Below are 54,760 nucleotides of genomic sequence, written 5' to 3' on the forward strand. Positions count from 1 at the left end.
GTGATGCGCTGGCTCCGGCACGTGTTTTCCCCGTCGGTGCGGCGCGCCTTCCCACCCGCACATCTGCAGGCGATCACCGATGCGATCACTGCCGGCGAGCGGCGCCACGGTGGCCAGGTGATGTTCGCGGTGGAAGCGGCTCTGCCGCTGGCCGCGTTGTGGCAGGGCATCACCGCACAGCAGCGCGCACAGCAGGCCTTCGCCCAGCTGCACACCTGGGATACCGAACACAACAACGGCGTGCTGATCTACCTGCTGCTGGCCGACCATGCCATCGAGCTGGTCGCCGACCGCGGGCTGCGTGGGCGCATCGGTGAGGCGCAGTGGCAGGCGATCTGCGCGCACATGCAGCAGCGGCTGCGCGAGGGCGCGCTGCAGGAGGGCGTGCTGCTGGCGATCGAAGAGGTTTCCGACCTGCTGGCCGGGCACTATCCGCCCGTTCCGGGGTCACAGGATGACGGCCTGCCGGACACGCCGCAGATGCTGGGCTGAAGCCCGGCAATCGCGTGATCGGGGCCACCGCGAGGCCGCTCCCGGGCGGCGCTAGAATATCGGCATCCCTGCAAGGCATCGCCCATGATCTATTTCCACGACATCGACCCCATCGCCATCTCGCTTGGGCCGATCAAGGTGCATTGGTACGGCATCATGTACCTGCTCGGCTTCACCGCCGCCTGGTGGCTGGGGCGCAAGCGGATCGCGGCCGGGCGCCTGCCCGGGGTCGATGCCACCGGCTTCTCCGATCTGCTGTTCTACGCGATGCTCGGCGTGGTCGTCGGTGGCCGCGTGGGCTACATGCTGTTCTACGCCACCTCGGAATTCCTGCACAACCCGCTGCTGCTGTTCAAGGTCTGGGACGGCGGCATGAGCTTCCACGGTGGCCTGCTCGGCGTGCTGTTCGCCGCGTGGTGGTGGTCGCGCAAGCATCGCCTGCACCTGTTCGATACCCTCGATTTCATGTCCCCGCTGGTGCCGCTGGGCCTGGGGTTCGGCCGCATCGGCAACTTCATCGGCGCCGAGCTGTGGGGCAAGTACACCGATGGCACCTGGGGCGTGGTGTTCCCGAGCGGCCTGCCGGCGCCGTTGAACGGGCTGGACCTGGCCACGCTGAAGGCCGAGTTCGCCACCGGCGCGCTCAACCCGTACGCCCGCCATCCCTCGCAGCTGTATGAAGCGCTGCTGGAAGGCCTGGTGATGTTCGTGGTGCTGTGGGCCGTGTCGGCCAAGCCGCGCCACCGCTACGTCATCGCCGGCCTGTTCGCGCTGATGTACGGCATCTTCCGCTTCGCGGTCGAGTTCGTGCGCATGCCCGACAACGGCGTCTACCTCGCCTTCGACTGGTTCACCCGTGGCCAGCTGCTCAGCCTGCCGCTGGTGGCCTTCGGCCTGGTGTTGCTGGCGCTGTCGCGCCGTGCGCCGGTGCTGCAGCCGGTCCTGCCGGTCGCTACCGCGGGCGCCAAGGCATGAAGGCCTACCTGGCGCTGCTTGAGCATGTGCTGGAGCACGGCACGGAAAAGTCCGATCGCACCGGCACCGGCACGCGCAGCGTGTTCGGCTGGCAGATGCGCTTCAATCTCAATGACGGCTTCCCGTTGGTCACCACCAAGAAGCTGCACCTGCGCTCGATCATCCATGAGCTGCTGTGGTTCCTGAAGGGGGATACCAACATCGGGTATCTCAAGGAGCACCAGGTGCGGATATGGGACGAATGGGCCGATGCCAACGGCGACCTCGGCCCGATCTACGGCAAGCAGTGGCGCAGCTGGGCCACCGCCGATGGCGGGGCGATCGACCAGATGCAGTGGCTGGTGGACGAGATCAAGCGCAACCCGGATTCGCGCCGGCTGGTGGTCAGTGCCTGGAACGTGGGCGAGCTGTCGCAGATGGCGTTGATGCCGTGCCACAATCTGTTTCAGTTCTATGTGGTGGACGGCAAGCTCAGCTGCCAGCTGTACCAGCGCAGCGGCGACATCTTCCTCGGCGTGCCGTTCAACATCGCCAGCTACGCGCTGCTGACCCACATGGTGGCGCAGGCGACCGGGCTGGGCGTCGGCGATTTCGTGCACACCCTGGGCGATGCGCACCTGTACTCGAACCATTTCGAGCAGGCCCGCGAACAGCTCGCACGTGAGCCGCGCGCGCTGCCGAAACTCTGGTTGAACCCCGACGTGACCGATCTGTTCGGTTTCCAGTTCGATGACATCCGCATCGATGGTTACGACCCGCACCCGGCGATCAAGGCCCCGGTGGCGGTGTGAGCAACACGCGCATGACGCTCTCCCTGATCGCCGCGCTGGACACCGACCACGGCATCGGCCGTGACAACGACCTGCCATGGAAGCTGCCGGACGATCTCAAGCGCTTCAAAGCGCTGACCGTCGGCAAGCCGATCCTGATGGGGCGCAAGACCGCGCAGTCGCTCGGCCGTGCCTTGCCGGGCCGGTTGAATCTGGTGCTGACCCGCAGTGGGCAGGTGCCGTTCGACGGCATGCAGGCGGTGGCCTCGATCGAGCAGGCGCTGCAGGCAGCGGGCGCTGCGGGGGCCGAAGAGCTGTGCGTCATCGGTGGCGGCGAGATCTATCGCCTGGCCATGGCCCAGGCCACCGATCTGCACCTGACGTGGGTACAGACCACTGTACCGGCCGATACCCATTTCCCGCCGGTCGATCCGGCGCTGTGGGTGGAGGTGGCGCGCGAACACCACGCGGCCGACGAGCGGCACGCGTTCGCGTTCGATTTCGTGGATTACCGCCGCGCCTGAGCGCGCGCTGCTGGCAGGCCGGTCGTACTGACCGGCCTGCGGCTCATTCGGCGTCGCTGGTGACGTCGTTGTTCTGCGGCTGTTGCTGTTGCTGCGGCTGCTGCTCGGCGTTCTGCGCGGGCTTCGCACCGCCGCCCTGTCGGCCCTGGCCGCCCCGGCCACGGTCGCGCCCCTGGCCTTGGCCCTGGCGCGGTGGACGCCCATTCGGCTGCGCACCCTCGGCAGCCGGCCGGCGAGCCGGCGGACGCGGCGCGGACACCGGCTTGGGCACATCGCGGCCCGGCACCTGCACCACGCGCAGTTCTTCGGTATCCAGCTGCAGTGCGGTGAGCTTGCCACCCCAGACCGCGCCGGTATCGATCGCATGCACGCCCTGGGTGATGGTCAGACCGAGGGCGGACCAATGCCCGCAGACGATCTTCAGGTCGCGCTCGGCGCGGCCCGGCACTTCGAACCAGGGGTACAGGCCCTGTTCCTGCGTACCCGGCGTGCCCTTGTCTTCGATCCCGATCCGGCCCCGCGGGGTGCAGTAACGCATCCGGGTGAACAGATTGATGATCGCGCGGGAGCGGTCGTAGCCGGCCAGCCCGGGGGACCAGCTGGGCTTGTCGCCATACATGTTGCGGAACAGCTTGCGGTAGCCGCTGCCGTGCAGCTGCTGCTCGACCTCGCGGGCATGCTTTTCGGCCAGCTGGGTGGTCCACTTCGGGGCCAGCCCGGCGTGGATCATCATCCAGCCCAGCTCGCGGTCCACATGGGCCAGCTTCTGCAGACGCAGCCAGTCCAGCAGCTCGTCGCGGTCCTCGGCCTGCACGATGCGCAGCAGATCCGGGTTGACCTTGCGCTGCTCTTCCTCGGTGCGTGCACCGACCGCGAGCAGGGACAGGTCGTGGTTGCCCAGCACGATCACGCTGCTCTCGCGCAGCGAATGGACCAGGCGCAGGGTTTCCAGCGACTGCCCCCCGCGGTTGACCAGATCGCCGCAGAACCACAGCGTGTCGACCGCGGGGTCGAAGTTGATTTTTTCCAGCAACCGCTGGGTGACGTCGTAGCAGCCCTGCAGGTCGCCGATGGCCCAGACACTCATGCGTGCGCCTCCATCAGTGCAGTGTGCGCGGAACGGTCAGGACGAACGGCGCGATGGGGGCGGCGAACTCGGTGCCGTCGTCGGCCACCATGTCGTAGTGCCCCTGCATCGTGCCGTGCTCGGTCTCCAGCATGACACCGGAGGTGTAACGGAAGTCTTCACCGGGGCGCAGCCGCGGCTGTTCGCCGATCACCCCATCGCCATCGACATGCTCGATGCGGCCATTGGCATCGGTGATCCGCCAGTGGCGGGCCACCAGCCGTGCCGCGACGCGACCCCGGTTGAGGATGCGGATCGTATAGGCGAACGCGTAGCGGCCGTCCTCCGGGGTGGACTGGTCATCGAGGAAGCGGGGGGCGACCTCGACGGAGATCGCGTAGTTTGCAGCGTCGTTCATGCAGGCAGTTTAGTGAATGTTGTGCACGATGAGATGAGTGCTGCCCAAGCTGGCAGCGCCCCCGTCATGGATGTCAGGCGGTTCCACGTGCGCGCGGCCGGTGCTGGCCACGAGGTGGCGCGCTCAACCTTGCGGCGCGTCAGCCTCGTACGGGACGTTGGCCAGCGCGATGAACTGCGCCACGTCCAGCTGCTCGGCGCGGGCATCGCTGCGCACGCCGGCCGCTTCGAACTGCTCGGGCGTGCACACGTTCTGCAGCGCGTTGCGCAGGGTCTTGCGGCGCTGACCAAAGGCGGCCTTGACCACATGGGCGAAGCGCTTGCGGTCCAGGATGCCGACCGTGGCCGGATCCCGCGGGACCAGCCGCACCACCGCCGAATCGACCTTGGGCGGCGGGCGGAACGCACCCGGCGGCACCACGAACAGCGAGGTCACCTTGCAGAACGCCTGCAGCATCACGCTCAGCCGGCCATACACCTTGCTGCCCGGATCGGCGGCCATGCGGTCGACCACTTCCTTCTGCAGCATGAAGTGCATGTCGGTGATCACCGCGGCGTGGTCCAGCGCATGGAACAGGATCGGCGAGGAGATGTTGTAGGGCAGGTTGCCGACCAGGCGGATCGGGCTGCCGGCAGCCAGCTCGGTGAAATCCACCTGCAGCACGTCGCGGTGGATGATGGTCATCTCGCCCAGCGGTTCGGCGGCGGCGGCCAGCGGGCCGACCAGATCCCGATCGAACTCGATCACGGTCAGCTTCGGGTGGCGGCGCAGCAGCGGCAGGGTGATCGCGCCCTGGCCCGGGCCGATCTCGACCAGTCGGTCGCCGTCTTTCGGGCTGACCGCCAGCACGATCTTGTCGATGTAGCTGCGGTCGGCGAGGAAGTGCTGGCCGAGCTGCTTCTTGGCGGGGCCGGAAAAACCGGGCGCGCCGGAGGAGGAATACGAAGAAGTCATGGCACCAGTGTACGTTGGCGCGCCAGCCGGGCACACAGCGCGGTGGCAGCGAGGAGGCTGGACGGGTCGGCCAGGCCGCGGCCGGCCAGATCCAGGGCGGTGCCATGGTCGACCGCGACGCGCGGGTAGGGCAGGCCCAGGGTGATGTTGACGGCCTGCTCGAAGCCGCTGTACTTGAGCACCGGCAGGCCCTGGTCGTGGTACATGGCCAGCACCGTGTCGAACCCGGCCAGCTTGGCCGGCAGGAAGGCGGTGTCGGCCGGCAGCGGCCCGGCCAGGTCCATGCCCTGGGCGCGCAGGCGCGCCAGCAGCGGGATGATCAGGTCCAGTTCTTCGCGCCCCAGATGACCGTCTTCGCCGGCGTGCGGGTTGAGCCCGAGCACGGCGATGCGCGGCGAGGCCAGCCCGAAATCGCGCTGCAGGGCGTCGTGGATGATCTTCAGGGTGAGTGCCAGGCCATCGGCCGTGATCGCATCGGCCACCGCGCGCAACGGCAGGTGGGTGGTGGCCAGGGCGACCCGGACGATGTCATTGGCGAGCATCATCACCACCGGGGTGCGGGCCTGGTCGGCCAGCAGTTCGGTGGTGCCGCTGTAGGCGATGCCGCCCTCGTTGATGACCGCCTTGTGCACCGGGCCGGTGACCACGCCAGCAAGTTCACCGGACAGGCAGGCCTGCCCGGCCTGGCGCAGTGCGCCGATCACGGCCCCGGCGTTGGCCGGATCCGGCGTGCCGAAGCGCGAGGGCACGGCATTGGGGACCGCGCGCAACGGCAGATCGCCCGGCTGACGGGCGATGGTGTCTTCAGGCAGGAGCTGCAGGGGCAGCGACAGCGCAGCGGCGGCAGCCTGCAGCGTGTCCGGGTCGGCGAAGGCCAGCAGCCGGCAATCGGTGCGCGGCTGCTGGATCAGACGGAGGCAGAGCTCCGGGCCGATCCCCGCCGGCTCGCCCGGTACCAGCGCGAGCTGCGGGAGCATGGATCAGGACTGCGGCGGCGTGGTCGCCGCGGCACCCGGGGCATAGCCGCGCATATCCACGTAGGCTTCGCCACGCAGTTCCTGCAGGAAGCGGTTGTACTCTTCCTCCAGCTTGCGGCGGCCGATCGTTTCACGGATCTGGGCGCGCTGGTTGTCGGTGGTGGCATCGGTCTGGCGCGTGGCGACGCGCTGGACGATGTGCCAGCCGGCATCGGTACGGAACGGCGGGCTCACGCCGCCGTCGGTGATGCCCTCAACCTGCTTGCCGAAATCCGGGCCGAAGGCATCGGCCGGGAACCAGCCCAGATCGCCGCCCTGGCCCTTGCTGTTGTTGTCTTCCGAGGATTCCTTGGCCACTGCATCGAACTCGGCGCCGCCGGCGATGCGGGCACGCAGGGTGTCGATCTTGGCCTTGGCCGCGGCATTGTCCTGCTGGTCGGTGATGCGGACCAGGATATGACGGGCGTGGTATTCGGTGATGGTGTGACCGCCGTCAGCGGCCGCGCTGGCATCACGCACCTCGACCAGCTTCAGCAGCTGGAAGCCACTGGGGCCACGCAGCGGGCCGACCACGTCGCCGGACTTCATCTCTTTCATCATCTGCGCGAAGGCATTCGGGATTTCATCCAGCGAACGCCAGCCCAGGTCGCCGCCTTCCAGCGCGTTGGGGCTGTCCGAATAACGGACGGCGGCGGCGTTGAAGTCGATCTCGCCCTTGTCCAGCAGCGCCTTGACGCCATCGGCCTTCTTCTGGCCGGTGGTGATCTGCTCGGCGGTGGCGCCTTCCGGCAGGCCGATCAGGATGTGGGCCAGGTGGTACTGGGTGCCCACGGTGGCCTGCTGCTTGAGCGCGCCATCCACTTCGCCTTCGCTGACGGTGATGCGGCTCTGCGCGAAGCTCTGGCGCAGGCGCTGGACGGTGATCTCGTCACGCACCGAATCGCGGAAATCGTTGAAATCCAGGCCATCGCTGGCCAGACGCTGGCGCAGGGCATCCAGGGTGGAGCCGTTCTGCTGGGCGATGGCGTTGATGGCCTGGTTCAGTTCCTGATCGCTGACCTTGATGCCACTGCTCTCGGCACGCGCCACCTGCAGCTTCACCAGCACCAGGCGCTCGAGCACCTGGCGGCTGAGCACATCATCGGGCGGCAGCTGGTTTTCACGACCGGCGTACTGGGCCTTGATGTTCTGGACGGCGCGGTCCAGTTCGCTCTGCAGCACGACGTCCTCATCGACGATCGCCGCGATGCGGTCCAGCGGCTGACCCTGCTGGGCCAGCACCTGCAACGGGGCCGTCGCGGAGGAGACCGCCAGCAGGGAGGCGAGGAGTACGGGAAGGGTCTTGGTCATGGGATCTGATTCGGATCGTAGTCGTCGCGGGCTGCACCGGTGTTGCTGGGCGGCACCAGATAGAGGTCGTCTCGGTAGTACCCGAGAATAGCACGGCGCAAGGTGCGGTCCGTGTTCTGGCCGATGGAGCTCAGGCCCTTGAGCACGAACTCGATCTGGAAGGAGTTGTTGAGTTCACCTTCGCGATTGCGCACGTAGCGGCGGGCGATGGCGCGAACGGCCAGACAGCAGCTGTCCCACTGCACGCCACCGATGATTTCCAGCGGGGCGCGGTCCTGGATGGAGTAGTAATAGCGTCCGACCAGGCTCCAGCGCTCGTTCAGCGGGTAAAGGAAGGACAGGTCGGCCTGCTCCAGCAGCGTCCGGTCGCGGCGGGTCGCCGTGGTCGAGGCCTGCGGATTCAAGCGGCTGCGGTAGGTCAGGTTGACGATGCCGTCGTTGGACATGAGGTAGCGCGCGCGCACGCTGGCCAGATCCTCACGCTTGTACTTGGGATCCCACTGATAGGTGGCACCCAGGGTCCAGCGGTCGTTGATCATGTAGTTCGTATCGGCGATCCAGGCCGACTTGCCCTGCTCGACCGGCGTTTCACTGCTGTTGAGCGTGACCCGCGAATCATCGAAGTACAGGATCTGGCCGAGGCTCCCCGAGAAGCGCTCTTTGCCGGTGTCCTGGTCGATGAAGCGGGTGCTCACCGCCATGGTCAGCTGGTTGGCGTCGTTCTGGCGATCGGCGCCGGAATAGCGCGAATCGCGGAACAGCTGGCCCCAGCTGAAGGTGAAGTCACGCGTATCGAACACCGGCAGGTCGCTCTGGTCGCGGTAAGGCGTACGCAGGTAGAACAGGCGCGGTTCCAGTGTGTGCAGGAAGCGGGTGTCGCCGATGGTGGTCTCGCGGTCGAAGAACAGGCCGGCGTCGATGGTGCCGATCGGCAGGCTGCGGCTCGGCGAGGTGTTGCCGCGCAGCTGGTCCGGGGTCGCGGTGGCCGGATCGATACCGGCCGCGATCAGGTTCTGCCGGCGGATGTCATCGGCCAGCCCGCGCTCCAGGTCATACCCGGTGTAGCGGTAGGCCAGGGTCGGGGTGACATACCAGGCCGCGCCGCTGAACGGCATCGAGACATACGGCTTGACGTCCAGGCGTGAGCCGCCATCCACAGCGCGTGACACGCCGGTGCGCTCGTATTCCTGTTCCACGCCGAACTTCTCGTGCACGTCCAGATGGGTGAAGTTCACCGCTTCGGCATACACGCCGGTTTCCAGCCACGGCAGCAGCGGCTTGTCCCAATTGACGAACAGGCGCGGCTGGCGGGCATACGGCAGGGACGTTTCGGTCAGCGTGTAATCGGTGAGCTGCCAATAGTCGGCCATCAGGCCGCCGGTCCAGTTCTCACCGGTACCGTAGATGCCGATCTGGCTCTGCAGGTTGGAGGTGGTCACGCCGAGCAGCCGGTTGGAGAAATCCTCCAGATAGCGCTCATCGCTGACCCAGGCCAGGCTGGCACGGGCCTGCCAGTTGGCGTTGATGTTGTGGTACCCGCTGAACTCCACGCGGCCGCGATCCTTGTCGCGCAGCTTGTCGTTGGGCAGGTAGGCGGTCATCAGCTCGCCGCGGCCGCCGTCGTAGAGATAGCGGAATTCGTTGTCCAGCATGAAACCGCGCTTGCTCATGTAGCGCGGCATCAGCGTGTCGTCGAAGTTCGGCGCCAGATTCAGATAGATCGGCTGGGTGTAGTCGAAGCCGTTGCGGCCGGACAGGCCGATCTGCGGGTAGAGCAGGCCGGTCTGGCGGCGGTCGTCGATCGGGAACTTGAAGTACGGCGCCCACAGCACCGGCACCTTGCCGATGCGCAGCACCGCGTTGCGCGCCGTGCCGAAGCCGGCGTCGTTATCGACCTCGATCTGCGGTGCCGAGAGCTTCCACACCGGCTGCGAGGGATCGCAGGTGGTGTAGGTGGAGCGATGCATCTGGCCCACCGCGCCCTGCAGGTCGATTGACTCGGCACCGCCATTGCCCCGGCGGGACACCAGCTGGTACTGGATGTCGCTGATCTTGTGGGTATCGCTTTCCTGGTTGCCCTCGGCACGACGGGCCTTCATCCGGATCGAGGAGTCCTGGTAGCGGACGTTGCCCTCGGCGACGTAATTGCCGCTCTCGGTATCGAAGCTCAGGTTGTCGGTCCCCAGGAACTGGTCGCCACGCTTGAGCGCGACATTGCCCTGGTAGTTGGGCACCACGGAGGTACCGGAAAGTTGGTCACCCTCGATATCGGTCGGCTGCTGGCCACGCGTGGCGGCCGCGGCTTTGTCGGCCTTGGGCGCATCGTCGAACACGGGCAGCACGTCGGTTACCGGGCACAGGCCCCAGTTGACCGGCTTGTCGTCGGCCAGGGCCGGCAAGCAGATGGCGATACTGAGGGGGAGAGGCAGCAGGCGGAGGGCTCGGCGCACGCGGTATCGGATTCGGGAGAAAACGGATCGTAGCTTGCCCCATCCCTTGCATAGGGGCAATGAAGGTCGCGCCGATGCAGGGGGCCGGGTTCATTCGCAACCCGGGCCGGGCCGCCTCAGCGCAGCTCGCCGACGTGCGCCACGCTGCACTCGGCCAAGGCCTGCAGGTCGTATCCGCCCTCGAGCATGGAGACGATCCGGCCGGCGCCGTGGCGGCGGGCGAGCCCGCGCAGCTCGGCGGTGATCCAGGCGAAATCCTCGGTTTCCAGCATCAGGTCGGCCTGCGGGTCGCGCATGTGCGCATCGAAGCCGGCCGAGATCAGCAGCAGCTGCGGGCGGAAATCATCGATGGCCGGCAGCATCTCGTCGGCCCAGGTGTTGCGGAAGCGGAAGCCGCCGCTGCCCGGGGGCAGCAGGATGTTCATCAGGTTGCCGGCCCCACGGTCGCGGCGAAGGCCGGAATTGGGGAACAACCCGGCCTGGTGGGTGCTGTAGTAGGCCACCCCGGGATCGGCGATGAAGATGTCCTGGGTGCCGTTGCCGTGGTGCACGTCGAAATCGACGATGGCGATCCGCTCCAGTCCATAGCGGTCGCGGGCATAGGCCGCGGCGATGGCGATGTTGTTGAACAGGCAGAAGCCCATCGCCGTGTTGGCGCTGGCATGGTGGCCCGGCGGGCGCACGGCGCAGAACGCGACCGGGTCTTCGCCGAGCATCACCGCATCGACCGCCGCCACGCCGGCACCGGCCGCGTGAAGGGCCGCACTGGCCGAGCCGGGCGAGGTCATGGTGTCCATGTCGATCAGCCGCAGCGGCTCGGTCTGCGGCGTGAGGACCAGGTCGATCAGTTCGCTGTCATGGACCCGGGCCAGCTCACCGAGCTTGGCCGGGGGCGCCTGCCGCCAGTCCAGCTGGTCCGGATAGGCCGCCTTGAGCGCATCGAGCACGCCCTGCAGGCGCGCCGGGCATTCGGGGTGGCCCCGGCCGGGATCGTGTTGCAGACAGGCGGGGTGGGTGAAAACCAGCATGCGGGCAGGATATCCGGGTGGGGCGGCAGGGCCGCTCAGGCGTGGCGGCGCTCGTGGCGCCAGAGCACCTCGCCGTGGCCGTCGGCGCGGGCCAGCACGCGCGCGAGCACGAACAGCAGGTCCGACAGGCGGTTGAGGTAGTGCAGCGCTTCCGGGCGGACTGTCTCCCGGCGCGCCAGCGTGACCGTCTCACGCTCGGCCCGGCGCACGATGGTGCGGGCCAGGTGGCAGCGGGCGGCCGCTTCGCCACCGGCCGGCAGGATGAATTCCTTCAACACCGGTAGATCGGCGTTGTAGTGGTCCAGCTGCTGCTCCAGCGCCTGGATGTCGGCGGCGTGGATGGCGGCATGGCCGGGAATGCACAGCTCGCCGCCCAGATCGAACAGCTGGTGCTGGATCACCGTCAGCAGGGCGCGGACGTCGTCGGGCAGCGGTGCCGCGAGCAGCACCCCGAGCGCAGAGTTGGCCTCATCGACCGTACCGTAGGCGGCGACGCGGGCGTCGTCCTTGGCCACGCGGCTGCCATCGCCCAGCCCGGTACTGCCATCGTCACCGGTGCGCGTATAGATACGGGAAAGGCGGTTGCCCATCGGGGAGCCCTGCCGCGCTCAGTGCAGCACGTCGCGGCGCGCCTGCAGCAGCTTGCCGACCTGTTCGGTCGCCAGCTGCAGGGCGGCGGCCAGGCCGACGTAGACCGCGGCGGTGCGCAGGTAGGGCAGGAACCAGTCGCTGTAGTTTTTCGCCCAGCCACCGAGGGTGGGGGCGGCCACGTTGTCACTGGTCCAGTAGAAGCCGCCCTGGGCGAACAGATGGCAGACCGCCACCGCCGCGACCAGCAACAGCGCGCCCTTGCCCAGCGCGGCCCAGGTGGCACCGTGATAGCCGCCGCGCAGCAGCATGCCGCCGCCCCACATGGCGAAGTACGCCGGCAGCAGCATCCAGTAGCCGGGGGAGACGCAGTAGTGCTGCCAGAAATCCAGGCCACTGCGGCGGATCACGATCCAGTCGACCACTACCGCCAACGCCATCAGCAGCGGGAACGCCCAGCGGGTCCACTGGCGCAGGTAGAAGCCGCCGATGAAGAACACCGCCCAGGACGCATCCGGAATCGCCGCGAAATGATTGACCCGGGTCGCCGCCATCAGCAGCACGAGCACGGACAGGACGAAGGCGCGTTGGGCAGTGGAGGTCATGGCGGTGACGGGTAAGGGCAGGCATTCATTCTAGCGCCTGCTGCGGCAGCCCGCCGCACGCCGCCGGAACGGGCGAACCCTTATCATGGCGGGCATGAGTGAACGACATGATGTAGTGATCGTAGGTGGCGGGCTGGTCGGTGCCAGCCTGGCCATTGCCCTGGACCGTGCCGGCCGCGATGTCGGCCTGGTCGAGGCCTCGCCGCTGGGTACGCTGCCGGCGGTGTTCGACCAGCGCAACCTCAGCTTTGCTGCGGCCACCGTCAATGCGCTGACCGCGCTGGGCGTGATGCAGGCGCTGGCCGCTGCGCCGGGCGCGATCACCCGTATCCATGTCAGCCGTGCCGGCGATTTCGGCCGGGTGCAGATGGAGGCCGCGCAGTACCAGCGCCCGTGGTTCGGCCAGGTGGTCGTGGCCCGCGATTTCGGCCAGGCGCTGGAGGCGCGGCTGCAGACGCTGACCCATCTGACCCGCTATCGTCCGGCCCGGTTCGTGCGCCTGGGCGCCACGGTGGACGGCTACCGCCAGGTGTTCATCGCCGATGACAGCGGTGAGCGCTGCCTGTCGGCCCGCCTGGTGGTGGGTGCCGATGGCACCCGCAGTGGCGTGCGCGACGCGCTGGGCATCGGCGTGGACGAGCATGATTTCCGACAGACCCTGTTTGTGTCGCGGGTGCGTGCCGCCCGTGCGCCGGACGGCACCGCGTACGAGCGCTTCACCGACACCGGCCCGACCGCGTTGCTGCCACGTGGTGATCGTCACTTCGGCGCGGTGCACGGCGTTGCCCGCGATCAGGCCGAGGCGGTGATGGCGCTGGACGATGCCGGCTGGGTGAGCCGCCTGCAGAGCGCGATCGGCTGGCGTGCCGGCCGCCTGCTGGAGAGCGGGCCGCGCAGCGCGTATCCGTTGATCCAGGTGTTGTCGCAGGCGTTGGTCGGCGAGCGCGCCGTCCTGCTTGGCAATGCCGCGCAGACCATCCATCCGCTGGGCGCACAGGGCTTCAACCTGGGCCTGCGCGATGCGCTGACCCTGGCCGAGCTGGTCGCCGGGGCTGACGATGCCGGCAGCGATGCGTTGCTGCGCGAACATGTGGCACGACGTCTGGAAGACCGCGAGCAGACCATCGCCTTCTCCGGCGGTCTGGCACGCCTGACCAGCAACCCGGCGCCACTGATGCGGCCCTTGCGGTCGCTCGGCTTGCTGGCTGCGCAGGCGACGCCGATGCAGTCGATGCTGGTCGGCGGCGCGATGGGCTTCCGTGGCCAGGTGCCGGCGCTGTGCCGCGGAGCCGGCCTGTGAGCCGGCGCCCGCAGGATGTCGTGGTGGTCGGCGGCGGCGTGGTCGGCGCGGCCTGTGCCTTGGCGTTGGCCGATGCCGGGTTGACGGTGACGCTGGTCGAAGGTCGCGAGCCAGCCGCCTGGCAGCCGCAGCAACCGGATCTGCGCGTGTATGCGTTCGCGCCGGACAACGCCCAGCTGCTGGCCGCGCTCGGCGTGTGGCCGGCGGTGACTGCCGCACGCGCCTGTGCCTACCGCCGCATGCGGGTCTGGGATGCGGCCGGCGGCGATGAACTGCGTTTCGATGCCGATACGCTCGGCCGCGAACAACTGGGCTGGATCATCGAGAACGATCTGCTGGTGGACCGCTTGTGGGCGGCACTGCCCGCGGCCGGCGTGCAGCTGTGCTGCCCGGCGCGGGTGGAAGCGCTGGAGCAGGACGCCAACGGGGTACGCCTGCGCCTGGACGACGGCCGTCGGCTCGACGCGTCGCTGGCGATCGCCGCCGACGGGGCCGAATCCACCCTGCGCCGCCTGGCCGGGCTGGAGGTGACCCGCCAGGATTACGGCCAGCGTGGCGTGGTTGCCTACGTGGATACCGAAAAGAACAATGAAGCCACGGCGTGGCAGCGCTTCCTGGTGACCGGCCCGCTGGCGGTCCTGCCGATCAGCGCGCAGCGCAGTTCGATCGTGTGGACGCTGCCCGAGGCCGAGGCCGAGCGCGTGCTGGCACTCGACGAGGCCGCCTTCGGCCGTGAGCTCACCCATGCCTTTGCCGGGCGGCTGGGGGCGATGACCCTGGCCTCCAGGCGCGCGGCCTTCCCGCTGCGCCGCCAATTGGCGACCGGCTACGTCGCCGGCCGCGTGCTCGCGCTCGGTGATGCGGCGCACGTGGTGCATCCGTTGGCCGGGCAGGGCGTCAATCTGGGCCTGCGCGATGTCGCCGCGTTGCGGACGATGGTGCTGGCCGCACAGCAGCGCCGCCAGGATTGGATGTCACCGCACCGCCTGCAGCGCTGGGCACGCGAACGCCGCAGTGAAAACACCGTCGCTGCGTACAGTTTCGATGCGATCAACACGGTGTTCTCCAATGATGAGATGCACCTCACCCTGGCGCGCGGTCGCGCGCTGGGCTGCGCCGGAAAGCTGCCGCCGCTGGTATCGATGTTCTGGAAACGCGCGGCGGGGCTGTGACCGGCGCGCTCAGTCGATCAGCCAGCCGGCCAGATCGGCGCGGTCCAGCGTGCCGCGCCGCTTCACGTCCAGCGCGTTGAATTCATCGGCCAGCGCCGGGTTGGCCTGCGCCTCGGCGCGGCTGATGAAGCCATCGCCGTCGACATCCAGCGCCGCGAACGCGATGCGGTACTGACCGACCACGCTCACCGGCTGCACCGAACGCACCGTCACCGCGGCTTCGCCGGCCGGTGCGGCCAGCGTCACCTGATGGGTCACCTCTCCCTGCGAGAGCGGCTGCGCGCGCACGCTGGCCGGCACCTCGCGCAGCGGTTCGCTGACCGCCGGCGGCGGGGTGCGGACCTGGGCCAAGGCGAGCGTGGGCAGCAGGGACAGCAGCACGGTGAGGCTGGATATGCGTCGCATGGGAACTCCGTATATCTGAGGTGGGGGCGCCGGGTGCCCGGCGGTACCGGTGGTGCGCGTGGGTCAGCGCAGCGGCGAAGCCAGCACCGTGATTTCTTCGCGGTCGTGATACAGCTGCTTGGCGCGCAGGTGCAGCGGTTTGCCGGCCTGCTCCTGGAACAGCTCCAGGCACAGGCGGGTTTCATCCCAGCGCTTTTTCATCGGCAGCTTGAGGTTGAAGATCGCATGCTTGCACCAGCCCTCGCGGAACCAGGTGGCCATGCGCTCGGCCACGCGGCGCGGCTGTTCGACCATGTCGCAGACCATCCAGTCCAGCGGGGTCTCCGGCTGCCAGTGGAAGCCATCGGCGCGCAGATGTTCAACCAGGCCGGTCTCCAGCACATGCTCGCGCAACGGGCCGTTGTCCACGCTGATCACCTTCACGTGCTGGCGGGTCAACACCCACGTCCAGCCACCCGGTGCAGCGCCCAGATCGGCCGCGCGCATGCCCGGCTTGACCAGCAGCTCGCGCTCTTCCGGCGTCATCAGGGTGAGCAGGGCTTCATCCAGCTTCAGCGCCGAGCGCGAAGGCGCATCGGGCAGCAGCTTCAGGCGCGGGATGCCCAGCGGCCACGGCGCGCTGTCGCGGGTATCGGCCACGCACACAAACGCATGGCGACCATCGACGAACACGATGTGCAGGCGCGGCAGGCCGGTGTTCGGCTTGTCGGTCAGCAGGCCGGCCTTGCGCAGCGCCGGGCGCAGTGCATTGCCGAATGCGCGGGCCAGGCCGGCCAGCGGCTTGCCTTCATCCGAGTCCGGATGCTCGACCCACATGTCGCCGAAGCGTTGCTGCCCCTGAAGCGCGGCAATGATCGGGGTGATGCGGTCGGCGGCATCGAGCTGCGGCAGCTCGGCCAGCACCTGCAGCTTCTGCCGGGCGAAGATCAGCGAGCGCCAGGACAAGGCCTTGGACAGCGCCGCACCTTCCTCGGTGACGAACACCACGTAGCCGTCATTGCGCTGGGTGCGCGCATAGCCGGCGACGTTGGCATACGCCGCGCGCTCGGACAGCTCGGCGGCCAGTTCCGGTTCAAAGCCCTGGCGGCACAGACACAGCAGGCCGCTCATCGCATCGCGCCCGAAGCGCGGATATCAGTAATGGGCACCGTTGATCTCTCCGTACTGGCGCAGGACCGCGCGTGCAGCGTCGCGCTCGATGTCGCGCACGACCTCGATGCCACGCGTGTTGAGTTCGCCGACCCAGTCCGCCGGCAGCGGACCCTCGTCGAACGGGGTCAGTTCTTCCACGTCCTGCGCGCTGGCACCGATCAGCAGCCGATCGATACCGGCCCAGATGGTGGCGCCGTAACACTGGCAGCACGGCTGGGAGGAGGTCGCCAGTGTGATCGGCGACAGCACATCGTTCAGGCGTGGCGTCTGCAGGCGTTGCTGGGCCAGCATGTAGGCCATGTTCTCGGCGTGCGCCAGCGAGGTCGTATGCGGGACCACGCGGTTCACGCCGGCGGCGATCACACGATGGTCCGGCCCAAACACCACGGCGCCGAACGGGCCACCGGTCTGCGCCTCGACATTCAGGCGCGACAATTCGATCGCCAGCGCGACCTTGTCGGCATCCTCGGGATAGACACGGCCCAGATCGATCTGGTCGTGGATCCAGGCGGGCAGGGTGAGATGGACTTGCGCGTACAGCATCGGGACATGAACCTCTTCAAAGATGGCGCAGCGGCAGTGTATCGGGCCGCGCGTAGGGATGCCGTGCCCGCGCTGAACACGGCCACGCGCACGCCGGCGCAGGGCTGCGCCGGTCGCAGGGGAGCTGGAGCGCAGGCCCTGCCATGGCAGGGCTGCGCAGGTGACATCGGGCGGCCGGTGCCTGGCACCGGCCGGGTGCAGCTTACGCCGACCAGGTATCGCGCAGGGTCACGCTGCGGTTGAACACCGGCGTGGCCGCGGTGTGATCGCGGCGATCGGCGACGAAGTAGCCGGTCCGCTCGAACTGGAACGACTGCTCCGGGGCCGCAGTGGCTGCGGCCGGCTCGACATAGCCGGTGACGGTGCGGCGCGAGTCCGGATTGAGGTAATCGCGGTAGGTCTTGCCCTCGGATTCGTCGTCCGGGTTGGCCACCGAGAACAGACGGTCGTACAGGCGGATCTCGGCCGGCACCGCGTGCACGGCGCTGACCCAATGGATGGTGCCCTTGACCTTGCGGTTGGCGCCTTCCATGCCCGGGCGCGATTCCGGATCCAGCCAGCCGCGCAGTTCGGTGATGGTGCCGTCGGCATCCTTGATCACTTCATCGCAGCGGATGATGCCGGCCCCGCGCAGGCGCACTTCGCCGCCCGGCACCAGGCGCTTCCAGCCCTTTGGCGGGACTTCAGCGAAATCCTCGCGCTCGATCCACAGCTCACGTGCGAACGGTACTTCGCGGGTCCCGAACGCCTCGTCCTTGGGGTGGTTGGAGAAGGTCAGGGTCTCTTCGTGACCCTCGGGCAGGTTGGTCAGCACCAGCTTGACCGGATCGACCACCGCCATGCGGCGTGCGGCAGCACTGTCGAGGTCTTCGCGCAGCGCGCCTTCGAGCACGCTGAAATCGATCAGCGAGTTCTGCTTGCTGATGCCCACGCGCTCGGCGAACAGGCGCATCGCCGCCGGGGTATAGCCACGACGACGCAGGCCCTGCAGGGTCGGCATGCGCGGATCTTCCCAGCCATCCACCAGCTGCTCGGTGACCAGCGCCATCAGCTTGCGCTTGCTCATCACCGTGTAGTTGATGTTCAACCGCGAGAATTCGATCTGGCGCGGCTTGGCGGCTTCACGCGGCAGGCCGCGATCGACCAGCGGCTGGGTCAGTGCATCGTGGTGGGCGAAATCGACGTTGTCCACGCACCAGTCGTACAGCGGGCGGTGGTCTTCGAACTCCAGCGTGCACAGCGAATGGGTGATGCCTTCGATGGAATCGCCCAGCGCGTGCGCGAAGTCGTACATCGGGTAGATCGGCCACGCAGTGCCGGTGTTCTGGTGTTCGACATGCTTGATCCGGTACAGCGCCGGGTCGCGCAGGTTGATGTTGCCGCTGGCCATGTCGATCTTGGCGCGCACGGTGCGCGCACCATCCGGGAACTCGCCCGCGCGCATGCGGCGGAACAGATCCAGGTTCTCTTCGACGCTACGGTCGCGGAACGGCGACGGACGGCCCGGCTCGGTGAGCGTGCCGCGGTAGGCGCGCACTTCCTCGGCCGACAGGTCGCACACATACGCCTTGCCATCGGTGATCAGCTTCTGCGCGGCCAGGTAGTAGGCATCGAAGTAATCCGAGGCATGGCGCAGCTCGTTCCATTCAAAACCCAGCCAGCGCACGTCATCCTGGATCGCGGCCACGTACTCCGGATCTTCCTTGGCCGGGTTGGTGTCGTCGAAGCGCAGGTTGCACACGCCGTTGAACTCACCGGCAATGCCGAAGTTCAGGCAGATCGACTTGGCGTGGCCGATGTGCAGGTAGCCGTTGGGCTCGGGCGGGAAGCGCGTCTTGATCGCGGCATGCTTGCCGGCGGCCAGGTCCTCGCGGACGATCTGACGGATGAAATCCCGTTTTTCCTGGGCTTCCGGAAGGGCGTCGGTGGGGGCGGCGGTAGGCTCGGACATGATGCGCGGTCGCAGTTAAAAGGCAGAAAGACCAACAGTTTAGCCTGTCGCAAGGCGACAGGCTAAACGGGTAGGTGCCGACCGTTGGTCGGCACGCCTTTCGCAGGCCGGCACCACCCGGCTCCTTCGCTGGGTCGGCACGCCTTCAGCCCCCGGGCGTATGCTGGGCCCATGCCCTCCGGAGCCCACCCATGCACGTGATCTACCAGGCCGACAACCTGTTCGACGCCCATCTGGTCAAACACGCCCTGGAGGACGCCGGCATCCCCGCCTTCGTCTTCGGCGAATCGCTGCTGGGTGGCATGGGCGAGCTCCCGCTGTTCGGCGTCCTGCGCGTGTGTGTCCCCGATCTGGCCCGTCCCGAAGCGGAAGACATCGTCGCCCGGCTGGACTTGGGCGCGGCCCCGGACGACCCCATATTCGACGGAGACGAAAGCGCCGGCCTGTTGCCGGCCTAGGAGAACGCCATGTTGGGTATTGGAAACGGTCTGTTGGGCATCGGCGCCTTCAAGCAGCGCCTGCCGCGCCCGGAAGAAGCGTTGCCCGGCCGCGAGCAGCCCCTGCCGTTGCTGCACAACCAGCATTACGTCAACAGCCACCCGCTGAAAGACAGCTTCACCGGCCTGGAGCGCATCCGCTTCGCCATGGGCTGTTTCTGGGGCGCGGAGCGCAAATTCTGGACCATCCCCGGCGTCTACTCGACCTCGGTCGGCTACGCCGGCGGCGTCACCGCGAACCCCACCTACGAAGAAGTCTGCTCCGGCCTCACCGGGCACACCGAAATCGTCGAGGTCGTCTACGACCCGGCCATCGTCACCCTCGAACGCCTCCTCCAGGTCTTCTGGGAAAGCCACGACCCCACCCAGGGCATGCGCCAGGGCAACGACACCGGCACCCAGTACCGCTCCGCCATCCACGCCACCACCCAGGCTCAGCACGACGCTGCCCTCACCAGCCGCGACGCCTACCAGCAGCGCCTCAACGACAGCGGTTACGGCCCCATCACCACCGATATCGTTTTCCCCGCGCCCGCGTACTACTACGCCGAGGACTACCACCAGCAGTACCTGGCCAAGAACCCCAACGGCTACTGCGGCATCGGCGGCACCGGCGTCAGCTGCCCCATCGGCGTGGACGCCTGATACCCCAGAGCCGACCAACGGTCGGCTCTACCAGGTCCAGCAGACAGCCCTAGGCTCGCCGCGCTACTGCTCTCCCCAACGCACCAGCCATGTGTCGACGGCGCGTCCAGCAAACCCACCCACACCGCGCCAACCCCAACGAAAGTAAGCCGTTGCCGTTGCCGTTGCCGTACGCGCCAAAAACAAAAGACCCCGCATGAGCGGGGCCTTTTGTCGTACAGCCAGCCAACCGCCAGCGCTTACAGCCGCGCGCGGATCGTCTGCCGCAACGCGTCCAGATCCTTGGCGAACGCATCGATACCGCTCGCCAGCTTCTCCGTCGCCATCGGATCGGCCGCCAGATCCGCCGCAAACCGCGCACCATCGATCGGCGTCACCTGCACAGACTCGGCCGCACCGGCCACCAGCCTGCGCGGCAACTCACCGTGATCGGCGTCCAGCTTTTCCAGCAGATCCGGTGAAATCGTCAGGCGATCGCAGCCTGCCAGCGCCTCGATCTGCGCCGTCGAACGGAACGACGCGCCCATCACCACCGTCGGCGAACCGCGGCGCTTGAACTCGGCATACACGCCGCGCACGAACACCACGCCCGGGTCTTCATCGATGCTCGCCGGCGCCTGCCCGTTGGCCACGTACCAATCCAGGATGCGGCCCACGAACGGCGAAATCAGGAACGCCCCGGCTTCACTGCACGCCAAGGCCTGGGTCGGATTGAAGATCAGCGTCAGGTTGCAGTCGATCCCTTCGGCCTGCAGCTGGCGCGCCGCTTCCACGCCTTCCCAGGTTGCCGCGATCTTGATCAGCACCTTGCTGCGCGGCACGCCGGCCGCCTCGTACATCGCGATGAACTGGCGCGCCTTGGCCACCGTGGCCGCAGTGTCATGCGCCTGGTCGGCATCGACCTCGGTCGAGACCCGGCCCGGCACCAGCGTGCTGAGCAGGGTGCCCACGCCCACGGTCAGCCGATCGGCCACCGCGTGCACGATGGTCTCGCGCTCACCCGTCTGCTCGCGGCCCCAGGCCAGCGCGCTCTCGATGAGATCGGCATACACCGGCAGGTCCAGCGCTTTCTTCACCAGGGTGGGGTTGGTCGTGCAGTCGACCGGCTTCAAGCGCTTGATCGCCTCGTAGTCGCCGGTATCGGCAACCACCACGGACAGATCACGCAGCTGGGAGAGTTTGGACAGCGAAACGGTGCTCATTGCAACTCCTGGGACGAAACGGTGGAACCTGCGCGGATCGCAGCAGGCAGGGTCAGGCGTGGGGCTGGTGATGGACGGCGGTCACCCGCAGGCGCAGCTTGCGCCCGCCCGGTGCCACCCAATCCATGGTCTGGCCGATCGACAGGCCAAGCAGGGCGGTGCCCACCGGTGCCAGGATCGATACCTTGCCCTGTTCAACATCGGCTTCACGCGGATAGACCAGCGTCAGAGTGTGCTTTTCGTTCTGCAGCTCATCTTCGCACTCTACGCGCGAATGCATCATGACGGTGCCCTCGGGAACCTGGTCCGGCGCCACAACGGTCGCGCGGTTGAGTTCCTCGGCCAGGGCGATCCCGGCGGGGGTCTGGCTGACGGCGGGAGACTCGAGCATGGCATCCAGGCGGTCCATGTCGTGGCTTGAAACGATGATCGAAGGGGGCAGTCCGCTGGAAGTGGACATGGTGTAGCTCCTTGCGTTTGTGGAAGACCCATGCAAAAAGGCGGCGCCTGCTGGCACCGCCTCGTTCTATTGTGCTGACAATCGTAGACGGATGCGACCCGTCCGGCATATCGGCCCCGCCGGCCGGTTCAGCCAGGCTCAGCCGGCGCGTGGAAGCGGCGTGGCCGCGACCGCCGGGACATCGGTCGACTCCAGTGCGAACAGGCCCTGCGGCAGCCGTTTGAACTGCTGGGCCAGTTGCTCCAGGAAGCCGGTCATCGCCGAACTGCGGCGCCAGGCCATCGCGATGCGGCGGCTGGGACGGTCATCGCCACTGAAATCCAGCAGGCGGATGTTGTCCGAGCGCGGCACCGGCGGCTTGACCGAGAGTGTCGGCAGCAGCGTGATACCCACATCGGCGGCCACCATCTGCCGCAGCGTCTCCAGGCTGGTCGCGCGGAACTCCGATTTTTCGTTGGCACCGAACAACCGGCAGACCGCCAGCGCCTGGTCGCGCAGGCAGTGCCCGTCTTCCAGCAGCAACAGCTTCTGCGAGGACAGTTCCTGTACATCCAGATGCTGGCGGCGTGCCAGCGGGTGCTGCTGGGAGACCGCCAGCAGGAAGGGCTCTTCGAACAGGAACTCGGCGTGCAGCTGGTCATCATCCAGCGGCAGTGCCAACAGGGCGGCATCCAGCTTGCCTTCGCGCAGGCGGGTCAGCAGCTCGTCGCTCTTTTCCTCGACCAGCAGCAGTTCCAGTTGCGGGAAGCGCTCGCGGATGTTGGGGATCACGTGCGGCAGCAGGTACGGCCCCAGCGTGGGGAAGATCCCCAGCCGCACCGTGCCGGCTTCCGGATCGCGACTGCGCCGCGCGGCTTCTTTCATCTGCTCCACCTCGGCCACGATGGTGCGGGCACGCGCGGCGGCTTCCACCCCGGCCGGGGTGAGCATGACCTTGCGCGGTGCACGCTCCACCAGCGGCAACCCCAGCTCGTCCTCGAGCTTGCGGATCTGGGTGGACAGGGTGGGTTGGCTGACGAAGCAGGCGGCGGCCGCCTTGCCGAAATGGCGGTGGTCGGCCAGCGCCACCAGATACTTCAAATCACGTAGGTTCATTTCCTTGGACCTCTAACGGTAATGGACCGGGTGATGGCGTGGCTTACCCAGCAGACAGACAAGGTTCCCGGCGAACCGGGAACCGGACGTTTCAGGCAGCTTCGGCGACAGCGCCGCTGCTCTTGGGAACGGAGGTGCGGATCAGGTGATCAAAGGCGCTCAGTGCCGCAGTGGAACCGGCGCCCATCGCGATGACGATCTGCTTGTACGGAACGGTCGTGCAATCGCCTGCGGCGAAGACACCCGGCACGCTGGTCTGGCCGCGGTCGTCGATCAGGATCTCGCCACGCGGTGACAGGGCCACCGTGTCCTTCAACCACTCGGTATTCGGCAGAAGACCGATCTGCACGAAGATGCCTTCCAGTTCCACCCGGTGCGAATCGCCACCGACGCGGTCCTGGTAGACCAGGCCCGTCACTTTCTGGCCATCGCCCAGCACTTCCTGGGTCAGGGCGCTGGTGATGATGGTGACGTTGCCCAGACTGCGCAGCTTCTTCTGCAGTACTTCATCGGCCCGCAGTTTGTCATCAAATTCCAGAAGGGTCACATGCGTCACAAGACCCGCCAGATCGATCGCCGCTTCCACGCCGGAGTTGCCCCCGCCGATCACCGCCACGCGCTTGCCCTTGAACAACGGACCGTCGCAATGCGGGCAGTACGCCACGCCCTTGTTGCGGTACTGATCTTCGCCGGGCACGTTCATCTGGCGCCAGCGCGCACCGGTGGACAAGATGACCGAGCGCGACTTCAGCGACGCGCCATTCTCCAGGGTGATCTCGACCAGGCCGTCATCGCCGGCGGGCACCAGCGCGGTGGCGCGCTGCAGGTTCATGATGTCCACGTCGTACTCGCGCACATGCTGTTCCAGCGCCGTGGCCAGCTTCGGACCTTCGGTTTCCTTGACGGAGATGAAATTCTCGATCGCCATCGTATCCAGCACCTGGCCACCGAAACGTTCAGCGGCCACACCGGTGCGGATGCCCTTGCGTGCGGCATAGATCGCCGCGGCTGCACCGGCCGGACCACCGCCCACCACCAGCACATCGAACGGGGCCTTGGCGCTCAGCTTTTCGGCATCGCGTTTGCCAGCGCCGGTGTCCAGCTTGGCCACGATCTGCTCCAGCGTCATGCGGCCTTGATCGAACACCTCGCCGTTGAGGTACACGGTCGGCACGGACATGATCTGGCGCGCTTCGACCTCGGCCGGGAACAGGCCGCCATCGATCGCCACGTGCTGGATGCGCGGGTTCAACACCGCTGCCAGGTTCAGTGCCTGGACCACGTCCGGGCAGTTCTGGCAGGACAGCGAGAAATAGGTTTCGAAGCGGTACTCGCCCTCCAGATTGCGCACCTGCTCGATCAGCTCGGCGGTGGCCTTGGACGGGTGACCACCGACCTGCAGCAGCGCCAGCACCAGCGAGGTGAACTCATGGCCCATCGGCAGGCCCGCGAACACCAGATGGATGTCCTGACCCGGCGTGGTCAGTGCGAAGGAGGGCGTGCGCTCGTTGCTGTCGCGACGCACGTCCAGGCGGATCTGCGTGGAGAGCGTGGTCAGCGTGTTCAGCAGCTCGAGCATTTCCTGCGACTTGGCGCCGTCATCCACGTGCGCCGTGATCTGGATCGGACGGGTGACACGTTCCAGATAGGTCTTCAGCTGGGACTGGAGGTTGGCATCCAACATCGAAAAACTCCTTGAATCAGGCAAGGTGGCAGCGTCGACGCACCCCGCGGGTGCATCTGCGCGACATGGGGGTGAACCGAAACCGGCGCGTGGGGCACCGGCTTGGGTTCACCCCCATCCCCGGCGGGCGGGGATGGGGATGAGGAGCGGCTTAGATCTTGCCGACCAGGTCCAGCGACGGGGTCAGGGTCTTTTCGCCTTCCTTCCACTTCGCCGGGCACACCTGGTTCGGGTTGGCGGCGGTGAACTGGGCAGCCTTCAGCTTGCGCAGGGTCTCGGAGACGTCACGGGCGATCTCGTTGGAGTGGATCTCCAGGGTCTTGATCACGCCTTCCGGGTTGATGATGAAGGTGCCGCGCAGGGCCAGGCCTTCTTCCGGAATGTGCACGCCGAAGGCGTTGGTCAGCTGGTGGGTCGGATCGCCGACCAGCGGGAACTGGGCCTTGCCGACGGCCGGCGAGGTTTCGTGCCACACCTTGTGCGAGAAGTGCGTGTCGGTGGTGACGATGTAGACCTCGGCGCCGGCCTTCTGGAACTCGGCGTAATGATCGGCGGCGTCTTCAATCTCGGTCGGGCAGTTGAAGGTGAACGCGGCCGGCATGAAGATCAGCACGGACCAGTGACCCTTCAGGGTGCTGTCGGAGACCTTGATGAACTCGCCGTTCTGGTAGGCGTTGGCTTCGAACGGCTGGATCTGGGTGTTGATGAGCGACATCGTTGTTCCTCTTGGTGAAGGGGGTGGGTGAAGCGACCAACACAGGTTAGCGGCTCCGTTCCCATAAGAACAATCCATTGATTGCATCTATGCGATAGTCATAGGCTATCAAAGTGGTCTGATCCTGCGATGAATGATGAGGGCCAGATCCGTCAGAACCGTTGCAGCGCAATGACCAGGGCGCCGGAACGTGTGATCAGTGCAATAGCTTCTGCATATTCGTTGTGGGGGAAAGCTGAACGATCGCAGGCGACGCGGTGCCGATCCGGCCCGATGTCAGGCGGAAATCGATAGTGCACATGCATGTATATGTGAGTTGCCATGCTTGGATTCAATCAAGCTGCCGGTCGCGGACGGCCGGCGCGCGCACCCGGGGCGCAAGGGCCGGTGCACTACACTTCGCGCCCCGATGTTGCTCCCTCCCGCCATGACCGCCACCCCGCCACCTGTCCGCCAGCTGCTCGCCGACGCCGCCACCCGATTGCCCGGCGTGGAAGGCCGCCATGAGGCCGAACTGTTGCTGCTGCAGGTGCTGGAACGCGAGCGCAGCTGGCTGTTCGCGCATGCCACCGATCCGGTCGAGCCGGCGCAGGTGGCGGCGTTCGAGGCGCTGCTGGCCAAACGCCTGGCCGGTGAGCCGGTGGCGTACCTGCTGGGCCGCCGCGGCTTCTGGACCCTGGATCTTGAGGTCAGCCCGGCCACCCTGATCCCGCGCCCGGAGACCGAGCTGCTGGTCGAGCTGGCGCTGGCACGGTTGCCCGACGCTACCGCCTTGCGGGTCGCCGACCTTGGCACCGGCAGTGGCGCGATCGCGCTGGCGCTGGCCAGCGAACGCCCGCAGGCGCAGGTAGTGGCGACCGACCTCAGCGAGGCGGCCCTTGCGGTGGCGGCACGCAACGCGCAGCGCCACGCACTGGGCAACGTCCGTTTCCGGCAGGGCGCGTGGTACGCGCCGCTGGCGGGTGAGCGCTTCGATCTGATCGCCACCAATCCCCCGTACATCGCCAGCGACGACCCGCACCTGGCCCAGGGCGACCTGCGCTTCGAACCGGCCACCGCGCTGGCCGCCGGTCTTGATGGGCTGGACGACATCCGGCTGATCATCGCCGGTGCAGCAGCACACCTGCTTCCCGGCGGCTGGCTGCTGATCGAACACGGCTGGGACCAGGGCGAGGCGATCCGCGCGCTGCTGCGGGACGCCGGTTTCCAGTCGGTCGCCACCGAGCACGATCTGGAACAGCGCGACCGGGTGAGCCTGGGCTGTCTGCCCGCCTGAGTGCGTGCCGGCCCTGCGGCGACCCCGAGGCTAGAATGGCCTGTCCACCGGGCCGCCGCGCAGCGAGATGCGGCGACTGTCATTCCACATGGAGTTCCTGTCATGCGTACGCTGTATCCCGCCATCACCCCTTACGACGTCGGCACCCTGAAGGTCGATGACCGCCATACGCTGTACTTCGAGCAGTGCGGCAATCCCGACGGCAAGCCGGTGGTGATGCTGCACGGTGGCCCGGGCGGCGGCTGCAGCGACAAAATGCGCCAGTTCCACGACCCGGCCAAGTACCGGATCATCCTGTTCGACCAGCGCGGTGCCGGCCGTTCCACGCCGCATGCGGACCTGGTCGACAACACCACCTGGGACCTGGTCGCCGACATCGAGAAACTGCGCGTGCACCTGAAGGTGGACCGCTGGCAGGTCTTCGGCGGCAGCTGGGGCTCGACCCTGGCGCTGGCCTACGCGCAGACCCACCCGCAGCGCGTGACCGAACTGGTCCTGCGCGGCATCTTCATGCTGCGCCGCTGGGAGCTGGAGTGGTTCTACCAGGAAGGCGCCAACCGCCTGTTCCCGGATGCGTGGGAGCACTACCTCCAGCCGATCCCGGCCGTGGAGCGCCACGATCTGATCTCGGCCTTCCACCGCCGCCTGACCAGCGACGATGAAGCCACCCGCCTGGCCGCGGCCAAGGCGTGGAGTGTGTGGGAAGGCGCCACCAGCTTCCTGCACGTGGACGACGACTTCGTGAACAGCCATCAGGATCCGCAGTTCGCGCTGGCCTTCGCCCGCATCGAGAACCACTACTTCGTCAACGGTGGCTTCTTCGAGGTGGAAGAACAGCTGCTGCGCGACGCGCACCGCATCGCCGATATCCCGGGCGTGATCGTGCATGGCCGCTACGACGTGGTCTGCCCGCTGCAGAGCGCGTGGGAGCTGCACAAGGCGTGGCCGAACTCGACGCTGGAGATCAGCCCGGCCTCGGGTCACTCTGCTTTCGAAGCGGAGAATGTCGACGCGCTGGTGCGGGCGACGGATCGTTTCGCGGGTTGATGGAAGAGGGTGCCGGCCAACGGCCGGCACTTGTCCTGCGTTCCCTCGCGGCGCGGTGGCGCCCTGCCAACCTTGCGTCGCGCGGTAGATCACCAGTTCCCCGCCAACAACGCCTCCGCCAGCACCTGCAGCTTCGGCGAGGCCTGCCGCGAGGGGGGATACACCAGTGACAGCACCCGGCTGCGGCCCTCGAAGGGCTGCAGCACCCGCTGCAGCCGCCCGTCGGCCAGCGCATCGGCCACCGCGAAATCCATCACCTGCACGATGCCGATCCCGGCCAGCGCCCCTTCCACCAGCGGGTCGCCGCTGTCGAACACCGTCCGCGCCGGCGGGGTGAACTCGCGCAGCTGGCCCTCTGCCTCGCGGAACTGCCAATCCACCAGCCGCCCGCTGCGCAGATTGCGCACCGCCAGGCAGGCGTGATCGTGCAGCGCATCCACCGTGGCCGGTTCCCCGTGCTGCGCGATGTAAGCCGGGGAGGCGACCGTGACCCAGTTCAACGGCCGCAGGGGGCGGGCCACCATCCGCACGTCGCTGATCGGCCCGGTGCGCAGTGCGGCATCGAAGCCTTCTTCGACCAGATCCACCAGCCGGTCGTTGAGCACCAGCTCGAACTGCAGCTGCGGGTGCGCCGCCATCAACTGCCCGGCCAGCGGCACCAGCACTTTGCGCCCGAACATCGAGGGCGCCGTCAGCTTCAACACGCCCGAGGGTGTGGAGGGGCGATCACCCAGCCGGCGCTCGGCATCCTCCAGCCCACTCAGCAGCGGCGCGCAGTGCTCGACGAACTGGCGGCCATCCGGGGTCAGGCTGACGTTGCGGGTATTGCGGTGAAGCAGCCGCACACCCAGGGCACTCTCCAGCCGGCTGATCGCCCGTGACAGCCCGGATTGGCTGATCCCCAGCTGCCCGGCGGCGACGGTGAAGCTGCGCGCGTCGGCCACCTGCACCAGCATGCGCACGGCATTGAGGTCCATGGATGTCTCCGATTCATGCGGATATGCATGACAGATATCGAAGTATCCGGGTTTATTTCTGCAGCGTCATCAATGAGACTGCCCACCTTCTTACGCAGTACCGAGTCGGCATGACCTCCCCCCTGTCTCCCGCTGGCGCGCCGGCGCCCGCATTTCCTCGCCTGGCCCTGGCGTTGCTGGCCACCGCCCAGCTGATCATCGCGCTGGATTCCACGATCATCTTCGTCGCCCTGCACGAGATGGGCGCGCAGCTGCGCATCAATGCCCAGCAGCTGCAGTGGATCGTCAGCGGCTACACGGTGGCCTTCGGCGGGTGCCTGCTGCTTGGCGGCCGCGCGGCTGATCTGCTCGGTCGCCGCCGGGTCTATCGGCTGGGCATGGCGCTGTTCGCGCTGGCCTCGCTGGTCGGTGGTTTCAGCAACAGTGCGTGGCTGCTGATCGCGGCCCGCGCGGTGCAGGGCATCGGCGCGGCGTTGCTGTTCCCGGCCACGCTGGCGCTGATCAACACGATCTACGCCGAAGGCGCGCCGCGCAATCGCGCGCTGGCGATCTGGTCGATGGCCAGCGCCGGCGGCCTGGCCTTGGGCACGCTGCTCGGCGGCGTGCTGACCCAGAGCTTCGGGTGGGCCTCGGTACTGCTGGTGATCGTGCCGTTCGCCGGTGGCTGCGCGCTGCTGGGCGGCTGGTGGCTGCCGCGCGATCCTGCGCCGCTGGCGGGCCGCTCGTTCGATCTGGCTGGCTGCGTCACCGTGACCCTCGGCGGCAGCCTGCTGGTGACCACCCTGGTGCAGGGCCCGGAATGGGGCTGGTCGGCGCCGCTCACGCTGATCTGCCTGCTCGTGTCGGCAGTGATGCTGGCCGCCTTCGTGCAGATCGAACGCCGCAGCCGCGACCCGCTGATGCAGTTCTCGCTGCTGCGCCTGCGCAGCCTGCGTGCGGCGATGCTGCTGACGATGCTGTTCATGAGCAGCTACGGCGTGCAGTACTACTTCCTGGCGCTGTACTACCAGGATGGCTACGGCTGGAGCGCGCTGCAGGCGGGCCTGGCGTTCCTGCCGCCGACCCTGGTGTGCACCTTCGGCATCCGCATCGCCGAGCGCATGCTCGCGCAGCGTTCGCCGCGCCAGGTGCTGACGGTGGGCATGCTGGCCGGCGCGATCGGCATCGCCGCGGTCGCCGTCGCGCTGCCGTACGGCGCGACCTACTGGGCGCTGCTGCCGGGCATCGTGGTGCTCAGCCTTGGCCAGGGCATCACCTGGACGGCGATGTGGATCGTGGCCGGGCAGGGCGTGCCCGCCGCGCAGCAGGGCGTGGCTTCGGGCATGGCTGCCACGGCGCAGCAGATTGGCGGCGCGCTGGGCCTGGCGCTGCTGGTGATGGTGGCCAATGCCGGTCGTGGCAGTGCCGGCGCCAGCAGTGAGGGGGCGCTGCAGGGCATGATCCATGCGCAGTACGGTGCAGCGTTGTTCGCGCTGCTGGGTGTGGGCGTGGCGCTGTGGCTGCGGCCGCAGCCGGAGGCCGTGCCTGTCAGGCCGTGCCTCGAATGAACCCGCGCGGGTGGGCGCGCCGCCGGCTGAGGGCCGGCATCACCCAGGCGGCAAGGCGACCAGCTGCGGCTGCAGGGCGGTGAAGATGCGGGACAAGCGCTGCGCCCAGGCCAACTGGCCGGCGGCATCGGCAATCAGGTCCTGGCGGATCTCCAGCTCCACGTGCACCAGCCCGCGGCCTTCGCCATGCACCGGCACAGCATAGTCGCTGGTGCTGCTGACCGCGTAGGGCTGGTTGTCACCCACCACGAGGTCGCCTTCCTCGCGCAGCGCCTGCAGCAGCGCAAGCGCAAAGCGCGTGTCCCGGTGGTACAGCACGCCGGCATGCCAGGGCCGCGCGGCATCATTCATCGCCGGGGTGAAGCTGTGCATCATCACCAGCAACGTCGGCCGGGCCTGCGCCTGGCGGGTGTCAAGCTCGGCATCGATGCGTGCATGGTAGGGCGCATGGATCGCCTCGATCCGCTGCTGGCGCTGCAGCGCTGACAGGCGCTGGTTGCCGGGTACGACGGTGAGGTCACTGACCGCCGGCATCAGCGTGGGCGAGGCCAACGGCCGGTTGCAATCGATCACCAGCCGCGAGTAGGTCTGCGTGATCGCCCACGCATCGAGCAGGCGCGCCAGTTCAACCGTGACCCCGGCGATGCCGATGTCCCAGCCGATGTGGCGGTCCAGCTCGTGCTGCGGCAGGCCGAGGCCGGCCAGTGACGCCGGCACCTGCTGGCCGGCATGGTCGGCGATCAGCAGATAGGACGAGCGGCCCCGCGCCTGATGCACGGTGAACGGCGCCGGGTCGGCCGGCCCCAGCAGTGATGCACCGGTGTGCGGAGGGGTGAACGCATCAGCCACGCGGGGTGCCGTCCAGGTGATGTTCGATCATCCACAGGCCGGCCCACAGCTTGGCGTCCAGCTCATAGCCCTGGCCCATCTTCTCGACCAGCCAGGCGGCGGCGCGGGTGCGCGGAATCGCGTGCACGGTGATGTCTTCGCTGGCATCGCCACCGCCCTCACCGACCTTGCGCAGGCCGGTGGCACGCACGAAGGCGATTTTTTCGCTGCTGGCACCGGAGGAGGTCGGGCCGATCATCAGCACCTCGGCGTGATCGGCGGTCCAGCCGGTTTCTTCCTCCAGCTCGCGCACGGCCGAGACCTCGATCGACTCGCCGGCATCGATGTCGCCGACCAGGCCGGCCGGCATTTCGATGGTCCTGGCCTGCAGCGGCACGCGGAACTGTTCGACGAACAGCACCGTGTCGTCCGGGGTGACTGCGATGATGATCGCGGCCAGGCCGCCGGCGTGGGTGCGCTCGCTGTACTCCCACGTGCCGCGCACCACCATGCGCTGGTACTTGCCTTCAAAAACGACCTTCGGGGCTTGCGTATTGGGGCTCATGCGAACTCGCTGGCAACGGAAGAGGAATCGGACAGGCCGGCGGCGGTGAACAGGCGGCGGCGGGTCAACGGCCCGAACCGCAGTGCATCGCACAGGCCCTGCAGCATCTGTGCATCGGCCACGCCCCGGCTGAAATCGACGGCGGCACCGTCCAGCGGCGCATCCAGCGCGATGGTGGTCAGCTGGCGCCACAGCAGCGCATGCTCGCGCTGTTCGCGCAGTCGCACTGCCATCTGCGCCGCGCCGCGCAGGCGCAGGAAGGGCACTTCATCCAGGCGCTCGTACAGCACGTCCAGGCTGCCGAAATGGGCCAGCAGCACCGCAGCGGATTTAGCCCCCACCCCGGTCACGCCCGGGATGTTGTCGACCGCATCACCGCACAGGGCCAGGTAATCGGCGATCTGGTGCGCATGCACGCCGTGGCGGGCTTTGACACCGGCCATGCCCCAGCGCTGGTTGCGCGCGTAATCCCACTGTTCGTCATGCTCGAACAGCAACTGCGACAGATCCTTGTCGGCGGAGATGATCACCCCGCGCATGCCGGCATCGCGGCGTGCATGCAGGGCGCTGCCGATCAGGTCATCGGCCTCGTACTCGTGGTGGGCCAGCACCGCCAGGCCGAGCGCGGTGCACAGCGCCTTGCAGTGGGCGAACTGGCGGCGCAGCGCGTCCGGCGCGGGATCGCGGTTGGCCTTGTAGGCCGCGTAGATCCGGTGCCGGAAGCAGCTGTCCAGCGCTTCATCGAAGGCGATGGCGATGTTGGCGGGGCGTTCGCGCTCGAGCAGGTCGAGCAGGAAGCGCGCGAAGCCGTGCACGGCATTGGTCGGCCAGCCCTGCTGATCCTGGAACTCATCGGGCATCGAATGCCACGCGCGGAACACGTACAGACTGGCATCGACCAGGTACAGCGGCGCACGCAGCGGCGGGGGCGCCATGCCGGGGCCGGCGGGAAGGGCGGACATCTCAGCCCTCCCAGTCCTGCAGCAGCGCGGCCGGGTCGGGGCGCTCGCGTTCGGGGACCGCGGTCTTCGGCGTGCCGATATGGATGAAGCCGGCGATCTGCTCACCCTCGGCCAGGCCCAGGTGGGCGTGCACCGCCGGGTCGAAGGCCATCCAGGCGGTCAGCCACTGCGCGCCGAAGCCAAACGCCTGCGCGGCCTGCAGCAGGGCGAAGCAGACGCAGCCGGCGGTCATCAGCTGCTCGGCCTCCGGCACCTTGGGGTTCGGGCGCGGGCTGGCGATGACGGTGATGATCAGCGGGGCGTGGGAGAAGCGTTGGCGGTCTTTGTCCAACTGGGCCGGTGAGACCTGGGGGTCGCGCTGGACGGCGCGCTGGGCCAGGAAGGCGCCCAGACTGTGACGTGCATCGCCGGCAATCCGCAGGAAGCGGTACGGCACCAGCTTGCCGTGGTCCGGCACGCGTACGGCCGAGCTCACCATCCGCATCAGGGTCACCGGGTCGGGCCCGGGTTCACCCAGTTGCTTGGCGGGGACCGAACGGCGGGCGTCCAGGGCGTGCAGAGCGGGGGGGACGGACATGGGCTCTCAATCTGGCTTCACGGTGCCCCGATTATAGTCGCGCCCGTTTGTGACACGGCCTTGGGCGATCTCGGTGCAATTTGCGACAAAACGTGATGAACATCACCTAATCAGCGGACTTCCTTCACGTGGCTGTACTCGCTTCCACGGCCTGCTCCGCTTACGATACAAAGCCTGCCGGGCCACCGGTAACGAGGTTTAAAGTGTCGACTGTTTCACTGTCTCTGACCGGTCGGCCGGCCTACCATCCGAACGTGGGCGCATGGGGTGCGCCGGCGTTCGTTGTATCCATGTTGTACTCAGTGCCTGCGAGGGTGGGGAGCCTTTTCGCATGATTGCCACGCCCAATGTAGGGGGGCACCCGGGCCGTGACCCGGCGTTGTTGACGATGGCCCGTGAGGCCGTGCTGCCGGGGCTGGTCGAGTCGTTCTCGACGGTGCTGGCGCGCTTCGATGACGTGCTGTTTGACCGTGCCGGTACCGCCGGCGCGTCGCAGTTGCTGTTCCTGGATGGCATGCGCGAGCTGCGCCGCCGCCGGGACGACATCGTGGCTGGCTTCCGCGCCCACCTGGCCCAGGCCTGGGAGGCGCTGGAGCGGGGCGAGCCGCTGTCTGCCGAGGCCACCCTGGCCGGCCAGATCGAGGATGGCCTGAGCCTGGTGCCCGAACACGTGCTGGAGTCCCGGCTGGCGGTGCGCAATTTCGCCACCGTGCTGCTGCGTGACTTCAAGCCGGTACTGTCGCGTCTGGACCGCCGCCTGGGCATGATCGCCGGGGGGCTGGAACTGCAGGCCGATACCAATCCGATCAGCCCCGAGCACCTCGGTGTGGCGATCCACGAGGCTTTCGCCGATTGTGAATTGGCCCCGGAAGTGCGGCTGGTGCTCATCAAGTTGTGCGAGCGCGATCTGCAGCAGCCGATCGGCAAGCGTTACGAGTACCTGGATGAACAATTGGCCGCAGCGGGCGTGATGCCGCAGATGGCCGCGCGCCGGCCTGCCGCGCGCGCGCCCTCGCCGCCGCGCGAGGACCGCGATGCCTTCGAGGGTTTTGAGCCCGAGAGCAGCATGGGATCGGCGGGCGAAGAGGGCCAGGCACCGGCCTGGGCCCGTCGCTTCGCCGACCGCTGGGCCGAGAGCCGTGGCCGCCTCCAGGGCGGACCGCATGCAGCACATGAAGGCCCGGGCGAGGGCGGTGACAGCCTCGGCGGCAACCAGGGCATGCTGCTTGATGCCCTGCACGAACTGCTGCAGCAGACCCGTCATGTACGCGAGGACGCCACCTCGGCGGCCAGCGTCGCGGTCGGCCAGCAACGCCCGCTGAGCCAGCGCGAAATGATGTCGGTGCTGTCGCTGCTGCAGGCCACGCCCAGTGCGACCCTGCGCGCGGCGATCGGTGAAGACGGTGAGTCGCTGGCACAGCGGTTGAAGAGTGAAGTGCTGTCCGGCGCGACCCGGCTCGGGGTCGATCCCGCGCAGGCGCGGCTGGACCCGCAGGATGAAGACGCGATCGATCTGGTCGGCATGCTGTTCGACGTGATGCTCGATGAGCGCGACCTGGAGGGCCGCTCGCGCGAGCTGATCGGCCGGCTGGTGGTGCCCTTCGTCAAGGTGGCCATGCTCGACCGCCGCATGTTCGTGCAGAAGACCCACCCGGCGCGCAAGCTGCTCAACTCGCTGGCCGAGGCCTGCGAAGGCAACACCGGCGAAAGCCAGGCCGAGCGCGTGCTGATGGGCAAGGTCGAGGAGATCATCGAGCGCCTGGTGGCCGAGTTCAACGAGAACCTGGCGATCTTCCTGACCCTGGAAGAAGAATTCCGCGAGTTCCTGACCCAGCACCGGCGCCGGATCGAGATCGCCGAGCGCCGTGCCGCCGAGACCCAGCGCGGCCAGGAAAAGCTCGAAATGGCGCGCCAGCGGGCCAGCACCGAGCTGGACCGGCGGATTGGCGACACCACCTTGCCGCAGGCGATCGGTGAATTCCTGCGCCAGCCCTGGCAGCACCACCTGACCCTGACCGTGCTGCGCGAAGGCGAAGACGGCGCCTCGGTCGGTGAGGCACTGGGCCTGGCCGATGGGATGCTGGATGAGGTGGCCGAGGCGCGCCGGCATATCGTCGGCAAGCCGTGGCTGCAGGCCTGGCACCCCGCGCTGCGCAAGGTCTTCGCCAGTGTCGGTGTGCATGCCGACGCGGCCACCAGTGCCATCGACGCGCTGCACGACACCCTGCAGGGCATCGCCGAATCGCGCCCCGAACTGGAGCGCGCGCTGCCCGAGCTGCCGCAGGTGGCGTTGCCTTCGCCGCCGGCGCAGGAATCGGCGGCGGTGCAGCTGGGCAGCAAGGTGGATGTCAGCGATTTCGACAATGCCGATGCCGACCGCTTCCGCGGCCTGGAGATCGGCAGCTGGCTGGATTTCGTCGACAAGGACGGCAAGGTCCAGGCCGGCAAGCTGTCCTGGGTGAGCCCGATTTCGCAGCGCCTGCTGTTCGTCAACCGGCGCGGGGTGCGGTTCTGCGTCGCCTCGCCGGAAGAACTGGCCGTGATGGTGCGCCTGGGCCGCCTGCGCGCGCACATCGACGATGGCGCCTTCGACAGTGCCATGCAGGGCGTGATCGATCGCCTGGATACCAAGAACGCCACCGTGCATTGACCCCGGGGCCACTCTGGCCGGACGATCAGGTTACGATCAGCCCACATTCCGCTGATCGTCGGGGACAGGCATGGCTGTCGAGGTGTTGGTGGTAAAGGAACATGCGCCGGGGGAACGGCGCGTGGCGATGACGCCGGAAACGGCGCGCAAGTTGATCGCGCTGGGGGCGAGCGTCGCATTCGAACCCGGTGCCGGGCTGGCGGCGGGCTTCCCTGATGCGGTCTATCAGGACGTGGGCGCCCAGCCCGCCGATGACACCCGCCTGGCCCAGGCCGACATCGTGCTGTGCGTGCAGCCACCGTCCAATGACCGCCTTGCCCGGTTGAAGTCCGGTGCCAGCCTGATCGGCATGCTGCACCCACAGGCCGATGCCGAACGTGCCGGCCTGATCCAGTCACGTGGCCTGCAGGCGTTCCCGCTGGAGCGTCTGCCGCGCACCACGCGCGCCCAATCGATGGATGTCCTCAGTTCGCAGGCCGGCATGGCCGGTTACAAGGCCACCCTGATCGCGGCCCAGCGCGCGCCGCGCTTCTTCCCGATGCTCACCACCGCCGCCGGCACGATCCGTCCTTCCAAGGTGCTGGTGGTCGGTGCCGGTGTGGCCGGCCTGCAGGCGATTGCTACCGCCCGTCGTCTTGGTGCGCAGGTGGAAGGCTTCGATGTGCGCCCGGAAACCCGCGAGCAGATCGAATCGCTGGGCGGCAAATTCCTGGATCTGGGCGTGAGCGCGGTCGGCGAAGGTGGCTACGCGCGGCCGTTGACCGATGAAGAGCGTGCCGAGCAGCAGCGTCGCCTTGGCGAGCACCTGCGCACCGTGGACGTGGTGATCTGCACCGCGGCGGTGCCTGGGCGGCCAGCGCCGAAAATCGTCAGTACCGCGATGGCGCGGGGGATGAAGCCGGGCAGCGTGATCGTCGACCTCGCCGCCGAAACCGGCGGCAACTGCGAAGCCACCCAACCGGGCGAGGTAGTGGATCTGGACGGCGTGCTCATCGATGGCCCGCTCAACCTGGCCAGCCAGGGCGCAGTGCATGCCAGCGAGATGTACGCCCGCAACGTTTACAACTTCGTTGCGCTGTTCCTGAAAGACGGCGCGGTCACCTTCGACTGGGACGACGAACTGCTCGCCAAAACCCGCTGGGTCGCCGCCTGAAATAACAGGGACGGAGGTAGTTAATAATCCCCTCCGTCCCCGTTAACGGTCCCCGTTAACGCTCAGCGCTTCGGCGGCGGCGGTGCAGGGTTGGCCTTGAGCCAGGCCTTGCGTTCGTCCGGGGTCATCCGGGCCCAGCGGTCGCGCAGCGCCTGCCGCTGCTCCGGGGTCATGCTGCGCATCTGGCCGAACAGTGCGCGCGCCTGCTCGCGCTGCTCCGGCGTCATGTTCTCGAAGCGATGGCGGCCCCGGTGCGCCTGCGCGCGCTGCTCCGGGGTCATGGTCAGCCAGCGCTGGCCGTGCTGCAGCATGCGCTCGCGTTGCGGCGCCGGCGCGTCGTTCCAGCGGTCACGCACGGGCGCGATCAACGCTTCGCGCTGCTGCGGGCTGAGTGTGTCCCAGTCCGGCAGCGGGGCGGTCTGCGCCCAGCCGGCCGCACTCAGCGTCAGCAACATCAGCCCCAGGGACAGTCGCAGTTTCATCATCACTCCATTGCCAGGTCGGTACTGCCCAGCCACACATACAGATCGGGATTTTCGTCGAGAACGTCGCTGCCGTCATCGGCCGCGCTCGCCACCACCGGTGCCGGCGGGGCGGTCGCTTCGCCGAGGAGGAAACTGTAGCCCAACGCGAGCGCGACCACCGCCGAACAGGCGGTGGCCATCCACCAGGACGGCGCATGCCGCTTGGCCGGCGAGGCCGCATGGCGCGCGCTGCGCAACCGCGCCAGCGTGGCCGGCGAGAGCGTATCCAGCGCCTGCGCATGCAGCTGCCGCAGGGCGGCATCGTCATGCATCGAAGGGGGCAGTGGGCGGTTCACAGGGCGATCTCCAAAGACTGCTGCAGCGCCTGGCGGGCGCGCGAAAGATGGGTTTTGACCGCGCCTTCGCTGCAGCCCATGGCCTTGGCCGTGGTGGCGCCGTCCAGGTCCTGCAGCACGCGCAGGGTGAAGGCCTCGCGCTGGCGCGCGGGCAGCTCCCGCAGCGCCTGCACCAGTTGTGCGTACTGATCGCGCTGCTCATGGGCCTGGGCCGGGCCGGGCGCGTGGTCGGCCCAGTCGATGTCATGCTCGCCGCCGGCCTCGTCGCTGCTGCGCCAGAACTTGAGGCGGAAGCCACGGCGGCGCTGCAGATCCACGACGCGGCGGCGCAGGATGCTCCAGAACAGCGGTGCCCACTCGGCGGCAGGTTTGTCGCGGTAGCCGAGCATCTTCAGCATGCTGTCCTGCACCGCATCCAGCGCGTCCTCGCGCTGGCGCAGGCCGGCCTCGGCGAAGCGGAACGCGCGCGGGCCGATGCCGGCCAGGAAGGCATCCAGCGACACCGGCAGCGCCACCTCGGCAGTGGCGGGCAGGTCGGCATCCGTCGACGGTAGGGGAGAGCTCACCAGCACAGGGTAGCGGTCCGGCAGGGGGATACCGTGAGAACGCCCCAGGGCGGCCGCGGTTGACCGGCCCGCCCGATTGGTTCAGCGCATGGTTATGATGCAGGGGACGGGATGACCGCCTGGGAGAGTGACTGCAATGAGCGACGGGTTCGTGGCGTTGTATATCTTCATGCTGGCCGCCATTGCCGGCCACGTGATTATTTCGCGGGTGCCGGTGATCCTGCATACCCCGTTGATGTCCGGCTCCAACTTCATCCACGGCATCGTGCTGATCGGCGCGATGGTGGTGCTGGGGCATGCGCAGACCCCGCTGGAGAAGATCATCGGCTTCATCGCGGTGGTGCTCGGCGCGGGCAATGCGGCCGGTGGCTACGTGGTGACCGAACGCATGCTCGACATGTTCAAGCCCAGCGCCAAGCGCGACGCCGGGGAGAAGACGCCTTGAACGTGACCACCGCGCAATTGCTGCAGTGGCTGGTCCAGGTGAGCTATCTGGTGGCCGCCACCCTGTTCCTGCTGGGCCTGCAGCGCATGGCCTCGCCGATGACCGCGCGCAGCGGCATCCGCTGGGCCGGGCTGGGCATGCTGATCGCCACGGTGGCGACGTTCTTCCTGCCCGAGCTGCACAACATCCCGCTGATCCTGGCGGCGGTGGCGATCGGCACCGGCGTGGCGTGGTGGTCGGCCAAGCGCGTGGCGATCACCGACATGCCGCAGATGGTGGCGCTCTACAACGGCATGGGCGGCGGCTCGGCGGCGGCGATCGGTGCGGTGGAACTGCTGCGCTTCTCGTTCCTGACCAACCGCGATACCACGCACTGGAGCGAGCAGGCACTGGCCGACCTCGCCGCGCGCCAGCCGTCGGCGACGGTGCTGGCGCTGGCCGTGATCGGTTCGGCGATCGGCGCGGTGTCGCTGTCCGGCTCGATCATCGCCTGGGCCAAACTCGATGGTCGGCTCGACCGCCGCGTCACCTTCCCGGGGCAGCAGGTGTTCAACCTGCTGGTCGCGCTGGCGATGGTGGTGCTGGGCATCTGGGCTGCGGTCACCCTGAGCCCGGTGGCGATCATCAGCTTCTTCGTGGTCGCCCTCGCGCTGGGCGTACTGATGACGCTGCCGATCGGTGGCGCCGACATGCCGGTGGTGATCTCGCTGTACAACGCCTTCACCGGCCTGGCCGTGGCCTTCGAAGGCTATGTGCTCGGCAACGAGGCGCTGATCATCGCCGGCATGATGGTCGGCGCGGCGGGCATCCTGCTGACCCGCCTGATGGCCAAGGCGATGAACCGCCCGATCAGCGGCGTGTTGTTCTCCAACTTCGGCGGCGGCGGTGTCGCGCAGGAGAACAGCGGCGCGCAGAAGCCCATCGAGGCCAGCGACGTCGCTGCGATGCTGGCCTTCGCCGAGCGCGTGGTGATCGTGCCCGGCTACGGTATGGCCGTGGCCCAGGCGCAGCACAAGGTGTGGGAGCTGGCGCAGCGGTTGATCGATCGCGGCATCAAGGTGAAGTTCGCGATCCACCCGGTGGCCGGGCGCATGCCGGGGCACATGAACGTGCTGCTGGCCGAAGCGGGCGTGCCCTACGACCTGATCGCCGACATGGACGACATCAACCCGGAATTCCCGAACACCGACGTGGTGCTGGTGATCGGCGCCAACGACGTGGTCAATCCGGTCGCGCGCACCGACCCCGCCAGCCCGATCTACGGCATGCCGATCCTGGACGTGGTCAACGCCCGCAACGTGGTGGTGATCAAGCGCGGCAAGGGTACCGGGTTTGCCGGCATCGAGAATGCGCTGTTCTATGCCGACAACGCCCGCATGCTGTACGGCGATGGTGCGGGTGCGGCGAGCGCGCTGGTCAGTGAGCTCAAGGCGCTCGACGGCGGGCACTGAGGCGGGAGGCAACGGTCACGACCAACGGTCGTGACCTACAGCAGCACCGGACCTGCGGCGAAACCGGATTTACGGCGAAACCGGATCTGCGGTAGTGCCGGCCGCTGGCCGGCTCAATGCGATACGTGAATGCCAGCGCGTGGCCGTACCGACGTCATGAGCCGGCCAGCGGGCCGCCACTACCGATGGCATTCGGCGGCAGCGTGCAGGGGGCGTTACCTCGCCACCCACCAACCCACGACCAGCGCCACGCCCAGCCACAGCCATTCGACCGCGCCGTTGGCCAGGCCGCTGAGGGTCCAGGCCAGATAGGGCCCCATGCGCAACGCTGATTCCCACGGGGTAAGCCCCATCGCGCCGCCGAGGTAGGCCGAAGCGATCCCCCAGTTGGCTGCCAGCGCCACCAGCACGGTGGCCAGCAGGGTCAGCACCACCCGGGCGGTACCGGCGCGCAGGGTGCCCAGACGCAGCATGAAGGCGATCTCCAACGCCGCCAGAACCGCCATCCAGCCGGCCTGGCGGCCGGTGAGCAGGGCGATGAACAACCAGGCCAGCACGGCCGTGACGACACCAAGCAGAAACAGCGGGGGCCAGAGCCAGTGGCGGCTCCGGACAGGCACGGACGTGGGCGACATGCAATCTTCCTGTAAGTCCCCACAGGATACCGGCTTGCGCGGTGACCGGCGCGTGGGCGGCCACTGGGCTAAAATGGTCGCCTTGCGGGAATTGGCCGCGACCCCCATATCGATCCACATGTATTCCCGTAGCAGTGAACCTGTCCACTTCGAACGCGACTGCGAGGCCGTCATGGTCCCGCAGGGCGAAACGGTCACGCTGCCCGCTGGCAGCTATGGCTATATCACCCAGGCCCTGGGTGGCAGCTATACCGTCTTTGTCGAAGGCAATCTGTTCCGCATCGCCGGCAAGGATGGCGATGCCATCGGCAAGGAGGCGCCCCCGGCGCTGGAGCTGCCCGCCGATGCCTCCGACGAGGAGGTCGAAAAACTGGTGTGGCAGCAGCTGCGCACCTGTTTCGATCCGGAAATCCCGTTCAACATCGTCGATCTGGGCCTGGTCTATGAAGTGGACCTCAAGCACCTGGACGATGGCCAGCGCGAGGTCGACATCAAGATGACCCTGACCGCGCCCGGCTGCGGCATGGGCGAGATCCTCGTCGATGACGTGCGCAGCAAGCTGGAAATGATCCCGACGGTGGCCGAGGCCGACGTCGAGCTGGTGTTCGACCCGCCGTGGGGCCGTCACATGATGTCCGAGGCCGCCCGGCTCGAAACCGGCATGCTGTAACCGCCCATCGCCAGCCGGCGTCACGGCGTTCCCCGTAACCAGAACAGGAAATATCCGGTGTCCCAGTCTTCCGTGAGCTTCAACACCACCCGTTCCGCCCAGCCGCGCAGCAGCGAGGAGCGTGAACGCATCCTGGCCGCCCCCGGTTTTGGTCTGCACTTCACCGATCACATGGTGGAAGTGCGTTGGGACAAGGACACCGGCTGGCACGATGCCGTGGTGCGCCCGTACGGCCCGCTGCAGCTGGATCCGGCCGCCGCGGTGCTGCATTACGGCCAGGAGATCTTCGAAGGCATCAAGGCCTACCGCCACGCCGACGGCTCGATCTGGACCTTCCGCCCGGAGGCCAACGGCCGCCGCCTGCAGCGTTCGGCCCAGCGCCTGGCGCTGCCGGAACTGCCGGTGGATATCTTCGTCGAATCGCTCAAGCAGATGATCGCCGTGGACGCCAGCTGGGTGCCGTCGGCCGACGAATCCAGCCTGTATTTCCGTCCCTTCATGATCGGCGATGAAGCCTTCCTCGGCGTGCGCGGCGCGCACAAGGCCGGCTACTACGTGATCGCCAGCCCGGCCGGCCCGTACTTCGCCAAGGGCGTGGCCCCGGTGGCGATCTGGTTGTCCACCGACTACGCACGCGCAGGCAAGGGCGGCACCGGCGCGGCCAAGTGCGGTGGCAACTACGCCGCCTCGCTGCTGCCACAGCAGAAGGCGCAGGCACAGGGCTGCTCGCAGGTGCTGTTCCTGGATCCCGTCGAGGGCAAGTACCTGGAAGAACTGGGTGGCATGAACGTGTTCCTGGTCTACAAGGACGGCACCCTGGTGACGCCGTCGCTGTCGGGCAGCATCCTGGAAGGCATCACCCGCGAAAGCATCCTGCAGCTGGCGCGCGACCGCGGCATGAAGGTCGAAGAGCGCAAGGTCACCCTGGAGGAGTGGAAGGACGGCGTGACCTCCGGCGAGATCGTGGAAGCGTTCGCCTGCGGCACCGCGGCGGTGGTCACCCCGATCGGCCAGCTCAAGGGCGAAGGCTTCTCGGTGGGCGACCTCAACGCGCCGGCCGGCGAAGTGACGATGTCACTGCGCAAGGAGCTGACCGACATCCAGTACGGTCGCCTGCCGGACCGTCACGGCTGGCTGGTCCGCCTGGACACCTGATCCTTGCGGATCCTCGCTGATGCATCAAAACCCGCCTGGTGACAGGCGGGTTTTTTGATGCCTGTTCGCCGCCGACACTCAATGTCCCGCGGTGGCAATGGCGCAAGTCCTTGATGCGCAAGCGTTGTCCGGCCTTTGTCGGCGGAGACAGCCATTTCGGACATCCGGTGACGCCTTCGGAGCGCTTGGAAGCCCCGACGTCCCTTCACTTTCACAAACCCTCGACCCGGAAAGTCACAGATCCGACATTTCATGTCATGGAAGCACGGCTGAAACATTGTTCATCCGCCAGCAAGCTATTAGCGTCGACTCACTCACCGGGCCGATCCGCGCCATCGCTTCAGCAGCCCCCGGACCGGACCTGGATTCTCAGCCGCGACGACGGCATTCACTGTCTGAAAGGAAATCCGATGTCTCATGTCTCGCAACACCGTTTGCGTCAGCGTGCATTGGTTGTACTGGGCGCCTCTGTTCTGTCGACCCTGCTGCTGGCCACGCCGGCGTTCGCCGGCGATGTGCAGTTGAGCGGCCTGTCCTCGGCGCCGACCCACCAGCGCTTCATCGTGAAATACAAGGATGGCAGCAGCGAGGTCGCCACCCCGACCGCACTGGCCAGTTCGCTGAAGGCCGCCGCCGCCGCCGTGCCGGCGGCCCAGGGCCGCGCGCTGGGCCTGCAGAAGCTGCGCCAGCTGGCGATCGGCCCGACCGTGGTCAAGGCCGACCGGCCACTGGACCGTGCTGAAGCCGAGCTGCTGATGCGTCGCCTGGCCGCCGACCCGGGCGTGGAATACGTCGAAGTCGATCAGCTGATGCAGGCCACCCTGGTGCCCAACGACACCCGCTTCTCCGAGCAGTGGGGCTTCGGCACCAGCAACGCCTCGATCAACGTGCGCCCTGCCTGGGACAAGGCCACCGGCACCGGCGTGGTGGTCGCGGTGATCGACACCGGCATCACCAACCACCCCGACCTCAACGCCAACATCCTGCCCGGCTATGACTTCATCAGCGATGCGGCGATGGCGCGCGACGGCGGTGGCCGCGACAACAACCCCAACGACGAAGGCGACTGGTACGCCGCCAACGAGTGTGGCGCGGGCATTCCGGCCTCCAATTCCAGCTGGCACGGCACGCATGTGGCCGGCACCGTTGCGGCGGTGACCAACAACAGCACCGGCGTGGCCGGCACCGCGTTCAACGCCAAGGTGGTTCCGGTGCGCGTGCTCGGCAAGTGCGGCGGCTACACCTCCGACATCGCCGATGCGATCGTCTGGGCGTCCGGCGGGACCGTCAGTGGCGTCCCGGCCAACGCGAACCCGGCCGAAGTGATCAACATGTCGCTCGGCGGCGGTGGCAGCTGCTCCACCACCTACCAGACCGCGATCAACGGCGCCGTCTCGCGCGGCACTACCGTGGTCGTCGCGGCCGGCAACAGCAATACCAACGTGTCCTCTTCGGTGCCGGCCAACTGCGCCAACGTCATCGCGGTCGCCGCGACGACCTCGGCCGGCGCCCGCGCCAGCTTCTCCAACTACGGCACCGGCATCGACATCTCGGCCCCGGGGCAGGGCATCCTCTCCACCCTCAACAGCGGCACCACGGTGCCGGGCAGCGCATCGTATGCCTCCTACAACGGCACTTCGATGGCGGCCCCGCACGTGGCCGGCGTGGTCGCGCTGATCCAGTCCGTCGCCCCCACCGCGCTGAGCCCGGCGGCCATCGAAAGCCTGCTCAAGAGCACCGCACGGCCGTTGCCGGGCGCCTGCTCCGGCGGCTGCGGCGCGGGCATCGTCGATGCCGACGCGGCGGTGACGGCCGCCCTGGGCGGGACCAATCCGAACCCGGGCACCGGTAACGTGCTGCAGAACAACGTCCCGGTCACCGGCCTCGGCGCCGCCAGCGGTGCGTCGCTGGCCTACACCGTGACCGTGCCGTCCGGCCGCAGCCAGCTGAAGGTCACCCTCGCCGGCGGCAGTGGCGATGCCGATCTCTACATCCGTTCCGGCAGCGCCCCGACCGACACCGTCTACACCTGCCGCCCCTACCTCAGCGGCAACAACGAAACCTGCACGATCACCTCACCGGCGGCCGGCACCTGGCACGTGCGGGTGAAGGCCTACTCGACCTTCTCCGGGGTCACCCTCACCGCGCAGTACTGATCGCTTTTTGTCGCACCAACGCAGAACGCCCCGGCATGCCGGGGCGTTCGTTCAATCAACAGTGATTACGCCGCTTCGAACCGGTTGGCCGCCACGTTCTTGCGCACCTGTTCCGGATTCCAGATCCGGCCGTTCATCGCGATGTACACACCGCTCGGCAACGATTGCACCGCACCGATCGCACACCCGATGTTGAACTCCGCATCCGAGCCGCGGAAGCGCGCCGGGCTCAATGCACCGGTCATCACGATCGTCTTGTCGGTGATCGACTTCAACACCTGGCCCGTCTGCACCATCGAATCGGTGCCGTGCGTGACCAGCACATGGCGCGTCGGCTGCGCGGCGATCGTCGCCCGGATCAACTCACGGTCATCGTCGGTGATGTGCAGCGAATCCTTGCGCAGGATCGGGATCACATTGAAACGGAAGGTCACGCCCAGTTCGCGCAGGATCATCCCGATCTGCGGATCACCGATCTGATAGTCCGACTTGTCGTCGAAGTAGATCTTGTCGATCGTGCCACCGGTGGTGATGATCAGTAGTTCTTCCATTGCAAGCATCCTGGGTACCAGACAGAAGGGCACGGAACCGCCGCGCCGACCGGTAGATGATACGGCCGCCGACGGCCCGATGCAGGCGCGCGCCGCAGCGGCCTCAGCCGGCCGGCGTCCTGCGCCCGAAACGGCGCCGCAGCCCTGGCGTGCTGGCCACCCCGATCACCGCCAGCGCCAGCCCCAGCTCGAGCCAGGCCCACAGCGCCACCTCCGGATGGCTCCAGGCGCTCATCACCCCGTGGCTGAACCAGAACAGCGCCAGCACGCCGGCCCAGAACATCGCCTTGCCACGCCGCACCAGCACGCCCAGCGCCAGCAGCAGCGGCGGCAGGGTGAACACCAGCTGGGTGGCCAGCCAATGCTTGTCCTGCGCGAACCAGACCGCGAACAGCACCGCCAGCGCCACCAGCAGCAGGGCCAGCACGATCTCCTGGGCGCGCGTACTCACGCCAGCCGCCGTGCGATATCGGCCACCCGCCGCCCCAGCGCCCGCGCCAGGATGCTCTCATCCTCGCTCGGCACCGGGTTGTCGTCCGCCCCGGCCACATGGCTGGCGCCATACGGCGTGCCGCCGGTGGTGGTATGGCTCAGCGCCGGCTCGGTGAACGGGATACCCACGATCAGGCAGCCGTGGTGCAGCAGCGGCACCTGCATCGACAACAGCGTCGACTCCTGCCCCCCGTGCAGCGACGCGGTCGAGGTGAACACGCCCGCCGGCTTGCCGGCCAATGTCCCGTTGACCCATTCCGCGCCCAGGCCGTCCAGGAAGTGCTTCACCGGCGCGGCCATGTTGCCGAAGCGGGTCGGGCTGCCCAGCAGCAGCCCGGTGCATTCGGCCAGGTCGGCCACGCTCACATACGGTGCGCCATCCTCGGGCACCGGGGGCAGCGCGGTCTGCGTCACCGCCGCCACCGGGGGCACGGTGCGCAGCCGCGCGCTCATGCCCGGCACCTCGCCGATGCCGCGCGCAATCTGGCGGGCAAGCCGTGCCACTGAACCGCCACGGCTGTAGTACAGCACCAGGATCTCCGCCATTTCGCTTTCATCTCATTGCGTCCGATGCCGGCAGTATGGCAACGCAGCCCGCTCAGGGCGAGGTCCGTGCATGCCCCACACCCGTCATCGGGTACCCTTGCGCCGATGGAACCTCTCGATACGATCAACCTGTGGATCGAACGCGTCCGGGACCGCGCGCGCACGATCAGCTTCGGCCGCTTCCTGTGGCGCCGCTTCCTGGATGACCGCCTGTTCCAGGCAGCCGCCTCGCTGGCCTACACCACCGTGTTCGCGCTGGTGCCGCTGGCCATCGTGGTGTTCGGGGTGCTCTCGGCGTTCCCGGTGTTCGACCGCTGGAGCGACACCCTCAGCGACTACGTGTTCTCCAACTTCGTGCCCAACGCTGCGCGCGCCGCCGAAGGCTACCTGCGACAGTTCTCGGCCAGTGCCGGGCAATTGACCGCCGCTGGCTTCATCGCCCTGGTGGTCTCGCTGCTGATCACGCTCAACAGCGTGGAAGAAACCTTCAACCAGATCTGGCGGGTGAGTTCGACCCGGCCGAAGCTGACCCGCTTCCTCGTGTACTGGACCGTGCTCACCCTCGGCGCGATGCTCGCTGCCGCCTCGCTGGCGGTCTCGGCGCGGGTGTTCGCGCTGCCGCTGTTCGGCACCAGCGAAGGCCGCTGGCTGGCCAACGTCTCACTGACGGTCGCGCCGATCCTGATCGAGTTCGTCTGCATCATGCTGGTCTACCGCGTAGTGCCGCACCACACGGTCAAATGGCGCCATGCCGTCCCCGGCGCGATCCTGGCTGCGATCATGCTGGAGCTGGTGAAGTGGGGCATGGGCGCTTACCTGGGGAGCTTCCAGTCCTACCAGAAGCTCTACGGCACCGTCGCCTTCGTGCCGATCCTGCTGCTGTGGATCTACCTGTGCTGGGTCTCGGTGCTGCTCGGCGCGTCGCTCGCCTCCTCGATCGCCGCGTTCCGCTACCAGCCAGCCGACCTGCGCCTGCCGGTGGGCTATGAGATCTATGGCCTGCTGCGCCTTATCGGCCGCTTCCACCAGGCGCGTGCCGAAGGGCGCAGCCTGGATGACGATGAGATCCTGCGGCTGGAGCCGATGCTGACCGATTCGCTGCTGCAGACGCTGCTCTGCGACCTGGAAGCGATCCGCGTGGTGCGCCGCGACGAGCAGGGCGAATGGCTGCTCGCGCGCGACCTGGACAAACTCACCCTGGCCGACCTGTACGAGACCACGCAGATGCGGATCCCGATCAAGGAGGCCTACCTGCCGTATCGCGACGACAGCCTGGGCACGGCCTCGGTGGCCGCATTGGACACCTTGCGCCTGCCGCTGCGCGAACTGCTCAAACGCCGCGTCAGCGACATCTACTCGACCCCCGGAGACAAACCATGACCGCCAAGCCCCTGCTGCTGGCCCTGGGCCTGCTGACGCTGGCCGCCTGCAACAAGCCCGCCGCACAGAGCGAGGCCGCCGCGCCTGCCGCCCCGGCCCCGATCAACGAACCCGCCGCGCCGCCGACCGACGCCGTGCCGGCCACCGAGCGCAAGACCGTCGAACAGCCGACGCTGAAAGCCAAGGCGCTGGACGGCACCGACTACGATCTGGCGGCGCACCGCGGCAAGTGGGTGGTGGTGAACTTCTGGGCAACCTGGTGCGCCCCGTGCCGCAAGGAAATGCCCGAGCTCTCCGCGCTGCACGCGATGCGCAATGAAATCGAGGTGGTCGGGCTGGCTTTCGAGGACATCGAACCGGCCGAGATGAAGGCCTTCCTGGAGAAGCGTCCGGTCACCTATCCGATCGTGATCGTGGATACGTACAACCCGCCGGAAGACTTCGCGATCCCGCGCGGCCTGCCGATGACCTACCTGATCGCGCCGGACGGCAAGGTCGCCAAGGAGTTCCTCGGGCCGGTCACCGCGCATGACATCGAAGCGCGGATCAAGGAAGGCTGAGCCTCACGGCAGTGCCGGCTGATACCCGGCATGCCTGTGCCTCGCTGTGCCCGGTAAATCCACGCCATGCGTGGATCTACCCGACGACGAAGGGTTCGATCGGCTTCAAGACCCCGAAGTGCTCTTTGTGCAGCTTGCCCTTCAACGGCGGCAGCGCCAGTACCGGTTCGTCCACGCGGGTATCGGGCAGACGATCGAGCAGGTTGCGGATCAGGCCCAGCCGCCCGCGCTTCTGGTCGTTGAAGTCCACCAGCGTCCACGGGGCATCATCGTTATGCGTGGCGCGCAGCATCGCTTCGCGGCTCTCGGTATAGGCGCTGTACTTGCTGCGTGATTTCAGGTCCACCGGCGACAGCTTCCAGCCCTTGAGCGGATCGAGGTGGCGCTCGGCAAAGCGCTTTTCCTGCTGTGCCTGGTCCACGCTGAGCCAGTACTTGAACAGCACGATGCCATCGTCGATCAGCAGCTTCTCGAACACCGGCGTCTGCGCCAGGAAGCTGCGGTACTGCGCTTCGGTGCAATAGCCCATGACATGCTCGACGCCCGCGCGGTTGTACCAGCTGCGGTCCATCAGCACGATCTCGCCGGCCGCAGGCAGGTGGGAGACATAGCGCTGGAAATACCACTGCGTGCTTTCGCGGTCGGTCGGCTTGGGCAGCGCGACCACCTTGCACTGGCGCGGATTGAGATGCTCGGCGATCGCCTGGATCGCACCGCCCTTGCCCGCGGTGTCGCGGCCTTCGAACAGCACCAGCACGCGCTGCCCGGTGTGCTGCACCCAGCGCGCCATCGCCGCCAGTTCCAGTTGCATCGGTTCCAGCAGGGCCTGGTAGTCCTTGCGCTTGAGCTTGCCCATCGGCGTGCCTCGGTGATTCACAGGGAAGCCCGAGCCTAGCGCAGCCGATGCTCAGGCGATGTGTGGGCCCTCCCAGCCGCGTTCGCGCGCAAGCGTTTGGATCACCTCGGCGATGTCGCGCGCGAAACCGGCCATGTCGAACAGGCCGCTGTCCTCGCGCCGTTGCGCCAGCGTGGCGCGCGCGGCCTGCAGCGCGGCCGGGTCGTTGCCGAGCCGGATGGCGGCGGCCACGAACGCCGCGTCATCGGCCACGTTGAACGCGTGCATGCCCAGGTGATGATTGAGGCTGCCGGCCACGCGTGAGGCGAACGTCGCGCCCGGGCAGGTGAGCACCGGGCAGCCGGCCCACAGCGCATCGGAGGCGGTGGTGTGGGCGTTGTACGGATGCGTGTCCAGGAACAGGTCGGCGTGCTGGTAACGCGCCAGGTACTGCGGGTGCGGCAGGCGTGGCATGAACACCAGTCGCGCCGGATCCAGCCGTGCCTGGCGTGCCGCGCTGCGCAGCCGTGCATCGGCAGTGCCCGGCCCGGACAGCAGCCACAACACGCTGCCGGGCACGCCATGCAACACCGCGAACAGCCGCTGCACGCTGCGCGGATTGAGCTTGTAGCTGTTGTTGAAACAGCACAGCACCACGCCCTGCGCAGGCAGGCCGCAGTCCCCGCGCGAGGGCACCGGCTCCAGCACGCGGGTGTTGTCCGAGGGCTGGAACGCGCGCGGCAGGCGCCGCACGTTCTCGCTGAAGGCCGGTGCCAGCGCGTCGGGCAGCACGAAGGCATCGGCCAGCACATGATCGATCCACGGCGCGCCGGAGCTACCCGGGTAGGCCAGCCAGTTGATCTGCACCGGGGCCGGGCGCATCGCCAGTACCTGCGGGGTGCCACCGCCGCCCCAGCCGCGCAGATCGAACAGCACATCGATGCCAGCCTCGCGGATGCGCCGGGCGATCACCTGATGCGGCTGCGCGCTGACATCGTGCAATGTGTGGGCGGCCTGCTGCAGACGCTGGCGGATGCTGCTGCCGTCGTCCGCGCTGAGCGCGAACAGATGCGGTTCCAGCGTGCCCAGCGCGCGCAGCTGTTCGAACAGGGCGACGGTCAGCAGCCCGGTGGGATGCGCGCCGAAACCGTTGGAGAGGAAGCCGACCCGCAGCGTGCCGTGCGGGCGCACGGTGGCCGGCGGCAACCGCGGGATGCCCTCGGCCAGCGCCGCCGCGCGCTGGCGGGCGCAGGCCAGCTGCTCGGCGGCGCTGCTGTCTTCGCTGAGGAAGGCGAACGGCTCGACCACCGCCTGGCCCTGCGCGACGGCCTGGCGCACCAGCACCGACAATCGCTCCAGATCCCGCCAATCGCACAGCCGGCGCTGCCAGTTGAGCAGCTGCGCAGTGATGTAGGGCTCGCCCGGCAGCAGACGGTGCGCATGGCGATACGCATCGGCGGCCGCCTCAGGCTGCCCCGCGTCTTCCAGTGCGTGGCCCAGCCACAGGGTGATGCCGGGGTGCTGGGGCGCGCGGTCCGCCGCCTGGCGCAGCAGTGTCGCGGCCTCGCCATGGCGGCCCTGCATCCAGCGCGCGCGCCCCAGCCGGGCCAGGGCCTCGGGATGGTCGCCGCGCAGCTGCAGTGCACGGGTGGCGGCCTGTTCGCCGGCGCGCACATCGCCGGCTTCCAGCTCCGCATCGGCCAGCATCACCCACGCAATGAAATCGGCCGGTTGCCGCTGCACCGCCTGGCGCAACTGCAGACGCTGCGGATCGACACTCATCGCTGCCGCGCCGGGGCGGGCATGCTCAGCTGCCTTCCGCGAGCCGGGCCAGCTCGTCGGCCTGGTGTTCGTGGGTCAGCCGGCTGACCAGTGCATCAAGATCACCGGTCAGGATGTTGGGCAGGTCGTACAGGGTCAGCCCTTCCACGCGGTGGTCGGTGATCCGTCCCTGCGGGAAGCTGTAGGTGCGGATGCGCTGGCTGCGGTCGCCGCTGCCGACCTGCAGCCGGCGGCTTTCGGCCTGCGCGGCAGCCTGCTTGCTGCGTTCGGTATCCAGCAGCTGTGCCTTGAGACGCTTCATCGCCTTGTCGCGGTTGGCATGTTGGCTGCGCTCGGTCTGGCATTCCACCACCACGCCGGTGGGCAGATGGGTGATGCGGATCGCCGACTCGGTCTTGTTGACGTGCTGGCCACCGGCGCCGGAGGAGCGGTAGGTGTCCACGCGCAGGTCGGCCGGGTTGATCACCACGTCCTCGACGTCATCCGCCTCGGGAATGATCGCTACCGTCGCGGCCGAGGTATGGATGCGGCCCTGCGACTCGGTCGCCGGCACGCGCTGCACGCGGTGCGTGCCCGATTCGAACTTCAGGCGTGAGAAGGCGCCACGGCCGACCACGCGCGCCACCACTTCCTTGTAGCCGCCATGTTCGCCCGGGTTGTCCGATTCGATCTCGACCTTCCAGCCCTGGCGCTCGGCATAGCGGGCGTACATGCGGAACAGGTCGCCGGCGAAGATCGCTGCCTCGTCACCGCCGGTACCGGCGCGGACTTCCAGGAACAGGTTGCCGTCATCGCGCGGATCGCGCGGCACCAGCAACAGGGCCAGTGCTTCGTCCAGCTGCTGCAGGCGCTGCTGCGCGGCGGTGATTTCCTCCTCGGCCAGCTCGCGCAGGTCAGGGTCCTCGCGCATCGCCTCTGCGGCGGCGAGATCGGCCTTGGCACGGGCCTCGTCAGCCAGCGCCGTGGCGACCGGCTCCAGCTGCGAAAGCTCGCGCGAGAGCGCGCGGAAACGGTCGTTGTCGCCGACCACGGCCGGGTCGGACAACAGGCGTTCCAGTTCTTCGCGGCGCTCGGCCAGCGCTTCCAGCTTACGGCGCAGGGTCGGCGTCATCGTTCCTCGCTACATCGGTACGCACGGCAGGGTGCTGGTAACCCGGCTTGGCCGGGAACAGGCGCTCGGCGGCGCGGGTGAGTTCAGTATCGCCGCTGAGCGCGGCCGCGCGCAGGGCGGCGGTCGGCGGGTGCAGCAGGCGGTTGGTCAGGCCGTGCGCGAGCAGCTCGAGCACCTCTTCCGGTGATTTGCCGTGGGCCAGCTGCTGGCGGGCTTTCTCCAGCATCTCCACGCGGGTCGCTTCGCCATAGGCGCGCAGTTGCCGCAGCGGGGCCTGGTGCACGCTGGCCTGCAGCGTTTCCACGAAACGGGCGACCTGCAGCTCGATGATCGCTTCGGCCTCGGCCGCGGCTTCCCGGCGGCTGCGGCGGTTGTCTTCGACCGCGCGCTCCAGATCATCCACGGTGTACAGGAAGGCGTCGGCCAGTTCGCCCACGCCGGCCTCGATATCGCGGGGCACGGCCAGATCGAACAGCAGCATCGGCTTGTGCTTGCGGGTTTTCAGTGCGGCGGCCACGTGCGCGCGGGTGATCACCGGCTCACGCGCGGCGGTGGCCGAGAACACCACGTCGGCCTCGCCCAGATGGCGGTCCAGCTCACTCAGGGGCAGGGCGACGCCGCCATGACGGCTGGCCAGCTCCTGCGCATGGGCCAGGGTGCGGTTGGCGATCAGCAGCCGCCGCACGCGCCCTTCGCTGAGATGGCGCGCGGCCAGCTCGATGGTCTCGCCGGCGCCGACCAGCAGCACGGTGGAATCGTCCAGCCGCGCGAACGAGTTCTGCGCCAGGCGCACCGCGGTGGACGCCACCGACACCGGGTTGGCGCCCACGCGGGTATCGGTGCGGGCGCGCTTGGCCACCGAGAAGGTCTGCTGGAACAGCCGGTCCAGGCGCTGGCCGAGCAGGCCATGATCACGCGCCAGGGCCCAGGCATCCTTCACCTGGCCCAGGATCTGCGGTTCGCCCAGCACCATCGAGTCCAGCCCGGTGGCCACCCGGAACAGGTGGCGCACCGCGTCGGCGTCGGCGTGCTGATAGAGGTACCCATGCAAGGTGCCGGCCTGTGACTCCAGCCACTGCGCCAGCGCGTCACCGGATTCGGCCACCGCGTACAGCTCGGTGCGGTTGCAGGTGGAGAGCAGGACCGCCTCGGCCACCTGTGGCGTATCGCGCAGCGACGCCAATGCCTGGGGCAGGGCGTCGCCGCCAAAGGAGGCGCGTTCGCGCAGTTCCACTGGCGCGGTCTGGTGATTCAGTCCGAGCACCCACAGGGTCATTGTTCAGTTGCTTGCGATAAGCTGCTGGCCATTCAAGTCGTCATTTTAAGGCTCAGATGCCCCCGATGCCCGCATTGATTCGCATCTCCAGCGTTCTGCTGCTGTCTTTGTTCACCGCCAACGCCCTGGCCGCCCCCCCGGCAGCCCCGGCGAAGGCCAAGAACAGCACGGCCGAGGCGGTCCCCCTGGCCCCGGTCATGGCGGGCGAATTCGCCCTGCAGGCAGGCAAACTGGGCGACGCCGCGCGCTGGTACCTGGAGGCGGCCGAGGCCAGTGAAGGCGATGCCGGCCTGGCCGAGCGCGCCTCCCGGATCGCCATGCTGGCCAACGATGACAAGCGCGCGGCCCGCGCGCTGGCCCTGTGGGAGCAGCGTGCGCCGCGCTCACTGGCCATGCGCAGCAGCACCGCCGCGCTGGACATGCGCCAGAACAAGGTGAAGGCCGCCCGCACCGAACTGCAGGCGCTGCTCAAGGACCCGGACCCCACCGCCTGGAAGTTCGCGATCGGCGCCCTGATCAGCGGCGGCAGCGATCCCAAGGTTCCGGCCCAGGTGCTGGGCGAGCTGGTGGATGCCAATGCCATCCCCGACCGCCTGGAGGTCTGGCAGGAGTTCGGCCGCCTGGCCATGCGCATGGAGCAGCCCGAGCTGGCCCGGCGCATGGTCGATGAGGTGGTCAAGCGCTTCCCGGACGAGCCGCGCGTGGCCCTGCTGCACGCCAGTCAGCTCACCCAGGCCGGCAAGTCCGATGAGGCGCTGGCCCTGTTGAAGGGCGTGGAGCCCAAGACCCTGCAGGACCCCGAGCTGCGTAATGCGGTGGCGATCTCCTATGACCTGATGGGCCAGCCGGCTGCGGCCGAGCGCGTGCTGGCGGTCGGCCCGCAGGATGTGCAGACCTACGGCATGCGCGCCTCGCTGCTGGCCAAGCAGAAGGACGACCCGGGCCTGCTGGCCCTGTATACCGAACTCTCCGGGCAGGCGACCAAGCCGGATCCGGCCCAGCGCCTGCTGCTGGGCAAGATCGCCGAGTACCTCAAGCGCTACGAGGAAGCGGTCAACTGGTATCACAGCGTGCCCGGTGGCCCGGAGCGCGATGAATCGCGCCTGCGCGCGGCCAATGCGCAGAACGAACTGGGCCGCACCGACAAGGCACTGGCCGAAGTGCACGCGATCCAGTCCGATGCCACCGTTGATGACGATGCCCGCCGTGATGCCTACCTGCTCGAGGCCGAGCTGCGCCAGCGCGGCAACGACGATGCCGGTGAGCTGGACGCGCTGGGCCGTGGCCTGGCCGCGTATCCGGACGAAAACGCGCTGCTGTATGCCCGCGCGCTGGCCTGGGAGCGTCGCGATGACATCCCGCGCGCCGAGGCCGACCTGCGCAAGGTGCTGGTCACCGATCCGGAGAACATCGCCGCGCTCAACGCGCTCGGCTATACCCTGGCCGACCGCACGCAGCGTTATCAGGAAGCCTTGGAACTGATCGACCGCGCGCGCGTGGCCGAGCCGGACAACGCCGCCATCGTCGACAGTTACGGCTGGGTGCTGTATCGCCTGGGCCGCAACGAAGACGCGCTGGTGCAGCTGCGCCGCGCCTGGACCCTGGCCAAAGATGCGGAGATCGCCGCGCATGTGGGCGAGGTGCTGTGGGTGTTGAACAAGAAGGACGAGGCGCGCCACTTCTTTGAAGAGGCCCGCAAGCTGGACCCGGACAACCGCGCCCTGCAGCG

Annotated in this window: 55 protein-coding genes (1 of these 55 cut by a window edge); 21 read left to right on the forward strand and 34 right to left on the reverse strand. The window is 68.0% G+C overall.

What is annotated here, in order from left to right; all coding sequences use genetic code 11:
- The first annotated feature begins 3 nt into the window (after window positions 1–3).
- The 4 genes from ACW6W5_RS14275 (at window position 4) to ACW6W5_RS14290 (ending at window position 2,761) form a co-directional block, all read left to right on the forward strand.
- The gene (locus ACW6W5_RS14275; RefSeq protein ID WP_282263113.1) at window positions 4–492 is read left to right on the forward strand and encodes a TPM domain-containing protein; all 489 of its coding nucleotides are present in this window, start codon (window positions 4–6) and stop codon (window positions 490–492) included.
- 84 nt (window positions 493–576) lie between these two features.
- Complete coding sequence (gene lgt / locus ACW6W5_RS14280) at window positions 577–1,467, forward strand: prolipoprotein diacylglyceryl transferase (protein ID WP_152154489.1); 891 nt, start codon at window positions 577–579, stop codon at window positions 1,465–1,467.
- Window positions 1,464–2,258 carry a thymidylate synthase gene (locus ACW6W5_RS14285; protein ID WP_152154487.1) on the forward strand — a complete coding sequence of 265 codons (795 nt, stop codon included), beginning with the start codon at window positions 1,464–1,466 and terminating at the stop codon, window positions 2,256–2,258. The genes lgt and ACW6W5_RS14285 overlap by 4 nt, the downstream gene beginning before the upstream one ends.
- Window positions 2,259–2,269: 11 nt before the next feature.
- Entirely contained in the window at window positions 2,270–2,761 is a 492-nt protein-coding gene (locus ACW6W5_RS14290) for a dihydrofolate reductase (RefSeq protein ID WP_152154485.1), read from the forward strand.
- 43 nt (window positions 2,762–2,804) lie between these two features.
- Here the strand turns inward: ACW6W5_RS14290 and ACW6W5_RS14295 are convergent, their stop codons facing one another.
- From ACW6W5_RS14295 to ACW6W5_RS14335, 9 genes are all read right to left on the reverse strand, one after another.
- Window positions 2,805–3,848 (reverse strand): symmetrical bis(5'-nucleosyl)-tetraphosphatase, encoded by a 1,044-nt coding sequence (locus ACW6W5_RS14295; protein WP_121042790.1) that lies wholly within the window; start codon window positions 3,846–3,848, stop codon window positions 2,805–2,807.
- 13 nt (window positions 3,849–3,861) lie between these two features.
- Complete coding sequence (gene apaG, locus ACW6W5_RS14300; RefSeq protein ID WP_121042792.1) at window positions 3,862–4,245, reverse strand: Co2+/Mg2+ efflux protein ApaG; 384 nt, start codon at window positions 4,243–4,245, stop codon at window positions 3,862–3,864.
- Between the two features lie 123 nt (window positions 4,246–4,368).
- Entirely contained in the window at window positions 4,369–5,199 is an 831-nt protein-coding gene (gene rsmA, locus ACW6W5_RS14305; RefSeq protein ID WP_152154483.1) for a 16S rRNA (adenine(1518)-N(6)/adenine(1519)-N(6))-dimethyltransferase RsmA, read from the reverse strand.
- Window positions 5,196–6,176, reverse strand: a complete 981-nt coding sequence (pdxA, locus tag ACW6W5_RS14310; RefSeq protein ID WP_121042796.1) for a 4-hydroxythreonine-4-phosphate dehydrogenase PdxA — start codon at window positions 6,174–6,176, stop codon at window positions 5,196–5,198. Before pdxA ends, rsmA begins: the two co-directional genes overlap by 4 nt.
- Window positions 6,177–6,179: 3 nt before the next feature.
- Window positions 6,180–7,526, reverse strand: coding sequence for a peptidylprolyl isomerase (locus ACW6W5_RS14315; RefSeq protein ID WP_121042798.1), 1,347 nt, complete (start codon window positions 7,524–7,526; stop codon window positions 6,180–6,182).
- Window positions 7,523–9,976 (reverse strand): LPS-assembly protein LptD, encoded by a 2,454-nt coding sequence (gene lptD, locus ACW6W5_RS14320; protein ID WP_152154481.1) that lies wholly within the window; start codon window positions 9,974–9,976, stop codon window positions 7,523–7,525. The genes ACW6W5_RS14315 and lptD overlap by 4 nt, the downstream gene beginning before the upstream one ends.
- A gap of 116 nt (window positions 9,977–10,092) precedes the next feature.
- Window positions 10,093–11,004 (reverse strand): histone deacetylase family protein, encoded by a 912-nt coding sequence (locus ACW6W5_RS14325; protein ID WP_152154479.1) that lies wholly within the window; start codon window positions 11,002–11,004, stop codon window positions 10,093–10,095.
- Between the two features lie 35 nt (window positions 11,005–11,039).
- Window positions 11,040–11,594, reverse strand: a complete 555-nt coding sequence (locus ACW6W5_RS14330) for a cob(I)yrinic acid a,c-diamide adenosyltransferase (protein ID WP_152154477.1) — start codon at window positions 11,592–11,594, stop codon at window positions 11,040–11,042.
- Between the two features lie 18 nt (window positions 11,595–11,612).
- Complete coding sequence (locus ACW6W5_RS14335) at window positions 11,613–12,197, reverse strand: hypothetical protein (RefSeq protein WP_121042805.1); 585 nt, start codon at window positions 12,195–12,197, stop codon at window positions 11,613–11,615.
- A gap of 94 nt (window positions 12,198–12,291) precedes the next feature.
- Here ACW6W5_RS14335 and ubiH point away from each other — a divergent pair, with 94 nt between their 5' ends.
- Complete coding sequence (ubiH, locus tag ACW6W5_RS14340; protein ID WP_121042807.1) at window positions 12,292–13,497, forward strand: 2-octaprenyl-6-methoxyphenyl hydroxylase; 1,206 nt, start codon at window positions 12,292–12,294, stop codon at window positions 13,495–13,497.
- A complete protein-coding gene (locus ACW6W5_RS14345; protein ID WP_152154475.1) occupies window positions 13,494–14,669 on the forward strand; it encodes a UbiH/UbiF family hydroxylase in 1,176 nt (391 codons plus the stop codon). The genes ubiH and ACW6W5_RS14345 overlap by 4 nt, the downstream gene beginning before the upstream one ends.
- Window positions 14,670–14,678: 9 nt before the next feature.
- Here ACW6W5_RS14345 and ACW6W5_RS14350 read toward each other — a convergent pair whose 3' ends face one another.
- The 4 genes from ACW6W5_RS14350 to ACW6W5_RS14365 all read right to left on the reverse strand — a co-directional run bounded on the left by ACW6W5_RS14350 (window position 14,679) and on the right by ACW6W5_RS14365 (window position 18,720).
- Entirely contained in the window at window positions 14,679–15,074 is a 396-nt protein-coding gene (locus tag ACW6W5_RS14350) for an EF-hand domain-containing protein (RefSeq protein WP_121042811.1), read from the reverse strand.
- A gap of 63 nt (window positions 15,075–15,137) precedes the next feature.
- Window positions 15,138–16,184 (reverse strand): 23S rRNA (cytidine(2498)-2'-O)-methyltransferase RlmM, encoded by a 1,047-nt coding sequence (gene rlmM, locus ACW6W5_RS14355; protein WP_121042813.1) that lies wholly within the window; start codon window positions 16,182–16,184, stop codon window positions 15,138–15,140.
- Window positions 16,185–16,208: 24 nt separating this feature from the next.
- Window positions 16,209–16,769 carry a nucleoside deaminase gene (locus tag ACW6W5_RS14360; protein ID WP_121042815.1) on the reverse strand — a complete coding sequence of 187 codons (561 nt, stop codon included), beginning with the start codon at window positions 16,767–16,769 and terminating at the stop codon, window positions 16,209–16,211.
- 202 nt (window positions 16,770–16,971) lie between these two features.
- A complete protein-coding gene (locus ACW6W5_RS14365; RefSeq protein ID WP_152154473.1) occupies window positions 16,972–18,720 on the reverse strand; it encodes a glutamine--tRNA ligase/YqeY domain fusion protein in 1,749 nt (582 codons plus the stop codon).
- Between the two features lie 191 nt (window positions 18,721–18,911).
- Here ACW6W5_RS14365 and ACW6W5_RS14370 point away from each other — a divergent pair, with 191 nt between their 5' ends.
- Both ACW6W5_RS14370 and msrA read left to right on the forward strand, forming a co-directional pair.
- Window positions 18,912–19,178, forward strand: coding sequence for a putative signal transducing protein (locus tag ACW6W5_RS14370; protein ID WP_121042819.1), 267 nt, complete (start codon window positions 18,912–18,914; stop codon window positions 19,176–19,178).
- Window positions 19,179–19,208: 30 nt separating this feature from the next.
- The gene (gene msrA, locus ACW6W5_RS14375; protein ID WP_193222880.1) at window positions 19,209–19,862 is read left to right on the forward strand and encodes a peptide-methionine (S)-S-oxide reductase MsrA; all 654 of its coding nucleotides are present in this window, start codon (window positions 19,209–19,211) and stop codon (window positions 19,860–19,862) included.
- Window positions 19,863–20,101: 239 nt separating this feature from the next.
- Here the strand turns inward: msrA and ACW6W5_RS14380 are convergent, their stop codons facing one another.
- The 5 genes from ACW6W5_RS14380 to ahpC form a co-directional block, all read right to left on the reverse strand.
- The gene (locus tag ACW6W5_RS14380) at window positions 20,102–21,064 is read right to left on the reverse strand and encodes a transaldolase (protein WP_458233652.1); all 963 of its coding nucleotides are present in this window, start codon (window positions 21,062–21,064) and stop codon (window positions 20,102–20,104) included.
- Window positions 21,065–21,116: 52 nt separating this feature from the next.
- The gene (gene rnk, locus ACW6W5_RS14385) at window positions 21,117–21,524 is read right to left on the reverse strand and encodes a nucleoside diphosphate kinase regulator (protein ID WP_152153881.1); all 408 of its coding nucleotides are present in this window, start codon (window positions 21,522–21,524) and stop codon (window positions 21,117–21,119) included.
- Window positions 21,525–21,662: 138 nt separating this feature from the next.
- Window positions 21,663–22,619 carry a DNA-binding transcriptional regulator OxyR gene (oxyR, locus tag ACW6W5_RS14390; protein ID WP_152153882.1) on the reverse strand — a complete coding sequence of 319 codons (957 nt, stop codon included), beginning with the start codon at window positions 22,617–22,619 and terminating at the stop codon, window positions 21,663–21,665.
- A 91-nt stretch (window positions 22,620–22,710) separates the two neighbouring features.
- Window positions 22,711–24,303 carry an alkyl hydroperoxide reductase subunit F gene (ahpF, locus tag ACW6W5_RS14395; protein ID WP_152153884.1) on the reverse strand — a complete coding sequence of 531 codons (1,593 nt, stop codon included), beginning with the start codon at window positions 24,301–24,303 and terminating at the stop codon, window positions 22,711–22,713.
- 151 nt (window positions 24,304–24,454) lie between these two features.
- Window positions 24,455–25,018 carry an alkyl hydroperoxide reductase subunit C gene (ahpC, locus tag ACW6W5_RS14400; RefSeq protein WP_121044636.1) on the reverse strand — a complete coding sequence of 188 codons (564 nt, stop codon included), beginning with the start codon at window positions 25,016–25,018 and terminating at the stop codon, window positions 24,455–24,457.
- Between the two features lie 427 nt (window positions 25,019–25,445).
- On the opposite strand from ahpC, the gene prmC reads away from it, so the two are divergent.
- Both prmC and pip read left to right on the forward strand, forming a co-directional pair.
- Window positions 25,446–26,294 (forward strand): peptide chain release factor N(5)-glutamine methyltransferase, encoded by an 849-nt coding sequence (prmC, locus tag ACW6W5_RS14405; RefSeq protein ID WP_152153934.1) that lies wholly within the window; start codon window positions 25,446–25,448, stop codon window positions 26,292–26,294.
- A gap of 102 nt (window positions 26,295–26,396) precedes the next feature.
- Entirely contained in the window at window positions 26,397–27,341 is a 945-nt protein-coding gene (gene pip, locus ACW6W5_RS14410) for a prolyl aminopeptidase (protein WP_152153896.1), read from the forward strand.
- 89 nt (window positions 27,342–27,430) lie between these two features.
- Here pip and ACW6W5_RS14415 read toward each other — a convergent pair whose 3' ends face one another.
- Complete coding sequence (locus tag ACW6W5_RS14415; protein ID WP_152153898.1) at window positions 27,431–28,318, reverse strand: LysR family transcriptional regulator; 888 nt, start codon at window positions 28,316–28,318, stop codon at window positions 27,431–27,433.
- Window positions 28,319–28,428: 110 nt separating this feature from the next.
- Between ACW6W5_RS14415 and ACW6W5_RS14420 the strand changes: the two genes are divergently transcribed.
- A complete protein-coding gene (locus ACW6W5_RS14420) occupies window positions 28,429–29,865 on the forward strand; it encodes an MFS transporter (RefSeq protein ID WP_152153900.1) in 1,437 nt (478 codons plus the stop codon).
- Window positions 29,866–29,904: 39 nt separating this feature from the next.
- Here ACW6W5_RS14420 and ACW6W5_RS14425 read toward each other — a convergent pair whose 3' ends face one another.
- The 4 genes from ACW6W5_RS14425 to ACW6W5_RS14440 are packed head-to-tail and all read right to left on the reverse strand — an operon-like array spanning window position 29,905 to window position 32,797.
- Entirely contained in the window at window positions 29,905–30,714 is an 810-nt protein-coding gene (locus ACW6W5_RS14425) for an N-formylglutamate amidohydrolase (protein WP_152153902.1), read from the reverse strand.
- Complete coding sequence (locus tag ACW6W5_RS14430) at window positions 30,707–31,258, reverse strand: NUDIX hydrolase (RefSeq protein ID WP_121044619.1); 552 nt, start codon at window positions 31,256–31,258, stop codon at window positions 30,707–30,709. Before ACW6W5_RS14430 ends, ACW6W5_RS14425 begins: the two co-directional genes overlap by 8 nt.
- Window positions 31,255–32,220, reverse strand: a complete 966-nt coding sequence (locus ACW6W5_RS14435) for a 5'-3' exonuclease (RefSeq protein ID WP_226956695.1) — start codon at window positions 32,218–32,220, stop codon at window positions 31,255–31,257. Before ACW6W5_RS14435 ends, ACW6W5_RS14430 begins: the two co-directional genes overlap by 4 nt.
- A gap of 1 nt (window position 32,221) precedes the next feature.
- Entirely contained in the window at window positions 32,222–32,797 is a 576-nt protein-coding gene (locus ACW6W5_RS14440; RefSeq protein WP_152153904.1) for a nitroreductase family protein, read from the reverse strand.
- Between the two features lie 331 nt (window positions 32,798–33,128).
- On the opposite strand from ACW6W5_RS14440, the gene ACW6W5_RS14445 reads away from it, so the two are divergent.
- Window positions 33,129–35,447, forward strand: coding sequence for a DUF1631 domain-containing protein (locus tag ACW6W5_RS14445; protein WP_152153906.1), 2,319 nt, complete (start codon window positions 33,129–33,131; stop codon window positions 35,445–35,447).
- 70 nt (window positions 35,448–35,517) lie between these two features.
- Window positions 35,518–36,600 (forward strand): NAD(P) transhydrogenase subunit alpha, encoded by a 1,083-nt coding sequence (locus ACW6W5_RS14450; protein ID WP_152153908.1) that lies wholly within the window; start codon window positions 35,518–35,520, stop codon window positions 36,598–36,600.
- 62 nt (window positions 36,601–36,662) lie between these two features.
- Here ACW6W5_RS14450 and ACW6W5_RS14455 read toward each other — a convergent pair whose 3' ends face one another.
- The 3 genes from ACW6W5_RS14455 to ACW6W5_RS14465 are packed head-to-tail and all read right to left on the reverse strand — an operon-like array spanning window position 36,663 to window position 37,992.
- Window positions 36,663–37,085 carry a DUF3106 domain-containing protein gene (locus ACW6W5_RS14455; RefSeq protein WP_152153910.1) on the reverse strand — a complete coding sequence of 141 codons (423 nt, stop codon included), beginning with the start codon at window positions 37,083–37,085 and terminating at the stop codon, window positions 36,663–36,665.
- Window positions 37,085–37,420, reverse strand: coding sequence for a hypothetical protein (locus ACW6W5_RS14460; protein WP_428999845.1), 336 nt, complete (start codon window positions 37,418–37,420; stop codon window positions 37,085–37,087). The genes ACW6W5_RS14455 and ACW6W5_RS14460 overlap by 1 nt, the downstream gene beginning before the upstream one ends.
- On the reverse strand, window positions 37,417–37,992 hold the full coding sequence (locus ACW6W5_RS14465; RefSeq protein ID WP_121044599.1) for an RNA polymerase sigma factor: 576 nt from the start codon (window positions 37,990–37,992) through the stop codon (window positions 37,417–37,419). Before ACW6W5_RS14465 ends, ACW6W5_RS14460 begins: the two co-directional genes overlap by 4 nt.
- A gap of 130 nt (window positions 37,993–38,122) precedes the next feature.
- Between ACW6W5_RS14465 and ACW6W5_RS14470 the strand changes: the two genes are divergently transcribed.
- Window positions 38,123–38,431: an NAD(P) transhydrogenase subunit alpha part 2 gene (locus ACW6W5_RS14470; protein WP_121044596.1), complete on the forward strand. Its 309-nt coding sequence runs from the start codon at window positions 38,123–38,125 to the stop codon at window positions 38,429–38,431.
- Complete coding sequence (locus ACW6W5_RS14475; protein WP_152153912.1) at window positions 38,428–39,882, forward strand: NAD(P)(+) transhydrogenase (Re/Si-specific) subunit beta; 1,455 nt, start codon at window positions 38,428–38,430, stop codon at window positions 39,880–39,882. Before ACW6W5_RS14470 ends, ACW6W5_RS14475 begins: the two co-directional genes overlap by 4 nt.
- 215 nt (window positions 39,883–40,097) lie before the next feature.
- Here ACW6W5_RS14475 and ACW6W5_RS14480 read toward each other — a convergent pair whose 3' ends face one another.
- Window positions 40,098–40,517 carry a hypothetical protein gene (locus tag ACW6W5_RS14480; protein WP_121044590.1) on the reverse strand — a complete coding sequence of 140 codons (420 nt, stop codon included), beginning with the start codon at window positions 40,515–40,517 and terminating at the stop codon, window positions 40,098–40,100.
- 118 nt (window positions 40,518–40,635) lie between these two features.
- Here ACW6W5_RS14480 and sufT point away from each other — a divergent pair, with 118 nt between their 5' ends.
- The 3 genes from sufT (at window position 40,636) to ACW6W5_RS14495 (ending at window position 44,498) form a co-directional block, all read left to right on the forward strand.
- Window positions 40,636–41,187 carry a putative Fe-S cluster assembly protein SufT gene (sufT, locus tag ACW6W5_RS14485; protein WP_019182393.1) on the forward strand — a complete coding sequence of 184 codons (552 nt, stop codon included), beginning with the start codon at window positions 40,636–40,638 and terminating at the stop codon, window positions 41,185–41,187.
- Between the two features lie 57 nt (window positions 41,188–41,244).
- A complete protein-coding gene (locus ACW6W5_RS14490) occupies window positions 41,245–42,342 on the forward strand; it encodes a branched-chain amino acid aminotransferase (protein ID WP_152153914.1) in 1,098 nt (365 codons plus the stop codon).
- Between the two features lie 410 nt (window positions 42,343–42,752).
- Entirely contained in the window at window positions 42,753–44,498 is a 1,746-nt protein-coding gene (locus ACW6W5_RS14495) for a S8 family peptidase (RefSeq protein ID WP_193222853.1), read from the forward strand.
- Window positions 44,499–44,563: 65 nt separating this feature from the next.
- Here ACW6W5_RS14495 and ACW6W5_RS14500 read toward each other — a convergent pair whose 3' ends face one another.
- The 3 genes from ACW6W5_RS14500 to wrbA all read right to left on the reverse strand — a co-directional run bounded on the left by ACW6W5_RS14500 (window position 44,564) and on the right by wrbA (window position 46,087).
- On the reverse strand, window positions 44,564–45,049 hold the full coding sequence (locus tag ACW6W5_RS14500; protein ID WP_121044584.1) for an asparaginase domain-containing protein: 486 nt from the start codon (window positions 45,047–45,049) through the stop codon (window positions 44,564–44,566).
- 103 nt (window positions 45,050–45,152) lie between these two features.
- Complete coding sequence (locus tag ACW6W5_RS14505; protein ID WP_121044581.1) at window positions 45,153–45,500, reverse strand: DUF2069 domain-containing protein; 348 nt, start codon at window positions 45,498–45,500, stop codon at window positions 45,153–45,155.
- The gene (gene wrbA, locus ACW6W5_RS14510) at window positions 45,497–46,087 is read right to left on the reverse strand and encodes an NAD(P)H:quinone oxidoreductase (protein WP_019186096.1); all 591 of its coding nucleotides are present in this window, start codon (window positions 46,085–46,087) and stop codon (window positions 45,497–45,499) included. The genes ACW6W5_RS14505 and wrbA overlap by 4 nt, the downstream gene beginning before the upstream one ends.
- 105 nt (window positions 46,088–46,192) lie before the next feature.
- Between wrbA and ACW6W5_RS14515 the strand changes: the two genes are divergently transcribed.
- The gene (locus ACW6W5_RS14515; protein ID WP_121044578.1) at window positions 46,193–47,467 is read left to right on the forward strand and encodes a YihY family inner membrane protein; all 1,275 of its coding nucleotides are present in this window, start codon (window positions 46,193–46,195) and stop codon (window positions 47,465–47,467) included.
- The gene (locus ACW6W5_RS14520; RefSeq protein WP_121044575.1) at window positions 47,464–48,027 is read left to right on the forward strand and encodes a TlpA family protein disulfide reductase; all 564 of its coding nucleotides are present in this window, start codon (window positions 47,464–47,466) and stop codon (window positions 48,025–48,027) included. Before ACW6W5_RS14515 ends, ACW6W5_RS14520 begins: the two co-directional genes overlap by 4 nt.
- Before the next feature lie 76 nt (window positions 48,028–48,103).
- On the opposite strand, the gene ppk2 is transcribed toward ACW6W5_RS14520, so the two are convergent.
- The 4 genes from ppk2 to hemA are packed head-to-tail and all read right to left on the reverse strand — an operon-like array spanning window position 48,104 to window position 53,031.
- Window positions 48,104–48,883: a polyphosphate kinase 2 gene (gene ppk2, locus ACW6W5_RS14525; RefSeq protein ID WP_121044572.1), complete on the reverse strand. Its 780-nt coding sequence runs from the start codon at window positions 48,881–48,883 to the stop codon at window positions 48,104–48,106.
- Between the two features lie 51 nt (window positions 48,884–48,934).
- Window positions 48,935–50,644 (reverse strand): O-linked N-acetylglucosamine transferase, SPINDLY family protein, encoded by a 1,710-nt coding sequence (locus ACW6W5_RS14530; RefSeq protein WP_152153916.1) that lies wholly within the window; start codon window positions 50,642–50,644, stop codon window positions 48,935–48,937.
- 25 nt (window positions 50,645–50,669) lie between these two features.
- On the reverse strand, window positions 50,670–51,755 hold the full coding sequence (gene prfA, locus ACW6W5_RS14535; RefSeq protein WP_152153918.1) for a peptide chain release factor 1: 1,086 nt from the start codon (window positions 51,753–51,755) through the stop codon (window positions 50,670–50,672).
- Window positions 51,733–53,031: a glutamyl-tRNA reductase gene (gene hemA, locus ACW6W5_RS14540; RefSeq protein ID WP_152153920.1), complete on the reverse strand. Its 1,299-nt coding sequence runs from the start codon at window positions 53,029–53,031 to the stop codon at window positions 51,733–51,735. The genes prfA and hemA overlap by 23 nt, the downstream gene beginning before the upstream one ends.
- A gap of 65 nt (window positions 53,032–53,096) precedes the next feature.
- On the opposite strand from hemA, the gene ACW6W5_RS14545 reads away from it, so the two are divergent.
- Window positions 53,097–54,760, forward strand: partial view of a tetratricopeptide repeat protein gene (locus ACW6W5_RS14545; protein WP_193222854.1) — the 5' portion only. 25 nt of this gene lie beyond the right edge of the window; only the first 1,664 of its 1,689 coding nucleotides appear in the window; it begins with the start codon at window positions 53,097–53,099; its stop codon lies off the right edge, out of view.

The sequence above is a fragment of the Stenotrophomonas sp. IS26 genome (assembly GCF_054188265.1).

Excerpts from the sequence above, each read along its gene's own strand:
- ACW6W5_RS14275 (WP_282263113.1), top strand. The coding sequence starts at position 4 with ATGCGCTGGCTCCGGCACGTGTTTTCCCCGTCGGTGCGGCGCGCCTTC.
- lgt (WP_152154489.1), top strand. The coding sequence starts at position 577 with ATGATCTATTTCCACGACATCGACCCCATCGCCATCTCGCTTGGGCCG.
- ACW6W5_RS14285 (WP_152154487.1), top strand. The coding sequence starts at position 1,464 with ATGAAGGCCTACCTGGCGCTGCTTGAGCATGTGCTGGAGCACGGCACG.
- ACW6W5_RS14290 (WP_152154485.1), top strand. The coding sequence starts at position 2,270 with ATGACGCTCTCCCTGATCGCCGCGCTGGACACCGACCACGGCATCGGC.
- ACW6W5_RS14295 (WP_121042790.1), bottom strand. The coding sequence starts at position 3,848 with ATGAGTGTCTGGGCCATCGGCGACCTGCAGGGCTGCTACGACGTCACC.
- apaG (WP_121042792.1), bottom strand. The coding sequence starts at position 4,245 with ATGAACGACGCTGCAAACTACGCGATCTCCGTCGAGGTCGCCCCCCGC.
- rsmA (WP_152154483.1), bottom strand. The coding sequence starts at position 5,199 with ATGACTTCTTCGTATTCCTCCTCCGGCGCGCCCGGTTTTTCCGGCCCC.
- pdxA (WP_121042796.1), bottom strand. The coding sequence starts at position 6,176 with ATGCTCCCGCAGCTCGCGCTGGTACCGGGCGAGCCGGCGGGGATCGGC.
- ACW6W5_RS14315 (WP_121042798.1), bottom strand. The coding sequence starts at position 7,526 with ATGACCAAGACCCTTCCCGTACTCCTCGCCTCCCTGCTGGCGGTCTCC.
- ACW6W5_RS14325 (WP_152154479.1), bottom strand. The coding sequence starts at position 11,004 with ATGCTGGTTTTCACCCACCCCGCCTGTCTGCAACACGATCCCGGCCGG.
- ACW6W5_RS14330 (WP_152154477.1), bottom strand. The coding sequence starts at position 11,594 with ATGGGCAACCGCCTTTCCCGTATCTATACGCGCACCGGTGACGATGGC.
- ACW6W5_RS14335 (WP_121042805.1), bottom strand. The coding sequence starts at position 12,197 with ATGACCTCCACTGCCCAACGCGCCTTCGTCCTGTCCGTGCTCGTGCTG.
- ubiH (WP_121042807.1), top strand. The coding sequence starts at position 12,292 with ATGAGTGAACGACATGATGTAGTGATCGTAGGTGGCGGGCTGGTCGGT.
- ACW6W5_RS14350 (WP_121042811.1), bottom strand. The coding sequence starts at position 15,074 with ATGCGACGCATATCCAGCCTCACCGTGCTGCTGTCCCTGCTGCCCACG.
- rlmM (WP_121042813.1), bottom strand. The coding sequence starts at position 16,184 with ATGAGCGGCCTGCTGTGTCTGTGCCGCCAGGGCTTTGAACCGGAACTG.
- ACW6W5_RS14360 (WP_121042815.1), bottom strand. The coding sequence starts at position 16,769 with ATGCTGTACGCGCAAGTCCATCTCACCCTGCCCGCCTGGATCCACGAC.
- ACW6W5_RS14365 (WP_152154473.1), bottom strand. The coding sequence starts at position 18,720 with ATGTCCGAGCCTACCGCCGCCCCCACCGACGCCCTTCCGGAAGCCCAG.
- ACW6W5_RS14370 (WP_121042819.1), top strand. The coding sequence starts at position 18,912 with ATGCACGTGATCTACCAGGCCGACAACCTGTTCGACGCCCATCTGGTC.
- ACW6W5_RS14380 (WP_458233652.1), bottom strand. The coding sequence starts at position 21,064 with ATGAGCACCGTTTCGCTGTCCAAACTCTCCCAGCTGCGTGATCTGTCC.
- rnk (WP_152153881.1), bottom strand. The coding sequence starts at position 21,524 with ATGTCCACTTCCAGCGGACTGCCCCCTTCGATCATCGTTTCAAGCCAC.
- oxyR (WP_152153882.1), bottom strand. The coding sequence starts at position 22,619 with ATGAACCTACGTGATTTGAAGTATCTGGTGGCGCTGGCCGACCACCGC.
- ahpF (WP_152153884.1), bottom strand. The coding sequence starts at position 24,303 with ATGTTGGATGCCAACCTCCAGTCCCAGCTGAAGACCTATCTGGAACGT.
- ahpC (WP_121044636.1), bottom strand. The coding sequence starts at position 25,018 with ATGTCGCTCATCAACACCCAGATCCAGCCGTTCGAAGCCAACGCCTAC.
- prmC (WP_152153934.1), top strand. The coding sequence starts at position 25,446 with ATGACCGCCACCCCGCCACCTGTCCGCCAGCTGCTCGCCGACGCCGCC.
- pip (WP_152153896.1), top strand. The coding sequence starts at position 26,397 with ATGCGTACGCTGTATCCCGCCATCACCCCTTACGACGTCGGCACCCTG.
- ACW6W5_RS14415 (WP_152153898.1), bottom strand. The coding sequence starts at position 28,318 with ATGGACCTCAATGCCGTGCGCATGCTGGTGCAGGTGGCCGACGCGCGC.
- ACW6W5_RS14420 (WP_152153900.1), top strand. The coding sequence starts at position 28,429 with ATGACCTCCCCCCTGTCTCCCGCTGGCGCGCCGGCGCCCGCATTTCCT.
- ACW6W5_RS14430 (WP_121044619.1), bottom strand. The coding sequence starts at position 31,258 with ATGAGCCCCAATACGCAAGCCCCGAAGGTCGTTTTTGAAGGCAAGTAC.
- ACW6W5_RS14435 (WP_226956695.1), bottom strand. The coding sequence starts at position 32,220 with ATGTCCGCCCTTCCCGCCGGCCCCGGCATGGCGCCCCCGCCGCTGCGT.
- ACW6W5_RS14440 (WP_152153904.1), bottom strand. The coding sequence starts at position 32,797 with ATGTCCGTCCCCCCCGCTCTGCACGCCCTGGACGCCCGCCGTTCGGTC.
- ACW6W5_RS14445 (WP_152153906.1), top strand. The coding sequence starts at position 33,129 with ATGATTGCCACGCCCAATGTAGGGGGGCACCCGGGCCGTGACCCGGCG.
- ACW6W5_RS14450 (WP_152153908.1), top strand. The coding sequence starts at position 35,518 with ATGGCTGTCGAGGTGTTGGTGGTAAAGGAACATGCGCCGGGGGAACGG.
- ACW6W5_RS14455 (WP_152153910.1), bottom strand. The coding sequence starts at position 37,085 with ATGATGAAACTGCGACTGTCCCTGGGGCTGATGTTGCTGACGCTGAGT.
- ACW6W5_RS14470 (WP_121044596.1), top strand. The coding sequence starts at position 38,123 with ATGAGCGACGGGTTCGTGGCGTTGTATATCTTCATGCTGGCCGCCATT.
- ACW6W5_RS14480 (WP_121044590.1), bottom strand. The coding sequence starts at position 40,517 with ATGTCGCCCACGTCCGTGCCTGTCCGGAGCCGCCACTGGCTCTGGCCC.
- sufT (WP_019182393.1), top strand. The coding sequence starts at position 40,636 with ATGTATTCCCGTAGCAGTGAACCTGTCCACTTCGAACGCGACTGCGAG.
- ACW6W5_RS14495 (WP_193222853.1), top strand. The coding sequence starts at position 42,753 with ATGTCTCATGTCTCGCAACACCGTTTGCGTCAGCGTGCATTGGTTGTA.
- ACW6W5_RS14500 (WP_121044584.1), bottom strand. The coding sequence starts at position 45,049 with ATGGAAGAACTACTGATCATCACCACCGGTGGCACGATCGACAAGATC.
- wrbA (WP_019186096.1), bottom strand. The coding sequence starts at position 46,087 with ATGGCGGAGATCCTGGTGCTGTACTACAGCCGTGGCGGTTCAGTGGCA.
- ACW6W5_RS14515 (WP_121044578.1), top strand. The coding sequence starts at position 46,193 with ATGGAACCTCTCGATACGATCAACCTGTGGATCGAACGCGTCCGGGAC.
- ACW6W5_RS14520 (WP_121044575.1), top strand. The coding sequence starts at position 47,464 with ATGACCGCCAAGCCCCTGCTGCTGGCCCTGGGCCTGCTGACGCTGGCC.
- ppk2 (WP_121044572.1), bottom strand. The coding sequence starts at position 48,883 with ATGGGCAAGCTCAAGCGCAAGGACTACCAGGCCCTGCTGGAACCGATG.
- ACW6W5_RS14530 (WP_152153916.1), bottom strand. The coding sequence starts at position 50,644 with ATGAGTGTCGATCCGCAGCGTCTGCAGTTGCGCCAGGCGGTGCAGCGG.
- prfA (WP_152153918.1), bottom strand. The coding sequence starts at position 51,755 with ATGACGCCGACCCTGCGCCGTAAGCTGGAAGCGCTGGCCGAGCGCCGC.
- hemA (WP_152153920.1), bottom strand. The coding sequence starts at position 53,031 with ATGACCCTGTGGGTGCTCGGACTGAATCACCAGACCGCGCCAGTGGAA.